Annotated in this window: 60 protein-coding genes (2 of these 60 running past the window's edge); 31 read left to right on the top strand and 29 right to left on the bottom strand. The window is 73.1% G+C overall.

The window, feature by feature from the left end; translation table 11 throughout:
* The 5 genes in view from AC4H2S_RS17005 to AC4H2S_RS17025 are tightly spaced (at most 9 nt apart) and all read left to right on the top strand, a layout consistent with a single transcriptional unit that may run on beyond the window.
* Positions 1–83: the 3' end of an acyl-CoA dehydrogenase family protein gene (locus AC4H2S_RS17005; protein WP_491498160.1), read on the top strand. Its footprint begins 1,171 nt before the window's first position; only the last 83 of its 1,254 coding nucleotides appear in the window; its start codon lies beyond the left edge, outside the window; its stop codon occupies positions 81–83.
* A complete protein-coding gene (locus tag AC4H2S_RS17010; protein ID WP_491498161.1) occupies positions 80–868 on the top strand; it encodes an SDR family NAD(P)-dependent oxidoreductase in 789 nt (262 codons plus the stop codon). Before AC4H2S_RS17005 ends, AC4H2S_RS17010 begins: the two co-directional genes overlap by 4 nt.
* Positions 865–1,947: a phosphotransferase family protein gene (locus tag AC4H2S_RS17015; protein WP_491498162.1), complete on the top strand. Its 1,083-nt coding sequence runs from the start codon at positions 865–867 to the stop codon at positions 1,945–1,947. Before AC4H2S_RS17010 ends, AC4H2S_RS17015 begins: the two co-directional genes overlap by 4 nt.
* Positions 1,944–2,612 carry a histidine phosphatase family protein gene (locus AC4H2S_RS17020; RefSeq protein ID WP_491498163.1) on the top strand — a complete coding sequence of 223 codons (669 nt, stop codon included), beginning with the start codon at positions 1,944–1,946 and terminating at the stop codon, positions 2,610–2,612. Before AC4H2S_RS17015 ends, AC4H2S_RS17020 begins: the two co-directional genes overlap by 4 nt.
* A gap of 9 nt (positions 2,613–2,621) precedes the next feature.
* Positions 2,622–3,365, top strand: a complete 744-nt coding sequence (locus AC4H2S_RS17025) for an SDR family oxidoreductase (protein WP_491498164.1) — start codon at positions 2,622–2,624, stop codon at positions 3,363–3,365.
* A 481-nt stretch (positions 3,366–3,846) separates the two neighbouring features.
* Here AC4H2S_RS17025 and AC4H2S_RS17030 read toward each other — a convergent pair whose 3' ends face one another.
* The 3 genes from AC4H2S_RS17030 to AC4H2S_RS17040 form a co-directional block, all read right to left on the bottom strand.
* Complete coding sequence (locus tag AC4H2S_RS17030; protein WP_491498165.1) at positions 3,847–4,785, bottom strand: Ltp family lipoprotein; 939 nt, start codon at positions 4,783–4,785, stop codon at positions 3,847–3,849.
* A 255-nt stretch (positions 4,786–5,040) separates the two neighbouring features.
* Positions 5,041–5,712 (bottom strand): hypothetical protein, encoded by a 672-nt coding sequence (locus AC4H2S_RS17035; protein WP_491498166.1) that lies wholly within the window; start codon positions 5,710–5,712, stop codon positions 5,041–5,043.
* 123 nt (positions 5,713–5,835) lie between these two features.
* Complete coding sequence (locus AC4H2S_RS17040) at positions 5,836–6,117, bottom strand: DUF4287 domain-containing protein (protein WP_491498167.1); 282 nt, start codon at positions 6,115–6,117, stop codon at positions 5,836–5,838.
* 301 nt (positions 6,118–6,418) lie between these two features.
* Here AC4H2S_RS17040 and AC4H2S_RS17045 point away from each other — a divergent pair, with 301 nt between their 5' ends.
* Positions 6,419–6,895 (top strand): DUF2306 domain-containing protein, encoded by a 477-nt coding sequence (locus AC4H2S_RS17045; RefSeq protein WP_491498168.1) that lies wholly within the window; start codon positions 6,419–6,421, stop codon positions 6,893–6,895.
* 168 nt (positions 6,896–7,063) lie between these two features.
* Here AC4H2S_RS17045 and AC4H2S_RS17050 read toward each other — a convergent pair whose 3' ends face one another.
* Positions 7,064–8,338 carry an HNH endonuclease signature motif containing protein gene (locus tag AC4H2S_RS17050; RefSeq protein WP_491498169.1) on the bottom strand — a complete coding sequence of 425 codons (1,275 nt, stop codon included), beginning with the start codon at positions 8,336–8,338 and terminating at the stop codon, positions 7,064–7,066.
* A gap of 416 nt (positions 8,339–8,754) precedes the next feature.
* Between AC4H2S_RS17050 and AC4H2S_RS17055 the strand changes: the two genes are divergently transcribed.
* The 3 genes from AC4H2S_RS17055 to AC4H2S_RS17065 all read left to right on the top strand — a co-directional run bounded on the left by AC4H2S_RS17055 (position 8,755) and on the right by AC4H2S_RS17065 (position 11,289).
* Positions 8,755–9,645: an ABC transporter ATP-binding protein gene (locus tag AC4H2S_RS17055; RefSeq protein ID WP_491498170.1), complete on the top strand. Its 891-nt coding sequence runs from the start codon at positions 8,755–8,757 to the stop codon at positions 9,643–9,645.
* 91 nt (positions 9,646–9,736) lie between these two features.
* Complete coding sequence (locus tag AC4H2S_RS17060) at positions 9,737–10,456, top strand: ABC transporter permease (protein ID WP_491498171.1); 720 nt, start codon at positions 9,737–9,739, stop codon at positions 10,454–10,456.
* A complete protein-coding gene (locus tag AC4H2S_RS17065) occupies positions 10,453–11,289 on the top strand; it encodes a protein kinase domain-containing protein (RefSeq protein ID WP_491498172.1) in 837 nt (278 codons plus the stop codon). The genes AC4H2S_RS17060 and AC4H2S_RS17065 overlap by 4 nt, the downstream gene beginning before the upstream one ends.
* A 40-nt stretch (positions 11,290–11,329) precedes the next feature.
* On the opposite strand, the gene AC4H2S_RS17070 is transcribed toward AC4H2S_RS17065, so the two are convergent.
* The 4 genes from AC4H2S_RS17070 to paaK all read right to left on the bottom strand — a co-directional run bounded on the left by AC4H2S_RS17070 (position 11,330) and on the right by paaK (position 16,755).
* The gene (locus tag AC4H2S_RS17070) at positions 11,330–12,502 is read right to left on the bottom strand and encodes a S8 family serine peptidase (RefSeq protein ID WP_491498173.1); all 1,173 of its coding nucleotides are present in this window, start codon (positions 12,500–12,502) and stop codon (positions 11,330–11,332) included.
* 106 nt (positions 12,503–12,608) lie between these two features.
* Positions 12,609–13,082 (bottom strand): DUF5709 domain-containing protein, encoded by a 474-nt coding sequence (locus AC4H2S_RS17075; protein ID WP_491498174.1) that lies wholly within the window; start codon positions 13,080–13,082, stop codon positions 12,609–12,611.
* A gap of 54 nt (positions 13,083–13,136) precedes the next feature.
* Positions 13,137–15,251, bottom strand: coding sequence for a DEAD/DEAH box helicase (locus AC4H2S_RS17080; RefSeq protein ID WP_491498175.1), 2,115 nt, complete (start codon positions 15,249–15,251; stop codon positions 13,137–13,139).
* 196 nt (positions 15,252–15,447) lie between these two features.
* Positions 15,448–16,755 (bottom strand): phenylacetate--CoA ligase PaaK, encoded by a 1,308-nt coding sequence (paaK, locus tag AC4H2S_RS17085; protein WP_491498176.1) that lies wholly within the window; start codon positions 16,753–16,755, stop codon positions 15,448–15,450.
* 83 nt (positions 16,756–16,838) lie between these two features.
* Between paaK and AC4H2S_RS17090 the strand changes: the two genes are divergently transcribed.
* Complete coding sequence (locus tag AC4H2S_RS17090) at positions 16,839–17,465, top strand: TetR/AcrR family transcriptional regulator (RefSeq protein ID WP_491498177.1); 627 nt, start codon at positions 16,839–16,841, stop codon at positions 17,463–17,465.
* Here the strand turns inward: AC4H2S_RS17090 and paaI are convergent.
* The 6 genes from paaI to paaA are packed head-to-tail and all read right to left on the bottom strand — an operon-like array spanning position 17,419 to position 21,714.
* Positions 17,419–17,823: a hydroxyphenylacetyl-CoA thioesterase PaaI gene (gene paaI, locus AC4H2S_RS17095; protein ID WP_491498178.1), complete on the bottom strand. Its 405-nt coding sequence runs from the start codon at positions 17,821–17,823 to the stop codon at positions 17,419–17,421. The two genes, AC4H2S_RS17090 and paaI, sit on opposite strands and share 47 nt — an antisense overlap.
* The gene (gene paaE, locus AC4H2S_RS17100; protein ID WP_491498179.1) at positions 17,816–18,871 is read right to left on the bottom strand and encodes a 1,2-phenylacetyl-CoA epoxidase subunit PaaE; all 1,056 of its coding nucleotides are present in this window, start codon (positions 18,869–18,871) and stop codon (positions 17,816–17,818) included. The genes paaI and paaE overlap by 8 nt, the downstream gene beginning before the upstream one ends.
* A 2-nt stretch (positions 18,872–18,873) precedes the next feature.
* Positions 18,874–19,386 (bottom strand): 1,2-phenylacetyl-CoA epoxidase subunit PaaD, encoded by a 513-nt coding sequence (gene paaD, locus AC4H2S_RS17105; RefSeq protein ID WP_491498180.1) that lies wholly within the window; start codon positions 19,384–19,386, stop codon positions 18,874–18,876.
* Positions 19,383–20,339, bottom strand: a complete 957-nt coding sequence (gene paaC, locus AC4H2S_RS17110) for a 1,2-phenylacetyl-CoA epoxidase subunit PaaC (RefSeq protein WP_491498181.1) — start codon at positions 20,337–20,339, stop codon at positions 19,383–19,385. Before paaC ends, paaD begins: the two co-directional genes overlap by 4 nt.
* Positions 20,340–20,377: 38 nt before the next feature.
* Positions 20,378–20,758 carry a 1,2-phenylacetyl-CoA epoxidase subunit PaaB gene (gene paaB / locus AC4H2S_RS17115; protein WP_491498182.1) on the bottom strand — a complete coding sequence of 127 codons (381 nt, stop codon included), beginning with the start codon at positions 20,756–20,758 and terminating at the stop codon, positions 20,378–20,380.
* Positions 20,755–21,714, bottom strand: coding sequence for a 1,2-phenylacetyl-CoA epoxidase subunit PaaA (gene paaA, locus AC4H2S_RS17120; RefSeq protein ID WP_491498183.1), 960 nt, complete (start codon positions 21,712–21,714; stop codon positions 20,755–20,757). The genes paaB and paaA overlap by 4 nt, the downstream gene beginning before the upstream one ends.
* A gap of 107 nt (positions 21,715–21,821) precedes the next feature.
* Between paaA and paaZ the strand changes: the two genes are divergently transcribed.
* Both paaZ and AC4H2S_RS17130 read left to right on the top strand, forming a co-directional pair.
* Positions 21,822–23,852 (top strand): phenylacetic acid degradation bifunctional protein PaaZ, encoded by a 2,031-nt coding sequence (gene paaZ / locus AC4H2S_RS17125; protein WP_491498184.1) that lies wholly within the window; start codon positions 21,822–21,824, stop codon positions 23,850–23,852.
* 49 nt (positions 23,853–23,901) lie between these two features.
* Positions 23,902–24,120, top strand: coding sequence for a PLD nuclease N-terminal domain-containing protein (locus AC4H2S_RS17130; protein WP_491498185.1), 219 nt, complete (start codon positions 23,902–23,904; stop codon positions 24,118–24,120).
* A 4-nt stretch (positions 24,121–24,124) separates the two neighbouring features.
* On the opposite strand, the gene AC4H2S_RS17135 is transcribed toward AC4H2S_RS17130, so the two are convergent.
* The gene (locus AC4H2S_RS17135; RefSeq protein ID WP_491498186.1) at positions 24,125–24,781 is read right to left on the bottom strand and encodes an SDR family oxidoreductase; all 657 of its coding nucleotides are present in this window, start codon (positions 24,779–24,781) and stop codon (positions 24,125–24,127) included.
* Positions 24,782–24,827: 46 nt separating this feature from the next.
* Positions 24,828–25,064 (bottom strand): hypothetical protein, encoded by a 237-nt coding sequence (locus AC4H2S_RS17140; protein WP_491498187.1) that lies wholly within the window; start codon positions 25,062–25,064, stop codon positions 24,828–24,830.
* 107 nt (positions 25,065–25,171) lie between these two features.
* Between AC4H2S_RS17140 and AC4H2S_RS17145 the strand changes: the two genes are divergently transcribed.
* Positions 25,172–26,158, top strand: coding sequence for an LLM class F420-dependent oxidoreductase (locus AC4H2S_RS17145; RefSeq protein WP_491498188.1), 987 nt, complete (start codon positions 25,172–25,174; stop codon positions 26,156–26,158).
* Between the two features lie 179 nt (positions 26,159–26,337).
* On the opposite strand, the gene AC4H2S_RS17150 is transcribed toward AC4H2S_RS17145, so the two are convergent.
* The 3 genes from AC4H2S_RS17150 to AC4H2S_RS17160 are packed head-to-tail and all read right to left on the bottom strand — an operon-like array spanning position 26,338 to position 28,983.
* Positions 26,338–27,360 carry an LLM class flavin-dependent oxidoreductase gene (locus tag AC4H2S_RS17150; RefSeq protein ID WP_491498189.1) on the bottom strand — a complete coding sequence of 341 codons (1,023 nt, stop codon included), beginning with the start codon at positions 27,358–27,360 and terminating at the stop codon, positions 26,338–26,340.
* A gap of 14 nt (positions 27,361–27,374) precedes the next feature.
* On the bottom strand, positions 27,375–28,313 hold the full coding sequence (locus AC4H2S_RS17155; protein WP_491498190.1) for a cation diffusion facilitator family transporter: 939 nt from the start codon (positions 28,311–28,313) through the stop codon (positions 27,375–27,377).
* Between the two features lie 4 nt (positions 28,314–28,317).
* Positions 28,318–28,983: a hypothetical protein gene (locus AC4H2S_RS17160; protein WP_491498191.1), complete on the bottom strand. Its 666-nt coding sequence runs from the start codon at positions 28,981–28,983 to the stop codon at positions 28,318–28,320.
* A 66-nt stretch (positions 28,984–29,049) separates the two neighbouring features.
* On the opposite strand from AC4H2S_RS17160, the gene AC4H2S_RS17165 reads away from it, so the two are divergent.
* Positions 29,050–30,090, top strand: a complete 1,041-nt coding sequence (locus tag AC4H2S_RS17165) for a 1-aminocyclopropane-1-carboxylate deaminase (protein WP_491498192.1) — start codon at positions 29,050–29,052, stop codon at positions 30,088–30,090.
* A gap of 39 nt (positions 30,091–30,129) precedes the next feature.
* Here AC4H2S_RS17165 and AC4H2S_RS17170 read toward each other — a convergent pair whose 3' ends face one another.
* On the bottom strand, positions 30,130–30,843 hold the full coding sequence (locus AC4H2S_RS17170; protein WP_491498193.1) for an aspartate/glutamate racemase family protein: 714 nt from the start codon (positions 30,841–30,843) through the stop codon (positions 30,130–30,132).
* Between the two features lie 62 nt (positions 30,844–30,905).
* On the opposite strand from AC4H2S_RS17170, the gene AC4H2S_RS17175 reads away from it, so the two are divergent.
* From AC4H2S_RS17175 to AC4H2S_RS17185, 3 genes are all read left to right on the top strand, one after another.
* Complete coding sequence (locus tag AC4H2S_RS17175; protein ID WP_491498194.1) at positions 30,906–31,508, top strand: GNAT family N-acetyltransferase; 603 nt, start codon at positions 30,906–30,908, stop codon at positions 31,506–31,508.
* Between the two features lie 92 nt (positions 31,509–31,600).
* On the top strand, positions 31,601–34,291 hold the full coding sequence (locus AC4H2S_RS17180; RefSeq protein ID WP_491498195.1) for an FAD/NAD(P)-binding protein: 2,691 nt from the start codon (positions 31,601–31,603) through the stop codon (positions 34,289–34,291).
* Positions 34,291–34,440 (top strand): hypothetical protein, encoded by a 150-nt coding sequence (locus tag AC4H2S_RS17185; RefSeq protein WP_491498196.1) that lies wholly within the window; start codon positions 34,291–34,293, stop codon positions 34,438–34,440. Before AC4H2S_RS17180 ends, AC4H2S_RS17185 begins: the two co-directional genes overlap by 1 nt.
* On the opposite strand, the gene AC4H2S_RS17190 is transcribed toward AC4H2S_RS17185, so the two are convergent.
* The 3 genes from AC4H2S_RS17190 to AC4H2S_RS17200 all read right to left on the bottom strand — a co-directional run bounded on the left by AC4H2S_RS17190 (position 34,437) and on the right by AC4H2S_RS17200 (position 37,257).
* The gene (locus AC4H2S_RS17190) at positions 34,437–34,787 is read right to left on the bottom strand and encodes a hypothetical protein (RefSeq protein WP_491498197.1); all 351 of its coding nucleotides are present in this window, start codon (positions 34,785–34,787) and stop codon (positions 34,437–34,439) included. The two genes, AC4H2S_RS17185 and AC4H2S_RS17190, sit on opposite strands and share 4 nt — an antisense overlap.
* Positions 34,788–34,816: 29 nt before the next feature.
* Entirely contained in the window at positions 34,817–35,950 is a 1,134-nt protein-coding gene (locus tag AC4H2S_RS17195; RefSeq protein ID WP_491498198.1) for a carboxylate-amine ligase, read from the bottom strand.
* A 191-nt stretch (positions 35,951–36,141) separates the two neighbouring features.
* On the bottom strand, positions 36,142–37,257 hold the full coding sequence (locus AC4H2S_RS17200) for a fatty acid desaturase family protein (RefSeq protein ID WP_491498199.1): 1,116 nt from the start codon (positions 37,255–37,257) through the stop codon (positions 36,142–36,144).
* Between the two features lie 94 nt (positions 37,258–37,351).
* Between AC4H2S_RS17200 and AC4H2S_RS17205 the strand changes: the two genes are divergently transcribed.
* The 7 genes from AC4H2S_RS17205 (at position 37,352) to AC4H2S_RS17235 (ending at position 42,060) form a co-directional block, all read left to right on the top strand.
* Positions 37,352–37,516, top strand: coding sequence for a hypothetical protein (locus AC4H2S_RS17205; protein ID WP_491498200.1), 165 nt, complete (start codon positions 37,352–37,354; stop codon positions 37,514–37,516).
* On the top strand, positions 37,513–38,391 hold the full coding sequence (locus AC4H2S_RS17210; RefSeq protein ID WP_491498201.1) for a hypothetical protein: 879 nt from the start codon (positions 37,513–37,515) through the stop codon (positions 38,389–38,391). Before AC4H2S_RS17205 ends, AC4H2S_RS17210 begins: the two co-directional genes overlap by 4 nt.
* The gene (locus AC4H2S_RS17215; protein ID WP_491498202.1) at positions 38,388–38,873 is read left to right on the top strand and encodes a phage holin family protein; all 486 of its coding nucleotides are present in this window, start codon (positions 38,388–38,390) and stop codon (positions 38,871–38,873) included. Before AC4H2S_RS17210 ends, AC4H2S_RS17215 begins: the two co-directional genes overlap by 4 nt.
* A complete protein-coding gene (locus AC4H2S_RS17220) occupies positions 38,849–39,445 on the top strand; it encodes a DUF3618 domain-containing protein (protein ID WP_491498203.1) in 597 nt (198 codons plus the stop codon). The genes AC4H2S_RS17215 and AC4H2S_RS17220 overlap by 25 nt, the downstream gene beginning before the upstream one ends.
* A 151-nt stretch (positions 39,446–39,596) precedes the next feature.
* Positions 39,597–40,733: a zinc-dependent alcohol dehydrogenase gene (locus AC4H2S_RS17225; protein WP_491498228.1), complete on the top strand. Its 1,137-nt coding sequence runs from the start codon at positions 39,597–39,599 to the stop codon at positions 40,731–40,733.
* 13 nt (positions 40,734–40,746) lie between these two features.
* Positions 40,747–41,301 carry a hypothetical protein gene (locus tag AC4H2S_RS17230; protein ID WP_491498204.1) on the top strand — a complete coding sequence of 185 codons (555 nt, stop codon included), beginning with the start codon at positions 40,747–40,749 and terminating at the stop codon, positions 41,299–41,301.
* 51 nt (positions 41,302–41,352) lie between these two features.
* A complete protein-coding gene (locus tag AC4H2S_RS17235) occupies positions 41,353–42,060 on the top strand; it encodes a hemerythrin domain-containing protein (protein WP_491498205.1) in 708 nt (235 codons plus the stop codon).
* A 260-nt stretch (positions 42,061–42,320) separates the two neighbouring features.
* Here the strand turns inward: AC4H2S_RS17235 and AC4H2S_RS17240 are convergent, their stop codons facing one another.
* Together AC4H2S_RS17240 and AC4H2S_RS17245 are read right to left on the bottom strand one after the other, a co-directional pair.
* Positions 42,321–43,427, bottom strand: coding sequence for a putative manganese transporter (locus tag AC4H2S_RS17240; RefSeq protein ID WP_491498206.1), 1,107 nt, complete (start codon positions 43,425–43,427; stop codon positions 42,321–42,323).
* A 21-nt stretch (positions 43,428–43,448) separates the two neighbouring features.
* The gene (locus AC4H2S_RS17245; RefSeq protein ID WP_491498207.1) at positions 43,449–44,369 is read right to left on the bottom strand and encodes a manganese catalase; all 921 of its coding nucleotides are present in this window, start codon (positions 44,367–44,369) and stop codon (positions 43,449–43,451) included.
* 239 nt (positions 44,370–44,608) lie between these two features.
* Here AC4H2S_RS17245 and AC4H2S_RS17250 point away from each other — a divergent pair, with 239 nt between their 5' ends.
* Positions 44,609–45,349 carry an AfsR/SARP family transcriptional regulator gene (locus AC4H2S_RS17250; RefSeq protein ID WP_491498208.1) on the top strand — a complete coding sequence of 247 codons (741 nt, stop codon included), beginning with the start codon at positions 44,609–44,611 and terminating at the stop codon, positions 45,347–45,349.
* A gap of 7 nt (positions 45,350–45,356) precedes the next feature.
* Here the strand turns inward: AC4H2S_RS17250 and AC4H2S_RS17255 are convergent, their stop codons facing one another.
* Complete coding sequence (locus AC4H2S_RS17255) at positions 45,357–46,163, bottom strand: MBL fold metallo-hydrolase (RefSeq protein ID WP_491498209.1); 807 nt, start codon at positions 46,161–46,163, stop codon at positions 45,357–45,359.
* A gap of 13 nt (positions 46,164–46,176) precedes the next feature.
* Complete coding sequence (locus AC4H2S_RS17260) at positions 46,177–46,644, bottom strand: DUF4383 domain-containing protein (RefSeq protein WP_491498210.1); 468 nt, start codon at positions 46,642–46,644, stop codon at positions 46,177–46,179.
* Positions 46,645–46,848: 204 nt separating this feature from the next.
* Here AC4H2S_RS17260 and AC4H2S_RS17265 point away from each other — a divergent pair, with 204 nt between their 5' ends.
* From AC4H2S_RS17265 to AC4H2S_RS17275, 3 genes are read left to right on the top strand one after another with little or no spacing between them, the layout of a single operon-like run.
* Positions 46,849–47,571: a hypothetical protein gene (locus AC4H2S_RS17265; protein ID WP_491498211.1), complete on the top strand. Its 723-nt coding sequence runs from the start codon at positions 46,849–46,851 to the stop codon at positions 47,569–47,571.
* A 40-nt stretch (positions 47,572–47,611) separates the two neighbouring features.
* A complete protein-coding gene (locus AC4H2S_RS17270; RefSeq protein WP_491498212.1) occupies positions 47,612–47,953 on the top strand; it encodes a DUF2200 domain-containing protein in 342 nt (113 codons plus the stop codon).
* A gap of 34 nt (positions 47,954–47,987) precedes the next feature.
* Complete coding sequence (locus tag AC4H2S_RS17275; protein ID WP_491498213.1) at positions 47,988–48,839, top strand: alpha/beta fold hydrolase; 852 nt, start codon at positions 47,988–47,990, stop codon at positions 48,837–48,839.
* Positions 48,840–48,880: 41 nt separating this feature from the next.
* Here AC4H2S_RS17275 and AC4H2S_RS17280 read toward each other — a convergent pair whose 3' ends face one another.
* A complete protein-coding gene (locus AC4H2S_RS17280; protein WP_491498214.1) occupies positions 48,881–49,093 on the bottom strand; it encodes a hypothetical protein in 213 nt (70 codons plus the stop codon).
* Positions 49,090–49,608 carry a hypothetical protein gene (locus AC4H2S_RS17285; protein ID WP_491498215.1) on the bottom strand — a complete coding sequence of 173 codons (519 nt, stop codon included), beginning with the start codon at positions 49,606–49,608 and terminating at the stop codon, positions 49,090–49,092. Before AC4H2S_RS17285 ends, AC4H2S_RS17280 begins: the two co-directional genes overlap by 4 nt.
* Before the next feature lie 315 nt (positions 49,609–49,923).
* Between AC4H2S_RS17285 and AC4H2S_RS17290 the strand changes: the two genes are divergently transcribed.
* The 3 genes from AC4H2S_RS17290 to AC4H2S_RS17300 form a co-directional block, all read left to right on the top strand.
* On the top strand, positions 49,924–50,616 hold the full coding sequence (locus tag AC4H2S_RS17290; RefSeq protein WP_186341538.1) for a response regulator: 693 nt from the start codon (positions 49,924–49,926) through the stop codon (positions 50,614–50,616).
* A gap of 173 nt (positions 50,617–50,789) precedes the next feature.
* Positions 50,790–52,493: a GAF domain-containing sensor histidine kinase gene (locus tag AC4H2S_RS17295; RefSeq protein WP_491498216.1), complete on the top strand. Its 1,704-nt coding sequence runs from the start codon at positions 50,790–50,792 to the stop codon at positions 52,491–52,493.
* A 95-nt stretch (positions 52,494–52,588) separates the two neighbouring features.
* A protein-coding gene (locus AC4H2S_RS17300) for a siderophore-interacting protein (protein WP_491498217.1) crosses the window boundary here: on the top strand, positions 52,589–53,357 show its 5' portion. 35 nt of this gene lie beyond the right edge of the window; 769 of the gene's 804 nt are visible here — the first part of the coding sequence; its start codon is at positions 52,589–52,591; the stop codon falls past the right edge of the window.

Here is a 53,357-nt window from a genome sequence, read left to right on the forward strand (position 1 = left end):
GCACGCTGCGGCTGGCGGACGGGCCCGACGAGGTGCACCGCAACGTGGTCGCCAAGATCGAGCTCGGGAAGCACGCCTCGTGAGCGCCGCGCCGACGAGCAGCCCGCGCCGCGTCCTGGTCACCGGTGCCGCCTCGGGCCTCGGCGCGGCGCTGGTCGCGGCCTTCCGCGAGCGGGGTGACGAGGTGCTCGCCACCGACCGGGTCGCCGCCGACGGCATCGACCTCGTCCTCGACATCACCTCCGACGCCGACTGGGACGCGGCCGTGGAGGCCGTCCGGCAGCGGTGGGGCGGCCTCGACATGCTGGTCAACAACGCCGGCGTCGCCGGTGGCGGGCGGGTCGACCGCTGCACGCTCGAGGAGTGGCAGTGGATCACCGACATCAACCTCTTCGGCGCGGTCCGCGGCACCCGGGCGTTCGTCCCGATGCTCAAGGCGCAGCGCTCGGGCCACCTCGTCAACGTGGCCTCCCTCGCCGGGCTCGTGCACCCGGGCGGGATGGGCTCCTACAACGCGGTGAAGGCTGCGGTCGTGGCCTTCACCGAGACGTGCGGCCACGAGCTGGCGTCGTACGGCATCCGCGCGAGCGTGGTCTGCCCGTCCTACTTCCGCACCAACCTGATGGACTCCCTGCAGGGCAGCGACGAGGCCGTGGGCCGCGTGGTCGCCGGGCTGGTCGAGCGCTCGACCACCACCGCCGACGACATCGCCGCCGCGGTCCTGGCCGGCATCGACGCCGGCGACGAGGTGATCGTGCCGGACGAGGCCGCCCGGCAGGCCTTCTTCCTCAAGTGGGCCGACCGGCCGGCCTACGACGCGATCATGCGCGACCAGGCGGCCAAGCTCGAGGCGGGAGCGGGGTCGTGATCGACGTGCCCGGCGCCCGCGAGGTGCGCGCGGAGGACGCGTTCGACGTCCCCCGGGTCGCGGCCTGGATCCGCGACCACGCCGACCGCGCCGACGGGCTCGACGGCGAGCCGGACGTGCGCCAGTTCACCGGCGGCGCGTCCAACCTCACCTACCTGCTGCGCTACCCCTCGGGCCGCGACCTCATCGTGCGACGCGCCCCGGCCGGCACCAAGGCGCGCGGCGCGCACGACATGCACCGCGAGCACGCCATCCAGTCGGCGCTCGCGCCGGTCTTCGGCTACGTCGCCCCGATGGTCGCCTTCTGCGACGACGCCGACGTCATCGGCGGCGACTTCTACGCGATGGAGCGGATCCCCGGCGTGATCCCCCGCAGCGAGTGGCCCCGCGACGTGCCCCTGTCCGCCGACCAGGCGCGCGAGCTGTGCCTGCACGCCGTCGACGTGCTCGCCGAGCTGCACGGCATCGACCCCGAGGAGGCGGGTCTCGCCGGGCTCGGCAAGGGACGCGGCTACGTCCGCCGCCAGGTCGAGGGCTGGTCGACGCGCTACCGCAACGCGCGCACCGACGACGTGCCCGACCTCGAGTCGGTGATGGCGTGGCTCGACACCCACCAGCCCGACGACGTGGCCACCTGCGTGATCCACAACGACTACAAGCTCGACAACCTGGTGCTCGCCGAGGACGACGTGACGCGCGTGGTCGGGGTGCTCGACTGGGAGATGGCGACCCTCGGCGACCCGCTGATGGACCTCGCCGGCTCGATGGCCTACTGGGTCCAGGCCGACGACGACGAGGAGTTCCAGCTGATGCGGCGGGTGCCCACGCACCTGCCCGGGATGCTGACCCGCGACGAGTTCGTGGCGGCCTACGCCGAGCGCACCGGCCGGTCCGTCACCCCCGAGCAGTGGCGGTTCTACGAGGTCTTCGGGCTCTTCCGGATGGCCGTGATCGCCCAGCAGATCTACTACCGCTGGTTCCACGGCCAGACGACCAACGAGATGTACGCCCTCTTCGGGCCCGCCGTGCAGGTCATCGGCCGACGGCTCGACGGGCTGATCGAGGCAGGGGCCGCGTGAGCCGCATCCTCCTCGTGCGGCACGGGCAGGCCTCGTTCGGCGCCGCCGACTACGACGAGCTCTCCCCGACCGGGCACGAGCAGTCGCGCGTGCTCGGCGCCGCCCTCGCCGCCCGGGGGGTCGTGCCCGACCTGGTCGTGACGGGCGGGATGAGGCGCCACGCCCAGACGGCGCACGGCGTGCTCGACGGCGCGGGCTGGTCGACGCCAGTGGACGTCGACCCCGGCTGGAGCGAGTTCGACCACCTGCAGGTGCTGGCCGTCCACGACCAGCCCACCACCGCGGAGGGCGAGTCGGAGAAGGCCGCGTTCCAGCGGTGGTTCGAGGAGGCGACCCGGCGCTGGACGTCCGGGGAGCACGACGAGTCCTACGACGAGTCCTTCGCGGCGTTCACCACCCGGGTGGGCGCGGCTCTCACCCGGCTGGCCGAGGCGCTGCCCCGCGGCGGCACGGCCGTCGTGCTGACGAGCGGCGGACCGGTGGCCTGGGTGGCGGCCGCCCTCCTCGCGGACGCCGAGCCGGCGCGCACCGACCTGTGGCTGCGGCTCAACCCCGTGTCGATCAACACCGGCACGTCGACCGTCGTCCGCGGCTCGCGCGGCACCACGCTCGTGACGTTCAACGCCGCCGACCACCTCTCCCCCGACCTGATCACCTACCGCTGAGGACCCCCCGTGCCGACGACCCTGATCACCGGAGCCAGCAGCGGCCTGGGCGCCGAGATGGCCCGCCAGCTGGCCGCCCGCGGCCACGACCTGGCGCTCTGCGCGCGCCGGACCGACCGGCTCGACGCGCTGCGCGACGAGATCGTGGCCGCCCACCCCGAGCGTCGCGTGGTGGTCAAGGCGCTCGACGTCGACGACCACGACGCGGTCTTCCGCGTCTTCGGTGAGTTCCGCGACGAGCTCGGCGGACTCGACCGGGTCGTCGTCAACGCCGGGATCGGCAAGGGCCAGCCGCTCGGCACCGGCCGCTTCGACGCCAACCGCCGGACCGCGATGACCAACTTCGTCGCCGCGCTGGCCCAGACCGAGGCGGCGGCCGAGATCTTCCGCGAGCAGGACGCCGGCCACCTCGTGGTGGTCTCCAGCATCTCCGCGCTGCGCGGCATGCCGCGCAACATGACGACGTACGCCGCCACCAAGGCCGGCGTCGCCCACCTCGCCGAGGGCTTCCGCGCCGACGTGGCCCACACGCCGATCAAGGTGACGGTGCTCTACCCCGGGTTCATCGTCTCGGAGATGTCGGCCACCGCCACCGCCACTCCCCTGGTCGCCTCGACCGAGAAGGGCGTGCGGGCGATGGTCGAGGCGATGGAGAAGGAGAAGACCTCGGCGCGCGTCCCGGCCTGGCCGTGGGCGCCGCTGGGATTCCTGCTCAAGCGCGTGCCGGTGTCGGTGCTGCGACGTCTGGCCTAGCGCCGGCTCAGGTGCCTCGCCTGGTCCGGGTGACACTGCGCCCGGGAGGCACTGCCCGATGTCACCTCACCTCGCCTCACTCACCTTGAGGAAGGAGAGGTGCCAGATTCTCGCGTGAGCAGCTCGGCGCACCTCAACCGCGGCGCGGTCAGCAACAGCACCGTCGGCCCTAAGCGGCGGGAGGTGGGTAGCCCAGACAGGACTCGTGGCGTGGTGAGGGCCGCGGTTCGCAGGACATGGGAATCGCACAAGCCGAAGCCTGACCGGAAAAAGCCATCTGGACCGGGGACGATGTGATCGGATCCCGCAGGACCTGCCAATTGTTCATCGACGGCAATGGCCGGGCTTACGAGCGACGCATACGCGGCCCCTTGTCAACGAGCGCGGACCTTGCCCGGCACGCGGCTCAAGGACGCACGCGCAATGTGCCTTCAGTGTGATGCGCAACCAGGGGTGACCAACCTCTAACTGCGCATCGCACCTAGTACGCCTTGTTGGCGCCGTACGCCGCCTGCTCATAGGTGAAGCCCTCGAACTGGAGTTGTCCGATCAGACCCTCGAGCGAAAAGCTTGAGTAGTCCAAGTAGGACGCCGCGGACTTGACCGCCTGCTCGTTCCAGTTGACCCTCAGATAGTCGACGGCAAAGGTCGCGTCCGCGGTCTCGTAGCCCTCGAACTCCAACTGGCCAATGAGACCTGTGCGGGAGAACGCGCTGTAGTCGAGATAGGACTGCGCTGCGCCGATCGCGTTCTCCATTGCGGCCGTTATCTTCGACCGGCTCGGGTCAGCCGGGAAGTCATCCTCGGAGTCCGCGACCTTGTCCCCGTCGGAGTCCTTGCTGTACCGCTCATCCTTTGGGAAGTCGTCGAGGGGATCGGCGATTCCGTCACCGTCAGTGTCTTTGCTGTACTTGGCGTTCTTGGGGAAGGCGTCCTTAAAGTCCGGGACGCCGTCTTTGTCACTGTCGACGTCATTCTCCGTTTGGACCTTCGGGTCCTCGGGTCGGTAGTCCTCGTCATCGTTGATGCCGTCGTTGTCGGTATCTACGGGTCCCGGTTGCACCTCGGCGTCAGCCGCATCGGACGTGGCCGGTGATGCCGCCGCGGTGGGTGACGGCTCCGTGGCCGCGGCTCCGGGGGTCTCCTCATCCGGCAACAGACTGCCCACGATCGAGAGAGCGACGATCACTGCAGCAGTGATTACCCACCAGCGGAAGTACCAAGGCTTCGTCGGTGCCGGCTTCGTCTCTGCAACTTGCGCCGCCGGGAACATCGGTTTCGGTCCAGGGTTATCGGCGTGCTGCGACGCATGGAGAAGCGGATGAGTGTCTTCCGTCCAGGCCTGGCCGTCCCACCAGCGCAGCTGCTCGCTGTTCGACTGGTCAGGGAACCATCCCGGCGGCGGCGTGTTGGTAGGCATTGAACGGTCCCCCATGATGCGTCGTTACGCGATGATCGAAGCTTGACGTGGCTACGTCAGGATCGCATTGACAAGATCCGCTTGTACGCGAAATTGAGGACGGCGTGCCTCGGGCTGTCGTGGTTGCGGCGAGAGCTCGCAGCCCCGACAGTGGTCCCCCAACCACGAGCAGCGCCATGTCCCCCGTGTCCCCTGCACGCGGTGGTGTGACGCATGGCCCGTCGACCGCGCGCCTCCGCGAGCTGCCTTGTAGACCTAGCTCTTGAAGGTCGCTAGGCGGGTCAGCGCGCTGTCGGCGCGATCGATCCGCACCGACGCTTTCGACCAGTGGCCCTGGAGTTCCCGAAGCTTCGCACCCTCCACCGAGCAGTGGTAGTCGTCGATGCATGCGTCCCACTTGTTGTGCGACTTGTTGTACTCGTTGTATGCCCCCTCCAGGGGAACACCCACTCGCTGAATGCAAGTAGGCGACAACTTCTTGAACGGGATGTCGTTATAGGCCACGGCCACATCGCCTAGCCTGCTGCCGAGATCGGCGTATGTCAGCCCGACGTCCAAGCGCCCGTCGATCTCCTTCAGGGAACTCAGCAGGTTTCCTAACTGGGCCTTGCACTCCTTCTGCGCAGCCTTTGCAGCCTCCCGTTCGGCCACTTCCTCGGCCTCCGCCTCTGCGGAGGCGCTCGCCTCGGCTTCTGCAGAAGCACTCGCTTGAGCCTCAGCCGAGGCGTCGGCCCCGGCTTCCTTGTCAGCGCTTTCGTCCCGGGCCGTGCCGCAGGCCACCAGTACAAAGCACATCGCGCCAACTAGGACGCCGTACTTCTTTCGCATCTTGTCCCCCAGTGCGTCGTTACGCTCAGAGCCTGCCACCAGATCGCCCCGATATCTCAAGAACGATGACGATCCGAACGGTCGACGCCGCTCCCTCATGGGACAAGCGCCTGCACAGGCAGGCGGCGGATTGGCGCAGCCCGACGAGGGCGGGATGTCATCGATTGAGGGTGACGTCAACGCCCACCATCGAGGTAGCTCCACGAGGGCGACGACGCCCATTCAGCGGCGGTCGATGCCGTCCAACCGCAGCTCGGTGGAGGCATCGGAGTGGGCGGTGCCGCTGTCGACGTGCTTGTCGCTGATCGTCGACCCATTCTTAAGCACTCCGAACAGCGCCATCGCATGGCCCCGGCCGACGTCGTAGTCGTCCTTGAGCCAGACCGCGAAATCACCCGCCTTGCTCTGTGGAGTGAACCCACGCGCGGCGGCCTCCCCCAGCAGTTCCTCAGGCGTCTTACTGGTCTTCTTCTCGATCGCGTCGAGGTAAGCCTGATAGCTCATTGTGATCCCCTTCCATGGTGTTCCACCGACGCTAGTGGTGCTGCTGCAGCATCGCTTCTCCGAAACCGCTGCGGACCCGTAACGCAAGTCAAGCTTGCCGATCGGCAGAGTCGAGGAACCCTCTACTCGCTTATGGACGTGGACAGCTTCCGTCAGATTCGCACGCCGCCACACTCCTCTGCGACGTCTTCGCCCCCGTGGGCGCAAGCGGCGGAAAGACGCACCTCCGACGGTCCCGATTGCGGATCCAGGTACGGCATCCACCTTGGAACGATGAATCGAGGTGGCAGGATGGGCCCCGATGATCTTCCTGCACGTTGCTACGGCCATGTTCGCGGGAATCAGCGGGGCCGTCGTCCTGATCTTGAGAAAGGGCACCGCATCACACCGTCGATGGGGATGGACGTACGTCGCTGCCGTCGCCGTGATGGCTCTCTCGTCATTTGGGATCTTCGAATTGCGGGAAGGTCCTAGCATCTTCCATGCCGTCTCGATCCTGGTGCTCCTGGTGGCCGCGACTGGAATAGCTCAACCAGTGTGGCGCCGCGGCAAGTCCGGCTGGCTGTTCTGGCATCTGTTCCTAATGCAGGTCTCCTACGTGATGCTCGTCGTCACAGGGATCGCACAGTTCTTCGATCGGCTGCCGCTGCCGAGCGACGCACTCAACGCAGTCGTGTTCCTGCAGATCCCTGGCATTGTCGGTGGAATAGCCATCGTGCGGTCTGCTCGGAGGTACCGATCAGCAACGGCCGTTGCCCGCCATCCTGCGCACCGATAGAGGAACCCTGCCGGGGATCGCGTCCCACAGGACCTGTCCGCTGTCCATCAAGGGGAACGGGTCGCCTACGGACGCACGCCAATCGATCCCCTCAAGGCGCGGACCGTGCCGGCACGCGGCGATAAGAGCGTGCGCGTGCGATACATCCTCAGTGAACGGCGACGACCCTCACGTCCGCCTCGTGAAGCGGACGTCGCCGTTGGGGAGGCGTGCCGCCACGTACGCCGGATCGTGGGCGCGGTGGTGATGGTGGCTGCAGAGCAGGACGCCGTCGTTGAGGTCGGTGCGGCCGCCGGAGAGCCAGGGGTTCCAGTGGTGGGCCTCGGCCCAGGTGCCGGGGATGTCGCAGCCCTCGCCGCGGCAGGTGCGGTCCCGGATGAGAAGGGCGCGCTGCTGGGCGGGGCTGAACAGGCGGCGGGTGCGGCCGAGGTCGAGGACCTCCGACGGGCCGCCGAGGACGGCGGGCAGGATCCTTGCGCTGCAGGCGAGGCGGCGGGCCTCGGCGGCGGTGATCATGTCCCCGGCACCCGCGGGGCCGTCGGTATCGCCCGGCACGGTCGGGGCGATGAGCCCGGCGGTCGCGAGGTCGGCACGCAGTGAGTCGAGACCGATGGTGACGACGAGCGTGGTGGCGTCGCCGCCGTGGACCGGGAGGCGGCGCGGGTCGACCGCCTCGAGGAACCGGCAGAACGCCTCGCCGAGCTTGCGCGGGTGCGGGAGCCGTCCGACTGCGTCTCCCGCGGCAGGGGCGGTCGTGCCGTCGTCGCGGCGGGGGTTGGTGTAGGCCGAGAGGTAGGTGACGAACCGGTGCGCGACGGCGTCGGGGACGAGCGAGGTGATCCGGGTGGTGCCGTCACCGAGCCGGCGCACGGTGGTGCGGGTCTTGCGGTGCGCCTCGGCCTCGAGCTCGGCCAGCCGCCGGGCCTCGGCGTCCTCGACGACCTCGGGGGCGACGGTGGCGAGGATGTGTCGGCCGACCTTCGCGAGCCGCTGCGGGTCCAGGGTCGCGGCGTGGCCGACCAGGGCGCCCTCGGCAGCGGCGAGGACGTCGCCGGGGACGGTGTCGGGCAGGTTGTCCAGCGCCCGCACGATGACGCGGGCCTGGGCGAGGTTGGCCGAGCCCTCCCGCAGCGCGGCACCCACCACCGGCCAGCGCCCGTCGACCGCCGACGCGAGGCGCAGGTCGGCGCGGGCGTCCTCGGGACGCGACAGGGTCGCACACGCGAGCCAGCCGGCCGCGTCGCGGGCGCCCGTGCCCGCGGCCACGTCACCGGCGCCGGCCAGCACCCGCAACCTCAGCTCCGCCAGCCGGGCCTCGAGCCGGACCAGCTCGCCCAACGCGGCGGCCTTGTCGGACGTCGACATGAACGTCGGGTTGGTGTCCGCGACGCTCTTGAGCGTCTCGTCGATGACGCCCGCGGCAGCGAGGATCGGGTGAGCCACTGGTGGTCTCCCTCCCTCGTCGGCGTCGTGCGAGCGTAGCTCGATCCTACCGCCCCCCGGGGCTCTATTCGAACAGTTGTTCGATCAAGGATTCGTCAATCATTCCGCTGCCCACGAGGACCGCGCGGTCCACGCGCACGTCGAGCGGGCTCCGGCGCGACCCGAGTGCGCTCCGGTGAGCAGCCGCTCGACCGTCTCGCGCTCCTCGCGCCGGCCAGACGGTTCACCACGTGTCAGTCCACCGTCGGTCGTTGGACAGGAGTCGGTAACTCTCACCGACGCGAACCGGACCCGCAACGCCTCCCGTCCTTAGGGGCCGACGATCCGGCGAGCACATCGGCGGTTTTCACCGACGCGACGGTGGCGTCATCGGCGCGAGCCTGAAGGCATTCCACACCTCGACCCGAAGGACCGCCATGACCAGCTCACCCGCCAGCTCTCCCGCCATCGACGTCGATCGTCTCACCGTCACCTACGGCACCTTCACCGCCGTCCACGACCTGTCGTTCCAGGTCAGGCGTGGTGAGCTCTACGCCCTCCTGGGCACGAACGGGGCCGGCAAGACCTCCACCCTCGAGGTCGTGGAGGGTCACCGGCCGGCCGCCTCCGGCGCCGTCCGGATCTTCGGGCAGAGCCCGACGGACCGGCGCGCGGTGCGGCCACGGATGGGCATCATGCTGCAGGAGAGCGGCTTCTCCCCCGACCTGACGGTGCGGGAGTCGGTGGGCCTGGTCGGCTCGTTGAGCGGGCGGCAGGACGACGTCGACCGGTTGCTCGACGTCTCCGGTCTCACCCGCCGGGCCGACACCCGAGTGGCGCAGCTGTCGGGGGGCGAGAAGCGCCGCCTCGACTTCGCCACGACGGTCTACGGCGGGCCCGACCTGGTCATCCTGGACGAGCCCACGACGGGCCTGGACATCCAGTCCCGCGACGCGCTCTGGGACGCCGTGGAGCGACTGCGCGAGGACGGCGCCACGATCGTGCTCACCACCCACTACCTGGAGGAGGCGCAGGAGCGCGCGGACCGCATCGGGCTCATGCACGAGGGCACCCTGCGACGCGAGGGCACCGTGGCCGAGCTCACCCAGTCCCTGCCCGCCGTCATCACCTTCGCGCTCCCCCACGGCGCGCCCGAGCCGCCCCTCGTCGGCGCGCTCAACGGCGCCTTCCACGTCGAGACCTTCCGCCTCCAGGAGGACCTCCACCGGCTGCTGGGGTGGGCGGACGAGTCCGGGGTGGAGCTGCTGGGGCTGGCCGCCGGGCCGACGCGGCTCGACGACGTCTTCCGCTCGCTCGACGCCGCCTGAGCCCGCCGGCACGCACACGCGTGCACCCCCATCAATCCATCGGTCGGCCTCCCGTCCGACGTACGCCCCCACACCCGAAGGGAATCACCCCATGCTCGAGATCGCTCGCAGTGAGCTCCTCCAGATCTTCCGGAACCGGCTCGTCCTGGTCACCGGGCTCGTCATCCCGGTCGCCATCGGCGGCTACTTCGTCCGCCAGCACGAGACCTTCTCCGACCTCGGCAGCCTTGGCTACGTCGCGGCGATCGTGATGTTCACCGTGCTCGCGTTCGGCCTCTACACGACCGCGGTGACCACCCTGGCCTCCCGCCGGCAGAACCTCTTCCTCAAGCGACTGCGCTCCACCGCCGCGAGCGACCGGAGCATCCTCGTCGGGCTGGTCCTGCCCATCACCGTCATCTCGCTCGTCCAGGTCGTCGCGATCCTGGTCGTGCTCGGCGCGGTGGTCAGCAGCCCCGCGCAGGTGCCGCTGCTGGTCGTGGCGGTGCTCGCGACGACGGCGATGATGCTCGCCCTCGCCCTGGCCACCGCCGGGCTCACGAACTCGCCCGAGCACGCCCAGGTCACCACCCTGCCGGTCAGCCTCGCCGTGATCGCGGTGGCGAGCTGGGTGGGCATCACCGGCACCGAGGAGCTCGCCTACCTCAAGCGGCTCCTCCCCGGGGGCGCGGCCACCGAGCTGGTCGTCGACGCCTGGAACGGTGGGGTGCCCCTCCGCGACTCGCTGCCCCTGCTCGCACCCACGCTCGCCTGGGTCGCCGTCGCCGTGGCTCTCGCCGAGCGATTGTTCCGGTGGGAGCCGCGCCGATGATCGCGGGGCGGGTCGTCAACGGCCGCTACGCGGTGGGTGACGTCATCGGGCGGGGGGCCACGGCCGAGGTCCACCGCGGCCACGACCTCCGCTCGGGGCGCCCCGTCGCGATCAAGGTGCTGCGCGAGGACCTCGCGCGAGACCCCGGGGCCCGGTCCCGGTTCCGGCGCGAGGCGCTGACGGTGGCTCGCCTGGACCACCCCGCCATCGTGTCGGTCTACGCCACCGGCGACGACGCCGACGAAGGGGTCGCGGGCGAGGCTGCCGGCGGCGTCCCGTTCATCGTCCTGGAGTACGTGGCGGGGCGCTCCCTGCGCGACCTCCTGGCGACCCGCGACCTCGGGCGCGACGAGGCGATCCACTACCAGGCCGGGATCCTCACCGCGCTCGACGCCAGCCACCGGGCGGGCGTCGTCCATCGCGACGTCAAGCCGGCGAACGTGATGATCACGCCCGGGGACGCTGTCAAGCTGGTGGACTTCGGCATCTCGAGCGCCGGGACCGACCCGGCCGCGACCCAGACCCACGGGCGGACGTTCCTCGGGACCCCGTCGTACACCTCCCCCGAGCAGGTGCGAGGTCACGCGGTGGATGCCCGCAGCGACCTCTACGCCGCTGGCTGCGTGCTCCACGAGCTGCTGACCGGCCGGCCGCCGTTCGTCGGGGACGACGCCGTCTCCGTGGCCTACCAGCACGTCCACGAGACGCCCGCCGCCGTCAGCACCGCCCTCGCCCCGCTCGACGCGGTGCTGGTGAGGGCCCTGGCCAAGGAGCCGGACGACCGGTTCCAGGACGCGTCCACGTTCCGCGACGCGATCCTGTCTGCGGCGTAGCAGCGACGCGGAGGGCGCTCGTTCCCCGCCCGACGGGCCGTCAGCCGGCGCCGTGGCCCGTCTCCCCCGGCATGCCGACCTCGACGAACAGGTCCTCGTGCTCGGCGGCGTAGAGCTGCTCACACATCTCGAGGTCCGCGAGCGACCACAGTTCGCCGAGCTCGTGGTCGAGCACGTCGGCGACGGCAGCTCGGCGCTCGTCCCACCGGCCGTCGTCGGCGAACAGGCGCAGGAACCGCGACGGGGTCATGTCGGCCAGGAGCGCCCGCACGGACTCGCGCGACACGACGCCCGCGCCGGCACCGACGGGGTCGGGCGAGGGGCTCGGGCGGGCGGCGGCGAGGAGGATGCGCGCCACCCAGTCGGCGCCGGCGTCGAACGCCACGTGCATCTGCTGCGCACCGGCGTGGTCCATGACGCGGCCCAGCCACCAGATCCGGCGCACCGTCGCGCCCGCGTACAACACCGGGCCAGCCGGGGAGATCCTCCGACCCTGGCGCAGCGCGGCCAGCGCGCCGACGTCGTCCTGCGAGAAGTCGCTGTCGACGTGGGCGAGCCGGGAGGGCGCGGGCATCTCGGCCAGCGCCTCCCCCGCCCGGGCGGCGCTCGCCTCGGCAATCAGGCACTGGAGCATGGAGCGGATCCAGACGCAGAGGACGGCGACACGCGCGGCCGCCAGGCTGGTGCCCGGCGTCGCGGGACCGGTGGGGTCGGTGCCGTCCGCGGTCACGGTGGGCCGGGCCCCGTCGACGGTGCCGCGACTGGAGCACTCGAGCAGCAGGCCGTCGGGCGTGCACCCCGCGACCGCGATGACGCCCGGAGCGCGGGCGAGGTCGCTGAGCGTCCCCGGGCGCGGACCCCAGTCGCCCGCCGCCGCCACCACGAGCCGGTTCCTCTCCCGCAGGAACCGGGTGGCGTGGCCCAGCGCGTCGGTCGCGGGATCGCGCGAGCGGCTCACCCCTAGGCTGAGACGGCAGACGTGCGCGTTGCGGGCCTTGGCCTCGTCGAGCGCGTGGAGGATCCGCAGCCGGCTGCGGGGGTAGCGAGGCCAGGTGCGCAGCACCGCGAACCTCGGGTCGGGTGCGACGCCGGCGGGCCAGGCCAGGAAGGGGAGCCCGCGGAACACGATCCCGCCGTCGGCGACGTCGTACGGCTCGTCGTCGCGCAGGTCCGGAGGGTCGGGGAGCAGGTGCACGTCGAAGTGTCGCGCCATGCCTGCCTCCTCCCCGGGCCTGCGGCCGTGCAGCGGGCCAGGACCCGATCGTGGAGGATCCGGGTCACCAGGTGACGCCGACCTTCCACGATGACGACGGCGCGGGTCAGTAGTCGTCGGGCTCCGCGGGCTCGGGCTCGCGGGTGACGTGCATCGCGGCCTCCTCGGCCGAGGCGCCGGCGCCGTCGATGCCGACGTCGAGGGCGATCTCCTGCTTGTCGCGGTCCTCCCCCAGCCCCTCGTCGGGCGCGACGAGGCGGCCGGTGCGCTCGTCGGCCTCGTCGAGGCCGAGCTGCTCGTCGAGGGCGTTCTCGTCCTCGCGGTCGTCGTCGGCGGCGTCGTCCGGGGCGTAGGGGTCGACGTCCGGCTCCTCCTCGGCCAGCCGCTCGTCGAGGGACTCGCCCTGGCGACGCTCGGCCTCGGTCGGGTAGTCGTCGTAGCCCTTCGGCGCGCGGTCGGGCGGCGAGTAGCCGCGGTCGAGCACGTCGTCGAGGTCGGTGTCGTCGAGCGTGTCCTCGGGCTGGAGCTGGTCCTCGTCGTCGATCGGCATGTCGAGGTAGGTCTCGCGGTCCTCCGTCATGTCTACAGGCCTACCCGACCCGCGCGGGGCGGGCAAGGGCCGGACGGGGTCCGCTCAGCCGAGCTCGCGCTCCAGCGCCTCGGTCAGCAGCGTCACCAGCGCCTCGGTCTGGATGTTGGCCGAGGACGACACCTCCTCGTCGGAGCCGTCGAGCGCCCGGGCGGCGAGGCCGGCCTTGGAGTCGATCAGCTCGGCGATCCGGGTGTCGATGGTCTGCGCGGCGATGATGCGCCACGCGGTGACCGGGTCGCTCTGGCCGATGCGGTGCACGCGGTCGATCGCCTGGGTCTGCTCGGCGTCGGTCCACGACAGCTCGGAGAGCACGACGTTGGAGGCGACCTGCAGGTTGACGCCGACGCCGGCCGCGGCCAGCGAGCAGACGATGACCTGGACGTCGGGGTCGTTGACGAAGGCGTCGATCGCCTTCTCCCGCGCCCGGGGCGTCTGGTCTCCTCGGATCGAGGTGTGCTTGAGGCCGCGGCGGGTGAACGTGTCCTCGGCGATGTCCATGACGTCGACGTGGCGGGCGAAGAAGACGACCTTGCCGACGTTGCGGGCCAGCTGTGCGGCGTAGTCGGCGGCCAGGCCGGCCTTGGCGCGCCCGATCCTGCGGAACATCGAGAAGACGTTCTCGCCACCGGTGCCGGAGTCCATCTCCTCGCGCTCCCACGTCGCGACGCGGCGCACGAGCTCGTGGTCGATGCCGTCGACGACCGAGCCCGTACGACGGGTCTCGAGCGCAGCCTTGTAGCGCTGCACGAGGCGACGGGCGAGGTCGTCCTCGGCCGCGCGGATGGAGCGGGTGTCCTCGTCGTCGAGCTCGACGGGGATGTCGGCGATGCGGCGGGCCGGGATGTCCTCGGCCACGTCGACCTTGCGGCGGCGCACGATGCCCATGTCGATCACGGCCTTGCGCGCCGCGGGGTAGAACGGCGGGTCGGCCGGGGTCAGGTCGGTCTCCTCGAGCGCCTCCATCAGCCGGGCGAGCGGCTTGGTGTCGTCGATCCAGCCCAGGAACTGCCAGATCGCGCGGAAGTCCTCGATGTCGTTGATCAGCGGCGTGCCGGTCAGCGCCATGAGCAGCGGGCGGGCGGTGCGGGCGCGGAGCTGCTCGGAGAGCTCGAGCACGTGGCGCGAGCGCTGCGAGGTCTTGTTCTTGATGAAGTGGGCCTCGTCGACGACCATCCCGCGGAAGCCGAAGGAGCCGAGCCAGCCGACGTGCCGGTCGAGGATCTCGTAGTTGACGATGATGACGTCGGCGAACGCGTCGACCTGGTCACCGTCGCCGTGGATCACGGTGGCGCGCCGGCGCGGCGTCCAGCGCTCGGTCTCGCGGGCCCAGTTGGTCTTGACGACGTTGGGGCAGACCACGAGCAGGGGGAAGGCGTCGGCGGCCTGCGCGGCGAGCAGCGCCTGCGCGGTCTTGCCGAGACCGGGCTCGTCGGCCAGGAGGAAGGTGCGGTGGCCCTCGGCGGCGGACGCGATGAGCCGCGCCTGGTGCGGCATCAGCTCGAGCTTGCCGGGGGCGCTGAGCGAGGTGGCCTCCGGCAGGTCCATGCACGAGGAGGCGCCGCCGAGCTCGAAGGAGCGGAACAGCGGGCCGAGCAGCTCCCAGGACGACAGTCGGCCGTGGACGCTGCGGCGTTCGCGGCCGATGCCGAAGTCGGGCACGAGGAACGGGTTGGCCAGCTGGTGCTGGACCACCGAGCGCGGCACCACGCGGCGCTCGCCGAGGCCGGGGCCGGCCTCGTCGTCGGGCTTGGGCTCCTCGGGGGCCACCTCGACGCCGGCGCGGCGCAGCATCTCCAGGCGCAGGTCGCGGGCACTGTCGGTGACCACGGCGTCCTCGGAGAGCAGGCCGAAGAGGGAGGGGTCGCGGGTGGCGGTCTTGGCCAGGATCGTGGCGATCCCGTCGAGGCGCTTGAGCTCGTCGGCCTTCTGGGCGTCGGTGAGCTCGGTGGAGGCCCGCACGTCGGTGCGGTGCTCGCGGACCAGCAGCGCGACGACCTGGAACCGCACCCGTTGACCGGGGGCGAGCGGGCCGCGCTGCACCGCCGACTCGAGCTCGCGCACGGCGCGCGCCAGGACGGGGACGATGCCCTCGTTGTCCTTGTGGCGGGCGTGCGCAGGGGTGCGGCGAGTGCCGCGCTGGCGCTGGCGCTGGGCCAAGGTGGTCCTCCCGGACTGGGTACGCGTCGTGGAGCAGGCGACCCGTACGGCTCTGCCTGGCACGCCACGGCGTGGAGGTGTGGAGCGGGCGTCAGGTGCGCGGTGGCGACGGATCAGGGGCGATCACTGCGGCACGGCGTCTGGACGCTCGGACCACTGTACCGCCCGCGCGGCGGTTGCCGGTAAATGCATTGCCTCAGCGCGCCGCGCGGTGGTCGACGATGCGGCGCATCTTGCCCACCGAGCGTTCGATCGAGGCCACGTCGACGACCTCCACGCCGACGCTCACGCCGATGGAGGCCTTGATCCGCTGCCCCAGCTCGGACTGCGCGTGGGCGGCCTCGGCGTCCGTCGTGGCGTCGCGTCGCTCCACCCGCACGGTGAGACTGTCGAGGTTGCCCCGGCGGTCGAGGTGGCACTGGAAGTGCGGCGAGAGGGTCGGGATGCCGAGCACGATCTCCTCGATCTGTGTGGGGAACAGGTTGACCCCGCGCAGGATGATCATGTCGTCGGTGCGTCCGGTGACCTTCTCCATCCTCCGCATGCTGCGGGCGGTGCCCGGCAGCAGCCGGGTCAGGTCGCGGGTGCGGTAGCGCAGGACCGGCATCGCCTGCTTGGTGAGCGTGGTGAGCACCAGCTCGCCCACCTCGCCGTCGGGCAGCACCTCGCCGGTGACGGGGTCGATCACCTCGGGGTAGAAGTGGTCCTCCCAGACGTGCAGGCCGTCCTTGGTCTCCACGCACTCGCTGGCGACTCCGGGGCCGATCACCTCGGACAGGCCGTAGATGTCGACCGCGTGCATGTCGGTGCGCTCCTCCATCTCGCGCCGCATGTCGTTGGTCCACGGCTCGGCGCCGAAGATGCCGACCTTGAGCGAGGTCGAGCGCGGGTCGACGCCCTGCGCCTCGAGCTCGTCGAGGACCGAGAGCATGTAGGACGGGGTGACCATGATGACGTCGGGCTCGAAGTCGAGGATCAGCTGCACCTGGCGCTGCGTCATGCCGCCCGAGACCGGCACGACCGTGCACCCCAGCCGCTCCGCGCCCGCGTGCGCGCCGAGGCCACCGGTGAAGAGCCCGTAGCCGTAGGCGTTGTGCAGCACCATCCCCCGCCTGCCGCCCGCGGCCCGGATCGAGCGGGCCACGACGTCGGCCCACATGTCGAGGTCGTCGCGGGTGTAGCCGACGACGGTCGGCTTGCCGGTCGTCCCGCTGGAGGCGTGCACGCGAACGACGTCCTCGCGCGGCACCGCGAACATCCCGAACGGGTAGTTGTCGCGCAGCGTCGCCTTGGTGGTGAACGGCAGCCGGCCGAGGTCCTCCAGCGACCGCACGTCGTCGGGGCCGACGCCGGCCTCGTCGAGGGCGCTGCGGTAGTGCGCGACGTTGTCGTAGGCGTGGCGCACCGACCACTGGAGCCGCTCGAGCTGGAGGGCGCGCAGCTGCTCGACGGGCGCGGTCTCGATCGGGTCGAGGTCGCCGGGCTGGGGGCTCAGGTCGTGCACGGGGTGGTCCTCGGGGTCGCGGGTCGGTTCGCGGGTCGGGTCGTGGAGCGGGCCGCGGGTCGGGTCGTGGGAGGCTGGGACGCATGACGGAGGGAGCGACGCGGCGCGGACGCCCGGGCCACGACCAGCACTCCGTGCTGCGGGTGGCGGTCGAGCTCTTCAACCGGCAGGGCTACGACGCCACGAGCGTCGGCGACGTGGCCCGCGAGCTGGGGCTGACGAAGTCGGCGATCTACCACCACGTGCCGAGCAAGGAGCACCTGCTGCAGAGCGCGGTCGACGAGGCGCTCGACGCGCTCACCGCCGCCCTCGACGAGGTGGCGGCCGCAGAGGGCCTCGACGCCGGCCGGCGGCTGCGGGTGGCCGTGCGGACCAGCGTCACGGTGCTGGTGCACCACCTGCCGGCGGTCACGCTGCTGCTGCGCGTGCACGGCAACACGCCCGTGGAGAAGGCCGCCCTCGCCCGCCGCCGCGCGATCGACGAGCGGCTGGCCGACATGGTCCGCGACGCGGTCGACGAGGGCGTGCTGCGCGACGACCTCGACCCGCTCGTCATCAGCCGGCTGCTGTTCGGCATGGTCAACTCGCTCGTCGAGTGGGTGCGTCCCGGCATCGACGCCGACGCGCTCGCCGACGCGCTGGTGGCGCTGGCCTTCGACGGTCTCATGCACGGGACAGCACCCGGCTCCGGCCGCGGAACTGAGCGATGACCTCGCCGGCGTCCGGGTCGTCGGCACGCACGCTCACGTCGTAGAGCCCCGACCGACCGCGCAGCCACACCTCGCCGGCCGTGGCGTGGAGCGTCTGGCCCAGGTGCGCGGGCGCCAGCAGGTCGACGGAGAACCCCGCCGCCACCGTCACGGGCCCGCGGGAGTTGCAGGCGAGCGCGAACGCCGAGTCGGCGAGTGCCGCGACGAGGCCGCCGTGGCACAGGTCGTGGCCGTTGACCATGTCGGGACGCACCACCATCGAGACCCGGGCGACGCCGTCGCCGACGTCCTCGAGCCGCATCCCGAGCATGGCGCTGGCCGCGTCGGCCGCCCACATCGCGCGCGCCGGGTCAGGCATCGAAGTCGATGGTCACGGCGTCGCCGACCGGGTAGGTCTGGCAGGTCAGCACGAACTGCCGGGCGACCTCGTCGGGCTCGAGGGCGTAGTTGCGCACCATCTCCACGTCTCCGGCGACGACCTTGGCGCGGCACGTGCCGCAGACGCCGCCCTTGCAGGCGAACGGCAGGTCGCTGCGCACGGCCTGGGCGGAGTCGAGCACCGTCGCGCCGCGCGGCATCGGCGTGGTCGTCGTACGCCCGTCGAGCACGACGGTGACGTCGCTGGTGACGCCCTCCACCACCCGCTGCGCGTGGTGCAGCTCCGGCGGCGGCTCGTCGACGAAGAACAGCTCGAAGTGCACCTTCTCCTGCGGCACGCCCAGCTCCGCGAGCACGGCGCGGGAGTCCTCGATGAGGCCGAGCGGGCCGCACAGCCACACGTGGTCGAGCGCCGCGAGCGGCACCTTGAGCGGCAGCAGCCGGCGCAGCCGGTCGGCGTCGAGGCGTCCGCTGAAGAGCTCGACGTCGCGGGGCTCGCGCGAGAGCACGTGGACGAGGTCGAAGCGCGGGCCGTGGAGGTTCTTGAGGTCGCTGAGCTCCTCGGCGAACATCACCGACGTCGTCTCGCGGTTGCCGTAGAGCAGGGTGACCGAGCTGGCCGGGTGGGCCAGCACGGACGCCGCGATCGACAGCATCGGGGTGATGCCGGATCCGGCGGCGATGCAGAGGTGGCGACCGGCCATCGACGGGTCGGCGCGGAAGCTCCCCGACGGCGCAGCGACCTCGACCCGCTCCCCCGGCCCCACCTCGTGGATGAGCCAGGAGGAGAACATGCCGCCGGGGATCTCGCGCACGCCGATGCGCGGCGCGGCGCCGGCCGGGGCGCAGATGGAGTAGCTGCGGCGGTGCTCGACGCCGTCGACGACCCGGCGCAGCGTCAGCGACTCCCCCGGCTCGAAGGCGAAGACGTCGCGCAGGTCGTCGGGCACCTCGAAGGTGACGGCGGCCGAGTCGTCGGTGAGCGGCTCGACGCGGCTGACGGTGAGCTCGTGGAAGGCGGTGGCCACGCTCAGATCTCCTTGACGTGGTCGAAGGGCTCGAGGCAGGCGGCGCAGCGGTAGTGCGCCTTGCAGGCGGTCGACCCGAACTCCGAGACCAGCTCGGTCGCGGCCGAGCCGCACTGCGGGCAGCGGACCTGGCGGGCCGTCGGCAGCAGGGTCAGCGGGATCGGCCCGGTCGACGACGGCGCGGGGCCGGGCGGCGAGATGCCGGCGGCGGCGAGGGCCGAGCGGCCGGCAGGCGTGATCCAGTCGGTCGTCCAGGCCGGGTCCAGGCTGACGCGCACCTCGACCCGGGCGAACCCCGCGGCCTGCAGCTCGCGCACCAGGTCGTCGCGCATCGTCGCCATCGCCGGGCAGCCCGAGTAGGTCGGGGTGATCTCGACGACGACGTGGGAGTCGCCGACGACGTCGACGTCGCGCAGCACGCCGAGGTCGGCCAGCGAGAGCATCGGCAGCTCGGGGTCGGTGACCCGCTCCGCGACCCGGCGGGCCCGCTCGGTCGTCCGGCTCGTCAGCCTCACCACAGCCCCCTCGGGTGGGCCCGGGCGACGGACTGCATCTCGGCGAGCATCCGGCTCAGCGGCTCGCCGTGCATGCCGTCGCGCCCGGTGCGGCCGAGCACCCCGGCACGCCGGGCGGCGTCGGGACGCGGCACGTCGGCAGCGACCAGCACCTGGTCGAGGACGGCCTCGGCGTCGTCCCGGACGGTCGCCGGGTCGACGCCCACCCCGCCGGCGGCCGCGGCAGCCTCGACCGGGTGGGTGTCGAAGAGCTCGGGCCACAGCGGCCACAGGGCGTCGAGCGCGGCGACGAGCCGGCGCCGCGACTCCTCGGTGCCCCGGGCGAGGGTGACGAACCACCGGGCGGCGTAGTCGCGGTGGTAGGCCAGCTCCTTGACGCCCTTGGCGGCGACGGCGGCCAGCACGTGGTCGCGGCTCTCCCGCAGCCGCTCGAGGCTCGCCAGCCGCCAGACCGAGAACAGCAGCACCCGCACCGTGGCCTCGGCGAAGTCGCCGTTGACCAGCTCGACGAGCCGCACGTTGCGGAACTGGTGGGCGTCGCGGAAGAACGCCAGCGCGTCCTCGGGCGGGGCGGGCGAGCCCTCGGGGAGCGTCGGCACCAGCGAGGCGTCGGCCTTCGCGGCGCGGGCGAGCAGCAGCCGCGCCTGGCCGAGGAGGTCGAGCGCGATGTTGGACAGCGCGATGTCGTCCTCGAGGTCGGGCGCGTTGCTCGTCCACTCCGAGACGCGGTGCGACATCACCAGCGCGTCGTCGCCCAGCATCAGGGCGTACGCCGCCAGCGCCGCGGCGTCGACGCCGTCGGGGACGGTCGTGTCGACGCCCGCGAGCGGGTCCTCGCCGTGCCCGTCAGGAACAGGGGCAGTGCCGAAGGCCCAGTGGGCGTCGTTGACGAGCAGCCCGGAGTAGGCGCTGTCGTGCTCGTCCTCGGCGGGTGTCGCGATGTGGGAGTCCATGGCCTCGGTCCGTCGACTGTCGAAAGGATGGGGCGACGTCACATGTGCGGGACGTCGGCGGGGATGTCGTAGAAGGTCGGGTGGCGGTAGACCTTGTCGCCGCTCGGGGCGAACATCGGGTCCTTCTCGTCGGGGCTCGAGGCGGTGATCGCGTCGGCGCGCACCACCCAGATGCTCACGCCCTCGTTGCGCCGGGTGTAGACGTCGCGGGCGTGCAGCAGCGCCATCCGGTCGTCGGCGGCGTGCAGCGATCCGACGTGGACGTGGTTGAGCCCGCGCTTGCCGCGCACGAACACCTCGTAGAGCGGCCACTCCGGCTCGGGGGCGGGCACCCCCTGCCCCGTCGGGACGCCCTGGAGCGGGACGGCGCCGTGGCCGCCCTCGGCGGAGAGGTCGGCCCCGGTCGGCTGGTCGCTCATCGGGCACCGCCCTGCGTGCGGGCGTACGCCGTCGCGGCCTCGCGCACCCAGGCGCCGTCCTCGTGGGCGCGGCGACGGTGGGCCATGCGCTGGGCGTTGCACGGGCCGTTGCCCTTGACGCCCTCCATGAACTCCTCCCAGTCGGGCTGGCCGAAGTCGTGGTGGCCGCGCTCGGCGTTCCACCGCAGCTCGGGGTCGGGCAGCGTGACACCGAGCGCCTCGGCCTGCGGCACGGACATGTCGACGAACTTCTGGCGCAGCTCGTCGTTGGTGTGGCGCTTGATCCCCCACGCCATCGACTGCGCGGTGTTGGGCGAGGCGTCGTCGGGCGGGCCGAACATCATCAGCGCCGGCCACCAGAAGCGGTCGACCGACTCCTGCACCATCGCGCGCTGCTCGTCGGTGCCGCGCATCATCGTGGCGAGCAGCTCGTAGCCCTGGCGCTGGTGGAAGGACTCCTCCTTGCACACGCGGATCATCGCGCGGCCGTAGGGCCCGTACGACGTGCGGCACAGCGGCACCTGGTTGCAGATCGCGGCGCCGTCGACCAGCCAGCCGATCGTGCCGACGTCGGCGTAGGTCAGGGTCGGGTAGTTGAAGATCGAGGAGTACTTCTGCTTCCCGGCGACCAGGAGCTCGGTGAGCTCGAGCCGGGACACGCCGAGGGTCTCGGCGGCGGAGTAGAGGTAGAGCCCGTGGCCGGCCTCGTCCTGCACCTTGGCGAGCAGGATCGCCTTGCGGCGCAGGCTCGGGGCGCGGGTGATCCAGCTGCCCTCGGGCTGCATCCCGATGATCTCGCTGTGCGCGTGCTGGGCGATCTGGCGCACGAGAGTGCGGCGGTAGCCCTCGGGCATCCAGTCGCGCGGCTCGATGCGCTCGTTGCGCGCGACGGTCGCCTCGAAGTGGCGCTCGAGCTCCTCCTCGGACGCCCCGGGCGCGGTCTGGGTCAGCGTCATCCGTCCTCCAGCCTGGGCAGTGCGGCCACATTTACTGACCGATCGGTCTGTATTAGTGTGGCATCCGTCACCCGCGCACGCAAACACCGATCGGCGAGGAGCCCACCGTGACCCGACTGCTCGAGAGCTATGCCGCCGGCCGTTGGTACGCCGCCCCTGCCGAGGGCGACCCGCTGCTCGACGCCGCCACCGGCGAGGAGGTCGCCCGGATCTCGAGCACCGGCCTCGACCTCGGCGCGATGACGCACCACGCGCGCACCGTCGGCGGCCCGGCGATCCGCGAGCTGACCTTCCACGAGCGCGCGCTGCTGCTCAAGGAGCTCGCGACGCACCTGAGCGGGCTCAAGGACGAGCTCTACGAGGTCTCCCTGGCCACGGGAGCGACCCGGCGCGACTCGATGATCGACATCGACGGGGGCTTCGGCACGGTCTTCAGCTACTCGTCCAAGGCCCGTCGCGAGCTGCCCAACGACGTCGTGGTGTGCGACGGCGACCTCGAGCAGCTCGGCCGCACCGGCGTCTTCCTGGGCCAGCACGTCTACACCTCGCGCCCCGGGGTCGCGGTGCAGATCAACGCCTTCAACTTCCCCGTCTGGGGCATGCTCGAGAAGCTCGCGCCGGCCTTCGTCGCCGGGCTGCCGACGATCGTCAAGCCCGCCAGCCAGACGGCGTACCTCACCGAGCTGGTGGTCCGCCGCATCATCGAGTCCGGCATCCTCCCCGAGGGCTCGCTGCAGCTGCTGGCCGGCTCCGCCGGCGACCTGCTCGACCACCTCGGCGTGCAGGACTCCGTCGCGTTCACCGGCTCGGCGCACACCGCAGGCATCCTGCGCCAGCACCCGTCCGTGCTGCACGGCGGCGTCGCGCTGCAGGTCGAGGCCGACTCGCTCAACTGCTCGATCCTCGGTCCGGACGTCACGCCCGACGACCCCGAGTGGGACCTCTTCGTCAAGGGCGTGGTGACCGAGATGACCGCAAAGGCCGGCCAGAAGTGCACGGCGATCCGCCGCGCGATCGTGCCGTCTGCGGTGGCCGACGAGATGACCGACGCGATCGCGGCCAGACTGGCCACCATCACCGTCGGCGACCCCGGCGACGAGTCGGTGCGGATGGGTCCGCTCGCCTCCCTCGGGCAGCGCGAGGAGGTGCGCAAGGCGGTCGAGGCGCTGCGTTCCTCCGCCGACGTCGTCCAGGGCGACCCCAGCGCCACCTCGGGCTTCCTCGGCGACGCCGAGCGCGGCGCGTTCATGCAGCCGGTGCTGCTGCGGGCCCGCGCCGGGGCGGTCGAGCCGCACGACGTCGAGCCGTTCGGCCCCGTCTCGACGGTGCTGTCCTACGACTCGCTCGACGAGGCGGTCACCCTCGCGGCGCGCGGCAAGGGCTCGCTGGTCGGCTCGGTCGTGACGCACGACCCGGCGGTGGCCCGCACGCTCGTGCTCGGCCTCGCGCCGTGGCACGGGCGCATCCTCGTTCTCGACCGCGACGACGCCCCGGAGAGCACCGGGCACGGCTCGCCCCTGCCGATGCTCGTGCACGGAGGTCCGGGCCGCGCCGGCGGCGGCGAGGAGCTCGGCGGCGTACGCGGCGTGCTGCACCACATGCAGCGCTCCGCGATCCAGGCCTCCCCCGACATGCTCACCGCGATCACCGGGCGGTGGACGCGCGGGTCGCGGCGCACCGAGACCCCCGAGCACCCGTTCCGCCACTCGCTCGCCACGCTGCGCATCGGCGACACGATCACCTCCGAGCCGCGCACGATCTCGCGCGAGGACATCGACCACTTCTCGGAGTTCACCGGTGACACGTTCTACGCCCACACCGACCCGGAGGCCGCGGCGCGCAACCCGCTCTTCGGGGGCATCGTCGCCCACGGCTACCTCATCGTGTCGATGGCCGCCGGGCTCTTCGTCGACCCCGCGCCCGGGCCGGTGCTCGCCAACTTCGGCGTCGACGACCTGCGGTTCCTGACCCCGGTGAAGGCCGGCGACACCATCCGCGTGACGCTCACGGTCAAGCAGATGACACCGCGGTCGTCGGCCGACTACGGCGAGGTGCGCTGGGACGCCCTGGTGACCAACCAGGACGGTGACCCCGTGGCGACCTACGACGTGCTGACGCTGGTGGCCAAGGAGGCCTGAGCACCGGCGCCCGAGCGCCCCACGTCTCCGGCCCCGGTAGCCTGCGGCCATGGCACAGAAGAAGTCGTGGAGCGACCTGACGCCCACCCAGAGGAAGCTCGTCGCCGCGGCCGGGATCGCCGAGGTCGCGCTGACCGCGTGGTGCGCCCGGGACCTCAAGCGGCGCCCCTCCGACAAGGTGCGCGGGCCCAAGCTGCTGTGGCTCCCGGCGCTGTCGGTGCAGCCGGTCGGCCCGATCGCCTACGTGGTCCTCGGCCGCAAGGGCTGACGCCTCACCCGTCGTAGGCGACCTCGGAGCGCCAGTCGCCCTCGTCCGTCGTGACGGCCGACCACAGCGCCTCGGCCACCCGGTCCGGGGCGAACGCGCCCTCGCGCGCCAGGGCGCCGCGCACCGTCACCGAGACCGCGCGGATCCCGTGGGGCGCGAGGGTCTTGTCGATGCTCTGCACCAGGTTGCGCACGCCGGCCTTCTGCACGCCCAGCGACGCCGCGCCCTCCCACGGGTCGTCGGCGGCCACGCTGCCGGTCACGCTGATCCGCGCGCCGGGCGACATGAAGGGTCGCGCCGCCTGCACGACCGTCAGCAGCGCGCCCACGCCCAGCGCGACGTCGTCGAGGAGCTCGGCGACGGTCAGCTCGAGCGGGTCCTTCTGCCGGAAGACGCTGGGGTTGAAGTGCAGCACGTCGATCCGGCCGGTGTGCTCGCCGAAGCGGCGTACGGCCGCGCGGGTGGCCTGCTCGTCGGTGACGTCCACGCGGGCGTGCCCCACGGTCGCGCCGCGCCGCTCGAGGTCGGCGGCCAGCTCGTCGAGGACGGCCTGGTCCTGGCCCAGCAGGGCCACGTCGTACCCCTCGTCGGCGAAGCGGCGCGCGAGCGACCCGCTCACGCCCGGACCGGCCCCCACGACGACGACAACTGGTCTGCTCATGGGACGTTCCTACAGGACCGCCGCGGGGGCGCGGCCGCCAGGGGTCTCAGGGCTTGTGGGGGTGCTCGCCGGTGGGGTCGTCGGGGATGGCGTCGGGCCCCTGGGCACCCTCGTCGACCTCGCCGGGGTGGGGGTCGGGCTGCCCGGCGACGGAGTCACCGGAGCTGATCGGCTCGGGCTCACCGCCGGCCGCGGCCATCTCGGAGACCTGGCCGTCCTGCTGGGAGTCCTGCTGGTCGTCGTGCTCGTCGTGCTCGTCGTGGTTGCCGTCGGTGCCGCTCACGTGCGCCTCCTGCTCGTCGGGGACCCTCCACACAACCAGCGAGCCCCTGCCCACGCCTCACCTCGCTGGGTGGTGGGTGCCCCGCGTCGGCTGGCTACCGTCGAGGCATGACGCGTTTCGGCTACACCCTGATGACCGAGCAGAGCGGCCCGCGGGAGCTGGTGTCCTACGCCGTCGCCGCGGAGCGGGCCGGCTTCGACTTCGAGGTGATGAGCGACCACTACTCGCCGTGGCTGACCGAGCAGGGGCACGCCCCGTACGCCTGGACGACCCTCGGCGCGGTGGCCCAGGCGACCGAACGCGTGGGCCTGATGACCTACGTGACGTGCCCGACGCTGCGCTACCACCCGGCCGTGGTGGCGCAGAAGTCGGCGACGCTGCAGATCCTGGCCGAGGGCAGGTTCGTCCTCGGCCTCGGCAGCGGGGAGAACCTCAACGAGCACGTGGTGGGGCAGGGCTGGCCGGCGCTCGCCGAGCGGCAGGACATGCTGGCCGAGGCCATCGAGGTGATCCGCGCGCTGCACACCGGCGACCTGGTCGACCACCGCGGCGAGTTCTTCCAGGTCGACTCCGCGCGCGTCTGGGACCTCCCCGAGGAGGGCGTGGACATCGGCGTCGCGGTGGCCGGCGACCGCGCGATCGAGCGGTTCGCGCCCCTGGCCGACCACCTGGTCGCTGTCGAGCCGAAGGCGGACATCGTCGAGTCGTGGAACTCCGTCGACGGCGCCCCGCGCATCGGCGGCGAAGCCCGGGCGGTCGGCCAGATCCCGATCTGCTGGGACCCCGACGAGGACGCCGCCCTCGCCCGGGCGCACGAGCAGTTCCGCTGGTTCGGCGGCGGCTGGTCGGTCAACGCCGACCTGCCGACCCCCGCCGGGTTCTCCGGCGCGACGGCGTACGTGCGCCCCGAGGACGTCGGGGAGTCGATCCCCTGCGGTCCCGACCTCGACAAGATCGTCGAGGCGGTCTCGGCCTACTGGGAGGCGGGCTTCACCGACGTGGCGCTCGTGCAGGTCGGCGACGAGGGTCAGGACCGGTTCCTCTCCGAGGCCGCCGGGCCGCTCCTCGACAAGCTCCGCGCCGCCGCCCCCTGACCCCGGGGTTTTCTGCTGTCCGCCTCGCTGTCGCTGTCGGAGTCCCCGCTCGAGCGGGGACTCCGACACCTGGAGGGGGTTGCAACGGCCTCCAGGTGTCAGACCAGGCCTCCAAGTCGGGGCCTGAGGGCGTACGCCGCCGGGCGTCAGGGCGTACGCCGCCGGGCGGGGCCGAGCGCTCAGCGCCAGCCGAGGCCGGGGGCGACGTCGGTGAGCACCGACTCCAGCAGGTGGGCGTTGTAGTCCACGCCGAGCTGGTTGGGCACGGTGAGCAGCAGCGTGTCGGCAGCGGCGACCGCCTCGTCGGCGGCGAGCTCCTCGACCAGCACGTCGGGCTCGGCGGCGTAGGTCTTGCCGAAGACCGCGCGCAGGTTGGCCTCGATCTGGCCGAACTGGTCGGAGCTGGTGCCCTCGTGGCCGAAGTACATCCGGTCGAGGTCGGTGGTGATCGGCATGATCGACCGGCTGACCGACACCCGGGGCTCGCCCTCGTGGCCGGCCTCGCGCCAGGCGTCGCGGAACACCTCGATCTGCTTGCGCTGCTGGACGTGGAAGGGCTCGCCCGTCTCGTCCGCCTTGAGCGTGGAGCTCATCAGGTGCATGCCCTTCTCCGCGGCCCAACGGGCGGTGGCGTCGGAGGCCGCGCCCCACCAGATGCGCTCGCGCAGGCCCTCGGAGTGCGGCTCGATGCGCAGCAGCCCCGGCGGGTTGGGGAACATCGGCCGCGGGCTGGGCTGGGCGAACCCCTCGCCCTGCAGCACCTGGAGCAGCACGTCGGTGTGGCGCCGGGCCATGTCGGCCTGGTCCTCGCCCTCAGCGGGGGCGTAGCCGAAGTAGCGCCACCCGTCGATCACCTGCTCCGGTGATCCCCGGCTGATGCCGAGCTGGAGCCTGCCGCCGGCGATGAGGTCGGCGGACCCGGCGTCCTCGGCCATGTAGAGCGGGTTCTCGTAGCGCATGTCGATCACGCCGGTGCCGATCTCGATGCGGCTGGTGCGCGCGCCGACGGCGGCCAGGAGCGGGAACGGCGAGGCGAGCTGGCGGGCGAAGTGGTGCACCCGGAAGTACGCCCCGTCCGCGCCGAGCTCCTCGGCGGCCACGGCGAGGTCGATGGACTGCAGGAGCGTGTCGGAGGCCGAGCGCACCGCGGACTGCGGCGAGTCGGTCCAGTGGCCGAAGTTCAGGAACCCGATCTTCTTCATAACTGGTTCAACACTCAACCATCGTGGATGTTCCCGCGCCCGTGCCCCACGCTCGGCGGGCGTCCCGGCGCGGCCAGCGACAGCACCGCCCGCGCGATCTGCGGGTCCTGCTCCAGCCCGTCCTCGAGGCGTTGCAGCTCTTCGGCGACCTCGCTCTCGGCGTGGTCGCCGACCAGGTCGACCGACCCGACGAGGAAGAGCCGCTCCGGGCCGACGTACTCCAGGTGCAGGGTGTTGACCGACTGCACCCCGGGTTGCTCCTCCAGCCGGCGCAGCACCGAGGCGTAGATGCGCGGATCGGCGACCTGGCCGACGAGGAACGCCATGTTGCGGCGCAGGAGGTAGATCGCGATGAAGCCGAGGAGCAGGCCGACGAGGATCGACCCGATCGCGTCCCACACGGCGTCGCCGGTGACCTCGTGGAGCACCAGGCCGGCGAGCGCGATGACGATGCCGACCAGCGCCGCCGCGTCCTCGAAGAAGACCGCGCGCAGGGTGGGGTCGGACGTCTGGTCCAGGAACTGCACCCGGCTGACCTTGGCCGAGGCCGCCCCGCGCCTGACCTCGCGGCGCGCCTGGAGGAAGGAGGTGCCCTCGAGCACGAAGGCGACGCCCAGCACCAGGTAGGCCCACAGGTAGTCGGCATCGCGCTCGTCGGAGCCGAGCGACTGGAGGCCGTGGATGACCGACACCGCCGCGCCTACCGCGAACAGGCCGAACGCGGCGATCATCGACCAGACGTAGGCGGCGCGGCCGTAGCCGAGGGGGTGCTCGTCGTCGGGCGGCGTGTCCGACCTGCGCTCGGCCACCACCAGGAAGATCTCGTTGCCGGTGTCGGCCCAGGAGTGGGAGGCCTCGGCGACCATCGACGCGGAGCCGGTGACGACCGCGGCGACGCTCTTGAGCACAGCCAGGATCGCGTTGGCGGTCAGCGCCACGATGACGGTCAGCATGACCTCAGTGTGCGCTCTGCTCGCCCTCCCGCGGCTGACCCGCGCGACTGCCGACGTACGCACGCTCGCGCAGCGCGGCCAGCCAGCGCGGGCCGAGCCGCCACGGCAGCGGCCGGTGGAGCACCGGGTCGAGGTCGGGACGCGGCTCCTCGGAGCGGCGCGCCACGCGGACCCTGACCGACTGGACGTCACCGCCCGGGCCCACGACGCGCAGCGTGAGATCGACGGGCATCCGGCCGACGAGCACGTCGGGCTCCGGCGAGTCCAGGCGCGGGTCCGGCACGTCCACGACGACCTGGAGCCGCTCCCCCGACGGCGAGCGCCACCACATCAAGGACGTCAGCGTCGCACCGGCCCACCGCGCCCTCGGCGCCAGGAGGTAGCGCTGCCACCGCGCGCCGCCCGGCGCCGTCGTGCACAGCACGTCGACCGGCGGGTCGTGGAGCAGCCGCACGGCGAGGCCGAGGAGGTCCGGCGCCCCGCGCGGGGTGCCGATGCCCTTCGACAGCCGGACCAGGCAGTCCACCCGGCCCGCCGGCAGCGGCCCGGCACCCCGCACCTCGGCGCGACCCTCGTAGACCACGCCGCGGGGGTGGAACGCCGGCGCGGAGCGCGCCGCGGCGAGCAGGGCGAAGGAGCGCACGACGACGCGGGTGGCGAGCGAGGGCATGGTCGGTGGTACCCCCTTGACCGGTCCGCCATATTGAGGGATCCGTCCCGACGCCAGGAGACCCCCGTGATCCTCGACCGGTTCGAGCGCCACCCGCTCACCTTCGGACCCTCGCCCGTGCACCACCTCCGGCGCCTGAGCGAGCACCTCGCCGCGCGCGGCGGCGGCGCGCAGGTGTGGGCCAAGCGCGAGGACGTCAACAGCGGCCTCGCCTACGGCGGCAACAAGGTCCGCAAGCTGGAGTACATCGTCCCCGACGTGCTGGCAAGCGGCGCCGACACCCTGGTCTCCATCGGCGGCTACCAGTCCAACCACACGCGCCAGGTGGCCGCCGTCGCCGCCCACCTCGGCCTGAGGTGCCGCCTGGTGCAGGAGCGGTGGGTGCCGTGGGACGACCCGGCCGCCACGCAGGTCGGCAACATCCTGCTCAGCCGCATGATGGGCGCCGACTCGCGGCTCGACCCGAGCGGCTTCGACATCGGCATCCGCGACTCGTGGAAGGACGCGATCCGCGAGGTCGAGGAGGCCGGCGGCACGCCGTACGCCATCCCGGCCGGCGCGAGCGAGCACCGGCTCGGCGGCCTCGGGTTCGCCAACTGGGCCTTCGAGGTGGCCGAGCAGGAGAAGGCGCTGGGCGTCACCTTCGACACCATCGTCGTCTGCACCGTCACCGGCTCGACCCACGCGGGCATGGTCGCCGGCTTCGCGGCCCTCGAGGACCTCACCGGCGTGCGCCGCCGCGTCCTGGGCATCGACGCCAGCGCGACCATCGACACGACCCGCGACCAGGTCGAGCGCATCGCCCGGCACACCGCCGAGCTCATCGAGCTCGGCCGCGACCTGCGCGACGACGAGATCACCGTGCTCGAGGGATGGGCCGGCGACCTCTACGGCATCCCGGTCGACTCGACGATGGAGGCGATGGCGCTGGGCGCGCAGCTCGAGGCGATGATCACCGACCCGGTCTACGAGGGGAAGTCGCTGGCCGGGCTCATCGACCTCGTCAGCGCGGGCGACATCCCGCGCGACTCGCACGTGCTCTACGCCCACCTGGGCGGGCAGCCGGCCGTCAACGCCTACCACTCCCTCTGGCCGGCGCAGGACTGACGCCGCCGGCGACCGCTCCCCCGCCGCCGGGGCGACCGGTCAGCCGAGCGAGAAGTCGACGGCGGCCAGGGCGTGCAGGCGGGTGGTGGCGAAGACCGGGACGTCGACGTCGTCGGGACCGAGCAGCAGCTCGATCTCGGTGCAGCCCAGCACGACGCCCTCGGCGCCGCGCGCGACCAGCCGCGCCACGACGTCGACGTAGGCCCCTCGCGACTGCGGGCGTACGACGCCGCGGACCAGCTCGTCGTAGATCACCCGGTGCACGAGCTCGAGGTCGTCGCCCGCGGGCACGATCGCCTCCACGCCGTGGCCGGCCAGGCGCTCGCGGACGAACGACTGCTCCATGGTGAACCTCGTGCCGAGCAGGGCGACCCGGCGCAGCCCGGCCCCGCGGACGGCCGCGGCGGTCACGTCGACGATGTGGATCAACGGGATCCCGATCGCCTCCTCGATCGCCCCGGCGACCTTGTGCATCGTGTTGGTGCACAGCACCAGGCACTCCGCGCCCGCCGACTCGAGCGCTGCGGCCTCGGCCGCGAGCAGCTCGCCCGCCGCGTCCCAGTCGCCGCTCGCCTGGAGGGCCTCGACGTCGGCGAAGTCGACCGAGGCCATCACCACCCGTGCCGAGTGGAGGCCGCCGAGCCGGTCGCGGACGGCCTCGTTCACGATGGCGTAGTAGAGCGCCGAGCTCTCCCAGCTCATCCCGCCGAGGAGCCCGATCCGGCGCAGGACCGGTGCCACTGGTGCGTCCATGTCGCCATTCAACCCGGTCGCGGGTCGGGGCGGATGTCGGTGCGCGGGTCTAGCGTGCCTGCATGGCCACGACTCCCCTCGTCGCCTCCGGCGACCTCACCGTCCACCCCGCCACCCACGCCCGATTCGACGACGTGCGCACGATGGTCGGCCCGAAGAATCCCGGCTCCAACGTGTGCTGGTGCCTCAGCCACCGCATCCCGGCCAAGGAGAACCGCGAGCTGGCGGGCCCGGCGCGCGCGGCCCGGGTCGAGGCGCTCACCCGCCGGCCGACCAAGCCGGGGGTGCTCGCCTACGACGGGAGCGAGGTCGTCGGGTGGGCGGCCGTCGCCCCGCGCGCCGAGCTGCCCTTCGCCCGCTCCACCAAGATCCCGGTCATCGACGACGAGCCCGCCTGGTCGGTGTGGTGCATCCGAGTCCGCCCGGGCCACCGCGGCCGCGGCATCTCGCACGTCCTGCTCGAGGGGGCCGTGGCCTACGCCGCCCGCCGCGGCGCCCCGGTCGTCGAGGGCTACCCCGTCGACAACCGTGGGGAGAAGGTCGACCTGACGATGGCCTACGTCGGCACCCGCAAGCTCTTCGCGGACGCCGGCTTCGAGCTCGCCGCCCCCACCACCGCGACGTCGGCGGGATTTCCCCGGGTGGTGATGCGCCGCACCCTGTGAGCCGCCACGCCGGCACCCGGATGCCCGGGAGCCCAGCCGCCCCTGATATCGTAAGTCGAGTAATCCACTCGACTAAAGGAGACTGCGCCGTGGTGACGAACGAGGGAGAGTGCCGGGTCGTCGTCGTCGGAGCAGGCGCCGGCGGCACGCTGGTCGCCACCCACCTGGTGACGGCCCTGTCCTCCCGCTTCCGGGTCGAGCTGGTCGACCCGGCCCCCAGCACCGGCCGCGGCCAGGCCTACTCCACCACCGACGAGCGGCACCTCCTCAACGTCCCGGCGTCGGGCATGAGCGCGTTCCCCCGCGACCCCGAGCACTTCCTGCGGTGGCTGCGCACCCACCACGACCCCGACTTCCAGCCCCACGACTTCGCCCCGCGCGCCGTCTTCGGCCGCTACGTCGAGAGCCTGCTGACGACCGCGACCGAGTTCCCGGGCAACGCCCAGCTCGTACGCCGTCGCGCGGAGGTCGCCGACATCGCCCGCTCGGGCGAGAGGTTCGTCGTGGAGCTCTCCGACGGCGACCGGCTCGAGGCGCGCGCGGTCGTGCTCGCGACCGGCAGCCGGCCCGGCATCGGCTGGGCCCCGCCCGAGCTGGCCGAGGACCCGCGGCTGGTGGCCGACCCGTGGACGCAGCCGATCCCGGCGGTCGGCGACGTGCTGATGCTCGGCTCGGGCCTGACCATGGTCGACCTCGCAATCAGTGCCGACCGTCCCGACCGCACCATCCACGTCGTCTCGCGCAGCGACGCGATGCCCCACGCCCACGTGCTGCCGACCACGCCGCCCGTGCCGCCGCCGCCCGGCATCACCCGCACCCAGGACCTCGACACGCTGCGCTCCACGCTCGCCGCGCACGTCGAGGAGACCGTCGAGGCCACCGGCGACTGGCGCGCCGCCATCGACGGGCTGCGCCCGGTCACCGCCCAGCTCTGGCGGGGACTCTCGGACGCCGACAAGCGCCGCTTCATCGCCGAGGACGCCCGCTCGTGGGACGTCCGCCGCCACCGGATGGCACCCGCCACGGCGCGGCGCCTCGACGCCGTCGCGACCGAGGGCCGGCTCGTGCGCCACAAGGGCACCCTCGCCTCCGTGCGCGCCGACGACACGGCCCTCCACATCACCCTCGACGACGGCACGACGCTGCGGGTCGCGGCGGTCGTCAACTGCACCGGCCCCGTCGGCTCCATCACGGCCGACCCGATGCTGACCCGGCTCGCCCAGTCCGGGCTCGTCCGCCCCGGCCCCGCTGGCCTGGGCATCGACACCGCCGACGACGGCCGGATCCTCGGCACCCTGCCCGACACGCTCCCGTTCCTCGCCGTCGGCTCGCTGCGCCGCGGCAACCTGTGGGAGTCCACGGCCATGCCCGAGATCCGCGAGCAGGCCTACGACGTCGCCCGGATCGTCAGCCGCTCGCTGCACGGCGAGTCCCGCCGCCGCCCGGCCGACCCCTCCGGGCTCACCCTCTCCACCAGCCAGGACGCCGCCGACCGCTACAACGCGGCCCTCGGGCGCCTGCTGCGCCTGCAGGACGGCGTCGAGGAGGGTCTCGCCGACGCCGTCGCCGCCGACGAGGGCTTCGTGCTCGCCCACGCCGCCCTGGCGCTGCTCGGGCACGAGTGGGGCACGACCGCGCAGTGGCGGCAGTCCCTGCGCGCCGCGCACCGGGCCGCGGCCGAGCGCCACCTCGACGACCGCGAGTCGTCGTTCCTCGACGCCGTCACCACGCGCCTGCGCACCGACGAGGCCACCGGCGCCGCCGCGCTGCTGCGGCACGTGCGCCTGTTCCCCCGCGACGCGCTCGCCGTCAGCGTCGCCGTGCCGACCGTCGCCTTCGGCGGCCTCACCAGCGGCCCCCAGACCGCTGACCTCGTCGAGTCGCTGGGCCGCGCCTACGGCGACGACTGGTGGTACGCCGGCCAGCTGGCGTTCGTCCGGCAGGACCAGGAGCGCTGGGCCGAGGCCGAGGAGCTGGCCTCCTACGCCCTCTCGGTCGAGCCCGCCTCGGGCCACGCGGTCCACGCCCGCGCCCACGTCCACTACGAGACCGGCGACCACGTCGCGGGGCTGGCCTGGCTCGACGAGTGGATCCGCACCCGCGGCCCGGAGGCCAACCACCGCTCGCACTTCTCCTGGCACGCCGCCCTCCACGAGCTGATGCAGGACGACGTGGAGGCGGTCCGCCGCCGCTACGCCCGCGAGCTCGCCCCCTCGGTCGTGAGCGGCAGCCGGGTCGTGGTCGACAGCGGGTCGCTGCTGTGGCGCGGGCGGATGACCGGCGCCTGGACCGACGACCTGCCCGTCGCCGAGGTGCGCGCCCAGGCGCCCGCCGAGTGGCTGACGTCGCCGCCCACGCCGTTCGCGGCGATGCACAGCGCCGTGCTGCTCGCGGCCGATGGCGACGCGGCCGCGCTGGCCGCGCTGGGCGCCGGGGCACGGCAGAGCGACGACCGGGTCCTGCGCGACGTCGTCGCCCCGCTCTGCGACGGGCTCCTCGAGGTCGTCGAGGAGCGCTGGGACGCCGCCGCGACGACCCTCACCGGCATCGTCGGCAGGTTGACGCCGCTGGGCGGCAGCCGGGCCCAGCGCGAGGTCGTCGAGGACACCCTCGTGCACACCCTCGCGATGGCGGGGCGCACCGCGGAGGCCGCGGAGCTGCTCGACCAGCGGCTCGCCCGCCGGTCCTCGGCCCTCGACGCGCGTCGCCGCGCAGCGGTGACGGCCGCCCGGGCCGCGGCCCCCGACACGGCCCCGCAGCACAGTCGGTCGCTCGGGCGCTGATGGCACTCGACGGGTTCGGCTCGGTCGCGGCGACCACGATGGTCGCCGTGGTCATGGCCGACCTGCACGTCGAGGTCGTCGCCGGCGCCGCCGCGTGGCTGGCGGGGTGGTGGCTGCTGCGCGAGGCCCCACCCCGCGCCGACCGTTAGGTGTACTGATCGGGCACCGGTGCCGCCGGAGTGCGGGCCACCACGGCTGCCGCGGCCACGAGGTCCCACCCCGGCGTGAAGTCGTTGCGCCGCAGCAGCCGGTCGCGGTGCTCCTCGTAGAGGTCGAGCAGCCGCAGCACCGACGCCAGCACCGAGGCGTCCGGGTCATCGCCGGGGACGTCGCAGGCATGCCGGGCCACGACCAGCGGCACCTCGGGATCGAGGCCGCGTTGCATCGCCTCCAACGCGGCCAGCAGGTTGGTCGAGGCGATCTCCGGGAAGGGCCACACCTCGCGGGCCTCCTCCGCCGGCGGCGGACCCAGGTCGAGCGGCTCGTCGCCGACCACGGCTGCACGAGGTGGTCGGCGTGCATCGCTCAGCCCCCCAGGTCGCTCGTGCGGGCGACGAGGTCGGCGAGCAGGGCCGGGAGGCCGCCGGCGGCCACCACCCGGCGCTGGCGGTTGGGCTCGGTCTCCCCCGCGAACGCCGCCTCCAGCGCGTCGAGCGGTGCCTCCATCCGGTCGGGAGCCAGCACGGCGCGCGCCTCCGCGACCACGCGGGCGGCGACCTCGCGCATCGGCCGGAGCACCTGGTCGACGTCGACGACGCGGGTGTCGAGGCCGTAGCGCGCGGCCCGGTGGTCGTTGACGGCCAGCACGTCGTCGCTGAGGTCGTGCTCGTCGGGCACCTCCACGGCGCGCCGCGCGATGCCCTGCACGAGGGCGGTCAGCGCGGCGACGCCCGCCAGAGACGGCACCGCGTCCATGACCCGGACCTCGAGGGTCCCGAGCAACGGTCGCGGGCGCATCTCCCACCAGACGTAGGTGTGGTCGGACGCCTCGGCGGCCGTCATCAGCGACTCGGTGCGCGCGACGTAGTCGTCCCACGACCGCAGCAGGGGCGGCATGGTGGTGCGCGGGTAGGAGCGGATGATCGCCGCGCGGGCCGTGGCCTGGCCCGAGTCGAGCCCGTGCCAGTAGGGCGACCCGGCGGCGAGGGCGCGCAGCAGCGGCAGCCGGTTGCGCAGCCCCCGGTAGGCCAGCATCGCGGTGCGCTCGTCGGGCAGCCCGACGTGCACCTGGAGGGCCGCGGTCGGGGTGCGCAGCAGGCCGGCGTACTCGTCGATGATCCGGTCGTAGCGGGGCGACGCCGCGATGTCGGCGACACCGACCGACGCCGTCGGGTGCACCCCCGCGGCGAGCACCCGCCCGCCGTTCTTGCCGACGAGGGCGCGCAGGTCGCGCAGCGAGCGCCACGCGTCCTCGGCCGTGGCGCAGACCGGGGTGTTCAGCTCGACCTGGTCGACGTAGATCTCCCCGGTGACCACGCCCTCGCCGGGGCGGGACTGCGACATCGCCTCGACCAGCGGGGCCGCTGCCGCGCCCATCAGCTCGTCCTGGTCGTCGACGAGCATGAGCTCCTCCTCGACACCGACGGAGAACTCCCCGCCCGACACGTGTGAGGGCACGCGTGCGCCGCCCGGGAGCTCCCCCGACATCCCGCTGGTCATGTGCCCTCGTGCCCTGTGGACGGCCCGGGCATGCGTCCGCGTCTGCCGCCGGCTGCGGATTCCCCGGTCAGGCGGGGAATCTCGGACTTCTCGCGTGTTGTACGCCCCCAGAAGTCCGCAACTCGCGCGAGAAGTCGCGGTGAGTCTCCGGGAGACTCACCGCCGAGGGGACCGGCGCGGCACCCGCGGGGTCAGCGGCGCGGAGGCGCCGACAGCCGGAGCACCCGGTGCCACGCGCTGGCGACCTGTCGCAGCAGCGGTGCGCTCCGGTAGGCCAGGCCGTGCCGCTCGAAGAGGTCGCGGACCGGGCCGGCGATCTCGCGGTAGCGGTTGCTCGGCAGGTCGGGGAACAGGTGGTGCTCGATCTGGTGCGAGAGGTTGCCGCAGAGCACGTGCAGCAGCGGCGGGCCGGAGATGTCGGCCGAGCCGAGCATCTGGCGCAGGTACCACCGCCCGCGCGTCTCGTGCTCGTCGACCTCCTCGACCTCGAACGTCTCCACGCCCTCGGGGAAGTGGCCGCACATGATCACCGAGTGGCTCCACACGTTGCGGACCAGGTTGGCCACCAGGTTGGCGGTCAGCGTGGTGCGCGCCGAGCCGGTGGGCAGCGACAGCACCGGGTGGAGCACGTAGTCGCGGAACGCGCTGCGCGCCACCCGGCGTCCCGTCGTGCGCATCTCCTCGCGCTGCTCCGGCGAGAAGCCGGTGCCCGAGCGGAGCGACTCGCCCAGGTCGAGGTCGTACATCGCGATGCCGTACTCGAAGATGCAGGCGTTGACGAGGTTCAGCAGCGGCTGGGCGAGGTGGCGGGGCTCCCACTCCTGTGCCTCGTCGACGCGCAGGATGCCGTAGCCGAGATCGTTGTCCTTGCCGAGCACGTTGGTGTTGGCGTGGTGGCGGTCGTTGTGGGCGCGCCGCCACTGCTCCGGCGCCGAGGCGTGGTCCCAGTCCCAGGTGGAGGAGTGGATCCTCGGGTCGCGCATCCAGTCCCACTGCCCGTGCAGGACGTTGTGGCCGATCTCCATGTTGTCGAGCACCTTCGACAGCGCGAGCGAGGTGGTGCCCAGCCACCAGGCGACGCGGCTGCGGCTGCCGAGGAGGACCACCCGGCCGCCCACCTCCAGGCAGCGCTGCACGGCGATGACACGACGGATGTAGGCCGCGTCGCGGGCCCCGCGGTCGGCGAGCACCTCCTCGCGCAGGGCGTCGAGGGTGCGGCCGATCTCCTCGACCTCGGCGTCCGTCAGGTCGTCGTACGACCGCGTGGCTGGCGGGGGCGCGGGGGCGTGCTGGAGGAGGGGGGCCATCGTTCCCGGTGCCCCTCTTCGGCCTCCCTCATGCATCTCGCAAAGTCCGCCCGCACGGGTGGAGTGTGACGCAGATCGCTGGGTACGGAGCGCCATGACAGACAGCCCCCAGCACGACCAGGACGCCGACCCGCCCACCCCTGACGGCCGCGAGCCCGACCAGGAGCAGCTGGAGCCGGACTCCGAACCGGCCAGCGACCCCGATCCCGATCCGGACGCAGGCCCGGGCACATCCACCCATCCCGAGGAGGACGCATGACGACCTACGGAAACGAACCAGGCAGCACCCCCGGCACACCGACCACCACAGGCGACACGGGTGGCTACGACTCGAGCGGCTTCAGCCCGGGGACGACCGGCGCGAGCGACTCGAGCGACTCGGCCGGCTCGGGCGACTCGAGCACGACCGGCAAGGCCAAGGAGACGGCCGCCACGGCCGCCGACCAGGGCAAGCAGGTGGCCGGGACCGCCAAGGACGAGGCGCTCAACGTCGCGGGCACCGCGGCCGAGCAGGCCCGCACCGTGGTGGGCGAGGCCCGTCAGCAGGTCACCAGCCAGCTCAGCGAGCAGGCCACCACGGGGCGGGACAAGCTCGCCCAGACGCTGGTGACGCTCGGGGACGACCTGCAGCAGATGGTCCAGGGCGAGGGTGCGTCGCAGGGCCTCGCCAAGGACCTGGCCCAGGAGGTCTCCGACCGGGTGCGAGCCCTCGGCAGCCACCTCGAGGACCGCGACCCCGCCCAGCTGCTCGACGAGGCCCGCGACTTCGCGCGGCGCCGACCGGGCACGTTCCTGCTGGGCGCCCTCGCCGCCGGCGTGGTGGCCGGACGGATGTTCCGGGCCACCGCCGACGGTGCGGCCGCGGCGTCCCTCGCCGACTCCGGCACGACCGGCACGTTCGCGGCCGACACGACCACCACCACGACCGGGACGACCTACGGCAGCACCGGCGTGGGCACGGGACCGATGGCCACCGCCAGCGGCGACGCGGCGCTGGCCGGCCAGTCCAGCACCGACAGCCCCGGCACGACGGGCTACGACACCCCGGCGCCGGACCCGACGCGGGCGACGCCCTCGAGCCTCGACCCGACGACGTCCGGCCTCCCGGGCCAGCGCACCCAGGACACGCCGTGACGGGGGCCCCGGGCGTGGATCCGGTGCCGGGCGTGGACCCGGTGCCGACCGGGGTGCCGCCGACGGGCTCCCCGTTGGCAGGCTCCCCGGCGAGCGGCGCTGCGGACGAGCGCAGCCTCGGCGAGATCGTCGGCGACCTGGGCCAGGACCTGACGACGCTGGTCAAGCAGGAGCTCGAGCTGGCCCGCACCGAGCTCAAGGAGGAGGCGTCCAAGGCCGGCAAGGGCGCGGGGATGCTCGGCGGCGCCGGCGTCTCCGGGTTGCTGGCGCTGATCCTGGCGAGCTTCGCCCTCGCCTACCTGCTCGACAACTGGATGCCCGTCGAGCTCGCGTTCCTGATCGTCACGATCCTGTGGGCGATCGTCGGCGCCGTCCTGGCGGCGAGCGGACGCAAGGAGCTCAAGAACGCACACCCGGAGCTGCCCGAGACGCAGCAGACACTCAAGGAGGACGCAGCATGGGCCAGAGCACAGAAGAACTGAGGGCCGAGATCGAGCAGACGCGGCAGTCCATGACGGCCGACGTCGACGCCCTGCAGGACCGGGTGAGCCCGTCGGCCATCGTCGAGCGGCGCAAGCAGGCCACGCGCAACCGGTTGCTCGGCGTCCGCGACAGGGTCATGGGCACCGCCCACGGCGTCGGCTCCTCGGCGTCGGGCACGACCGGGTCGGCCAAGGACTCGGCGGCCGGTGCCGTCGACTCGGTCAAGGGCACGGCCCAGGGCGCCGTCAGCGGCGCCCAGGACCGGGTGCAGGGCACGCCCCTCGCGGCGGGCCTGGTCGCCTTCGGCGCCGGAATGATCGTCGCGGCGCTGATCCCCGCCTCCGAGAAGGAGGCGGTGGCCGCCGGGCACGTCGTCGACGCCGCCAAGGAGCACGGCCAGCCGGTCGTGGACCAGGCGAGGTCGGTGGCCCAGGACGTCGCCGACGGCGTCAAGGAGACGGCCGCCGAGGCCGCCCAGCAGGTCAAGGACAGCGCCGCCGACAGCGCCGGGAAGGTGAAGTCGGAGGGGCAGTCCGGAGTGGACGAGGTCCGCTCGCAGACGCAGTCCTGATCCGCACCAGCCACGCCCCACCGGCTCGCCGGGCCGCCCCGTCATCGGGGCGGCCCGGCGCACCGGTCCCCCACCTCTTCACGAGCCCCCTTCACGAGCCCCCCTTCACGAGCCCCCCTTCACCAGCCCCAGGAGGCACTCCGTGCGCGCCATGGTCTACCGCGGTCCCTACCGCATCCGCGTCGAGGACAAGCCCCGTCCGCGGATCGAGCACCCCGCCGACGCCATCGTGCGGGTGCGACGTGCCGCCATCTGCGGCTCCGACCTGCACCTGTTCCACGGGATGATGCCCGACACCCGGGTCGGCCACACGTTCGGCCACGAGTTCGTCGGCGTGGTCGACGAGGTCGGTCCCGCGGTGCGCGAGCTGCAGGTCGGGGACCGCGTGATGGTGCCGTTCAACATCTTCTGCGGCAGCTGCTTCTTCTGCGCCCGCGGGCTCTACTCCAGCTGCCACAACGTCAACCCCAACGCGACCGCCGTGGGCGCCATCTACGGCTACTCCCACACGTGCGGCGGCTACGACGGCGGCCAGGCCGAGTACGTCCGGGTGCCGTTCGCCGACGTGGGCCCGATGGTGATCCCCGACTGGCTCGAGGAGGAGGACGCCCTGCTCATGACCGACGCCCTCGCCACGGGCTACTTCGGCGCCCAGCTCGCCGACATCCGCGAGGGCGACACCGTGGCGGTGCTCGGCGCCGGCCCGGTCGGGCTCTACGCCGCCCGCAGCGCGTGGCTGATGGGCGCAGGCCGGGTCGTGGTCATCGACCACCTCGCCGAGCGCCTGGCCAAGGCGCGGACGTTCGCGCACGCCGAGGTCATCGACTACGACGACGTCGACGACGTCGTCATGGCGATGAAGGAGACGACCGACCACCTCGGCTTCGACCGGGTCATCGAGGCCGTCGGCGCCGAGGCCGACGGCAACCTCACCCAGCACCTCACGGCGGCCAGGTTCAAGCTGCAGGGCGGCGCCCCGACCGCGCTCAACTGGGCGATCGACGGGGTGCGCAAGGGTGGCAACGTGTCCGTGATGGGCGCCTACGGGCCGATCTTCAGCGCCGTCAAGATGGGCGACGCGGTCAACAAGGGGCTGACCCTGCGGATGAACCAGTGCCCGGTCAGGCGCCAGTGGCCGCGGCTGCTGGAGCACGTCCGCAACGGCCACCTCAAGCCCAACGACATCGTCACCCACCGCTTCGACCTCGAGGACATCGCGCAGGCCTACCACGTCTTCTCGGCGAAGCTCGACGGGTGCATCAAGCCGGTCATCGTGGTCGGCGACTGAGGAAGGACGTCTGATGCCCTACAGCCCGGACAAGCCCGCACTCCCCGAGGACGCCGAGCAGCTCCGCGCGCGCATCCCCGGCTGGGGAGCCGACCTCGACCCCGCGGACCGGCCGTCCTACCCCCGCGAGGTCCTCGACCCGGGGGTCGCCGGCCGGCCGCTCCCGGAGCAGCAGCCCGGCGGCGAGGGTCGCGAGCGCTCGATCGAGCACGCCCGGCTCACCCCCGCCTTCGGCACCGCGCAGCCCCTGACCGGGCTCTCCGGGACCATCCGGCGCTACGCCTACGCGCGGCACAGCGAGGGCAAGGCCGCGCACTGGCTGATCCTCATGGCAGCCGACCGCGTCGACGTCACCGAGCACGTGGTGCGCTCGCTCGCGAGCCCACGGCCCGACAACCCCCTCACGCAGAGCGGGATCCGCGCCGAGGTGACCTACGGCGGCATCCGCTCGCGCCGCGGACGCAGCGACGTACGCCACCAGGTGCTCGACCCGGTCGTCAACGGCCTGCCGTGGGCGCTCGCGACCTACGTCGCCTGGCGGGCGGCACGCTCCCTGCGCCGTTCCTGACCGCGCCCGCTCGCGGGGCGTGAGGGCGCCCGCGCGTGGGTACGACGAGGCATGACCTCACTCGCAGAGCAGGACCTCGACCAGCTCGGCGGCCGGCTGAGCATCCTCACCCGCCAGAAGCGCGACCACGAGCGGCTCGACCGGCTGCTCCAGCGCCTCGACCGGAGCGCGCCGGGCGACGAGGAGGACGCGACGCTGCACGCGATCGCCCGCCTCGTCTTCCCGCACGCGTTCGCCGAGGAGTCGGTGCTGTGGCCCGAGGCACGCCGGGTGCTGCCCGACGGCGAGGCGCTCACCCTCCAGGTCGAGCAGGAGCACCAGGAGGTCAACGAGCTGTGGACCTCGCTGGAGCGGCTGCCCTCGGGCAGCCCCGAGCGCCGCAGGCTGCTCACCCGGCTCGCCGCGGTGCTGCGCGAGGACGTCCGCGACGAGGAGGACGAGCTCCTGCCCCGCCTGCAGGACGCCGTCGACACCCGCCGGCTCCAGGTGCTGGGCGTCGCGTGGGAGGCCGTGCGGCGTACGGCGCCCACCCGGCCCCACCCGGTCGTGTCGCGCCGGCCTCCCGGCAACGCGCTGGCGGCCGTGCCGCTGACGGTGCTCGACCGCGGCCGCGACCTGCTCGACGCCGGCGCCCGGCGCTTCCCGCAGGCCCACGGTCCCGCGTCACGGGCGAGCGGCGGCCTGGCCCGGGCGGCCGGACGGGTGGAGCGGGCCGGGGTGCTGCGCCGCGGCGAGCACCCCTCCACCCACCGCGACTGAACGCTCGGCCGGGCTCACCACCACCCGGCGGGCCGCGTGCTGCGCCGCCAGGACGCCCAGCACCACCACGGCCATCGTCACCCCCCACCAGGTGCCGGTGAGCGCGCAGCACAGGGCGAGCACCCGCTGCAGCCCGTCGTGGTGGCTCGGGCGGGCGACTGGGCGGGCGACTGGGCGGGCGACGTGGCGGGCATGGCGGGCGGGGTGCATGACGGGCACGGACATGGGACTGCCTCCGGTGGTCGGGTGTGAGTCGGGTGTCAGGTGAGGACGAGGAACGCCAGCCCCACGACGAGCGCGGGGAGGGTGGTGAGCACCGTGGCCAGCAGGGCCGAGCGGTGCTCCAGGGCCAGGAGGGGCAGCAGCGCGTCGCCGTCCTGGCTGATGGTGTTGGCCACGAACGTCGCCAGCGGCATGCCGCCGGCGGCGAAGATGCCGACGAAGACGATCTGCACGGCGCATCCCGGCACGAGGCCGATCAGTGCGCCCACCAGCACCCCCGCGAGGCCCAGGAGGGGCAGCTGCGAGCCGTCGAAGCCGGTGAGGTGGCTGAGCAGCGACCACGCGAGGTAGGCCACGGCCACCCACACGGTCACGAACGCGACCTCGTGTCCTCCGTGGCGCAGCACCGCCGCCATCGACGTCTCGGCCGCGCTGCGCTCGTCGTCGTCGGCGAGCCGGCACCCGCCGCGCACGAACACGACCAGCGCGACGACCGCCCCCACCACGCCCAGCGCGAGGTAGACCGCCTCGGGGTCGAGCAGCTGGAAGGTCACCGGGACGCTGACCGTGGCTCCCCCGCCGATCACGAGCCAGAGCAGGACCGGCAGGACGCCGACGTCGTGGAGCGCGAGCGTCGGGCGCGACCGCACCGGTCGCGCCACCGTCGCCACCGTCGCCACCGGGGACGGCACCACCACCGTCCGCGCGGGGACGTCGACCGTGACCGCGGGCTGCGGCGACGGCGTACGGCGACGGGGGTCGATGCCGATCGCGTCGACCAGCCAGCCGGTGGTGGCCCCCACGACCAGCAGCAGGGCCTTGAGCTGCACCGTGAGCCACGGGTCGTGGGCCAGCAGCACCCACGACGCGTCGCCCATCGTGGCGACCAGCGCCGCGACGGCCGCGCCGTAGGACACCGCGCCCCGCCCGTAGGCGGCCATCACCAGGATGGCCCCGCCGCACCCGGGCGGCATGGTGAGGGCGGCCGCCACCAGCGGGCCCGCCGCTCGGCGCCGCTCGAGGGCGGCGTCGAGGCGGTGGCCCCACCGGCAGCGGGCCCAGCCGAAGGGGGCGACCATGAGGGCGACGAACACGCCGACCTGCATGAACGCGTCGGCCAGCGGGCGGAGCAGCAGCTCGGTCATCGCAGGTGCTCGGTCGGCGGCTCACTCGCCGGGAGTGAGCTTCTCCTTGGCCTTGTTCATCAGGTTCTGCATGCCCTGCGCGTAGGCGCCGCCCGCGGTCCCGGGCTTGCCCGGCCCCTTCGACCCGTCGTAGGTCGCGAAGAGCAGCGGGTCGGGAGCCGGCAGCTCCTGCACGTCGTCGGTGAGTGCGCGGCCCTCCTCGAACCTGATCTCGCCCTCCCCGGCGAGGGAGGCGCCCTGGGCCCAGCGGCCCTCACCGGCGGTGCTGCCCTCGTGGAAGCTGTAGAACACGCTCGCCTGCTCGGACGCCTCCTCGTCCTTGCGGGAGCTCTCGAAGCCGTCGGTGTGCCCGTCCTCGATCAGCTGCTCGATGCCGAGCAGCCACTGCTGCTGGTGGAAGGTGTCGCGGGCCAGGGCGAACGACAGCGTCTCCTTCACGCCCGGGTCGTCGGTCATGCCGATGAGGCGCGACACCTGCAGCCGGCCCTGGGCCTCGGCGGCGACGTTGTGGCGGAAGTCGGCGAGCAGGTTGCCGCTGGCGACGATGTAGCCGGCGTTCCAGGGCACGCCCTGGCTGTTGGTCGGCATCGCGAAGCCGCCGCTGACGATGGCCTGCTGCGGGTTCTGCCCCCCGAGGATCGCCGCGAGCGCCGGGTTGGCGGCGGCCGCCTCGGCCTGCGTCTCCGACGGGGCGCCCTCGAGCAGCCGGGCGAGGAGCGTGGTGAGCATCTCGACGTGGCCGATCTCCTCGGTGCCGATGTCGAGGATCATGTCCTTGTACTTGCCGGGTGTGCGGCAGGCCCAGCCCTGCCACATGTACTGCATCATCACGGTCATCTCGCCGAACTGGCCGCCGATCACCTCCTGCAGCTTGGCGGCGTAGAGGGCGTCGGGGCGCTCGGGCCTGGCGCTCCACTGGAGCTCCTTGGTGTGCCGGTACATGTCGTTCCTCGCAATCGTCTCGAGTGAGACGGAGCACCGTCGGCTCCGCTGCGCACCACGATTCCGGGGGGCCGTCGCTCGGTCGTGACGCCGGCGACCGCACCGGCGTACGCGCGCCGTGCGCCCGCCCGTCCGCCTGGGCGTGCGGTCACCGGCTCCGTGGCGTCACCGATGCGTCACGCATGCATGCACGCCGGGGTGCGGGGCACTGTCTTCGCACGCGATCCGGGGAGGCGTACGTGGCACTGGCGGCACGGCTCAACCTGCTGGGCGGGTTCCGGCTGGACCTCGACGGTCAGCCGCACCCCGTCCCCGTGAGTGCGCGCCGGCTGCTCGCCCTGCTCGCGGTGTGCCACCGCGGGCGTCGGGCCCCGCGCGGGGCGCTCGCCGAGATCATGCGTCCCGACTCCGATCCCGCCCGGGCCACCTCGACGCTGCGCTCGGTGCTGTGGCGCCTGCCCCGTGACCGCGGGAGGGCGCTGGTGCAGGGAGACGCGCTCGAGGTCTGGCTGCACCCCGAGCTCACCGTCGACCTCTGGGAGGCCGAGGCCGAGGCCCAGCGGCTGTGCGGCAGCGAGGCGCCGGCGGTCGACGAGATCCCCGACCTGTCGCTGCTGACCCAGGACCTGCTGCCCACCTGGCACGACGACTGGCTGACGGTGGAGCAGGAGGCGTTCCGCCAGCGGCGGCTGCACGCCCTCGAGCGGGGCGCCGACCTGCTGTGCGGCGCCGGCCACTTCCACGACGCCCTCAGCGCGGGACTCGGAGCGGTGCGGGCGGAGCCGCTGCGTGAGAGCGCGCACCGGCGGGTGATCGCGGTGCACCTCGCCGAGGACAACCAGGCCGAGGCGCTCCGGCAGTACGACAGCTACCGGCGCCTGCTCGCCGACGAGCTGGGGCTCGCGCCGAGCGCGTCGATCCGGGGCCTCGTCGCGCCGCTGCTCGGGCGGCCGGTCGACCTGCCGACCGGCACCGACTGACCGCCGCTCAGGACGGCGGGGCCGACGGGTCGAGGCTGACGACCTCGCCCCGGGCGGGGCAGCGCAGGTCCGCGGCGAGCCCGGCGGCGCGGGCCCGGTCCACGAAGTCCGACAACGGCGAACGGAACACGGTGTAGTCGTCGTGGTGCACCGGCACCACGACCCGGGGCCGCGAGCGCTCGACGAAGTCGACGCCCATCGGGCCGTCCATCGTGACGGTCCGCAGCAGCACCCGGGTGCCGCCGAGGTGCACGACGGCGGCGTCGATGTCGGGGAACCGCTCGCGCACCTCGTCGACGTGCGCGCCGGTCAGCGTGTCGCCGCTGATGTAGACCCGGCGCCGCACCTGTCCGTCCACGAGGTGCTCGAGGACGCTGCCCATCACGGGCGGCAGCATGCGCCCGAGGAGGCCGCGCGCGTGCACCGCCGGCACGGCGGTGACCCGCAGCTCCTCGGTGCCCTTGGTCAGGGTGTGCTGGTCCCAGGTCTCGAGGGCCTGCGCGTCGAAGCCCCACGAGCCGAGGCGGCGTACGGCCTGCGGCGTGGACAGGACCGGCGCCGACCTGTCGAGCCGCCTGCGGCTGACCCGGTCGAAGTGGTCGCCGTGCAGGTGCGAGAGCACGACGGCGTCGAGCGCCGGCAGATGCTCGGGCTCGATCGCCGGATCGGTCAGCCGGCGGGTGGACAGGCCCCACCCCAGGTAGGCGCGCTGGCCGCGGTGCAGGAAGTTGGGATCCGTCAGCAGCGTGAAGGACCCCAACGACAGCACGGTCGTCGCGGTGCCGATGAAGTGGAGCCTGTCCCCGGTGGTCATCGCGTGCGCCGGGTCAGCGACCGACGCCGGTCGTGCCCGGCCGGTTGGCGAGCACGACGCCGAGGGCGACCATGCCGAGGCCCAGGACGAAGTGCAGCCAGTCGTCGGCGGTGTTGAGCGGCACGAAGTTGGCCTGCGAGTCCTTGTCCACGACCAGTCCGTAGAGCCACAGGGCGAGGTAGACCACGCCTCCGCCGACCAGGTAGCCGCGCGCAGCGGCCGCGGTGCGGGCCAGCGCGATCCCGGCGGCGCCGAAGAGCAGGTGGACGACGTTGTGCAGGACCGAGACCTGGAAGATGCCGAGGAGCTCTGCGTGGGACTCGTGCCCGGCCGCCTCGAGGCTGTCGGAGCCGGTCGTGATGCCCGGGATGAAGCCCAGCACACCGACCAGCAGGAAGGTCGCCCCGACGAGGACGGCGGCCGCCTGGATGGGCGAGCCCTTCGCGGTCGACGTGGAGCGGAGACGGACGTCGTCGGTCATGGAGGTGCTCCTCTCGGTGCCGGGCGCGGTCGGGCTCGGCGTGGTGGGGCACGCTCCGTACCCTGACCGGCACGCCCCACACGTCTGGGCCACCCGAAGAGACGTGGTCGTGACCGTGGTGCAGGTCACGGACTAGCGCAGCCACCATCGGGGTACGGGGACCATCCGTCCACCCGACGCAGCACCCCGACGAGAGGACCGCTGGTGAACCCGATCCGTCTGGTCTCCGGAGCCATCGCCCTGCCCGCCCATGCCGCCGCTGCCGTCATCGGCGCGTCCGTCGGCGTGGCCACCACGGGTGCGCGCGCGCTGGGCCGGTTCATCGAGCGCGCCTCGGGCTCCGACCCCGTCGTCCCCGGTCCGTGGCTCGACGAGCAGCCCGCGTCCAGCGACGTCGACTCGATCCTGGGCACCCGCACGCCGCAGGCGACTCCCGAGCCGGCCGTCGAGCCGACCACCGACCCGACCACCGAGCCGGCCGCAGGCGCGGCTCCGGCGAGGAAGGCCCCGGGCACGAAGGCGGCTGCGAAGAAGGCGGTTGCGAAGAAGGCGCCGGCGAGGACGGCCGCTGCTCAGAAGGCGCCGGCGAAGAAGGCTGCCCCGCAGAGTGCGAAGAAGGCTGCCAAGAAGGGTGCCAAGAAGGCTGCGAGGAAGGCCCCGTCCAAGCAGGCCGCTGTGATCGCACCGGCGCTTGGCTTGAGCGAGGCAGAGGTCGAGGCACGGGTCGACGCCCAGGTCGACGCGGCCGCCGACGAGGTGACCACTCCGTCCGGCATCCCCGCCGCCGGGACCGGGGTCAACCCCGACACCACCGACACAGACCTGCACCAGCCCGGCACCGAGCCGCTGGTGGACCCGGCCACGGTGAAGTCGGTGGCGAGCGAGGCCGCCGTGCTGCGGCGGGCCGCCGACACCGACAAGGGCTGAGGGACGCCGCTCGCGCGTCGACGGGCCTATCCTCGGTCCCGTGCACCGGATCTTCACCACGAGCGTGGCCTCCGTCTACCCCCTCTACGTCGCCAAGGCTGAGCGCAAGGGGCGGACCCGCGACGAGGTCGACCAGGTCATCGAATGGCTGACCGGCTTCGACCGGGAGCAGCTCCGGTCCCACCTCGACGGCGGCTCGACGTTCGAGGAGTTCTTCGCGGCGGCGCACCTCAACCCGCGCGTCGACCAGATCACCGGCTCGGTCTGCGGGGTCCAGGTGCAGGAGGTGGAGGATCCGCTCATGCGGCGGATCCGCTACCTCGACAAGCTCGTCGACGAGCTCGCCAAGGGCCGGCCGATGGAGAAGGTGCTGCCCGGCTGAGCGGTGCCCGGCCGCGCGGTGGGTACCGGGCGGCATGGATCCTCGACCAGGCCCCGGCCCGTGGCGACGACGCACTGTCCGTGGTGACGGCGTCGACCTCGCCGTGCTCGAGTCGGGCGACGAGGACGCGACCGCCCTCGTCCTCGTGCACGGCTGGCCCGACACGCACCGGGTCTGGCTGCCCGTGGCACAACGGCTCGCCGCCGACCTCCGGGTCGTGCTCTACGACACGCGCGGCCAGGGCCTGTCCCCCACGGACGCCCCGGACAGCGCGTTCGCCCTCCCGCACCTCGCGGCCGACCTGATGGCCGTGCTCGACGACGTCGACCCGGCCCACCCGGTCCACGTCGCCGGGCACGACTGGGGCTCGGTGCAGGCGTGGGAGGCGGTGTGCGAGTCCGGTGCCACCGACCGGATCGCCTCGTTCACCTCGATCAGCGGTCCCAACCTCGACCACGTCGCGGCCTGGGCCCGCAGCACGCTGCGGCACCCGACCCCGGCCGGCGTGGCAGGTCTCCTCGGGCAGGCCGTGTCGTCGTCCTACGTGCCGTTCCTCGTCTCCCCCCTGGCGCCTCCGCTGCTGCGCGTCCTCGGGCACCGCGACATGGTCTCCGGACTGCGCTACTACCGCGGCAACGTGCGCCGGCCGGCCCGCGGCCCGCGCCCGCGACGTACGAGCGTGCCGGTCCTCCAGCTCGCCCTGGACCGCGACCCCGCGATCCGGGAGGCGGCGCTCGTCGCCAGCGAGCCGTGGTGCGACGACCTGCGTCGCCACCACCTCCCCCTCGGCCACTGGGCGCTGCGCACCGACCCCGATGCGGTGGCCGAGGCGTTGCTCGGCCACGTCACCGCCGTCGAGGCACGTCGGCCGGCCGCCGACGCGTGAGCCGGCCGCGCCGTCACGGGCGGGGAGCCTGCCCCCGGGTGTCACGTGCCGATCGTGACGTGGGCGACCAGCACCCCGACCAGCCGCACCAGCACCATCCCCACCGCGCCTCCGACGAGGAGGCCCACGGTGACGAGGACCAGCACGGCCATCGCGGTCGCGATCCACGGCCGGCGCTCGAGGAAGTGGCGCTCCGGGAGCGTGCGCCTGTGGAGCAGCGGTGTACCTGCGAGCCGGACGGCCGGGAGTCTCATCGCCGCACCGGCGCGACGCGACCCGCGCCCGCCTGCCTCTCGGGTCGCACCGCGGCACGGGCGGCACCCCGCCCGTCCTGCGGACCGTGCCGGCCATCGGCCGCGTGGTCGCGGATCTGCCGGCGGGCGAGCGCCTCGCACAGCGCGAGGGCGTCGGGGCCGCTGGCGGCGATGGGAGCCACGAGACGGTCGGCGCGGTGGACCATGCGCAGCACCCGGCCCGCCGGGACCGCCGGGCCGAACTCCGCGACGAGCCGCGCCCCGAGGTCCGCGACGCCCCTGCGGTGGTCGAGCGGCGTGGTGACCAGGTCGGCGGCGTGGTCGTCGAGCAGCCCGCGGGCGACCGCCTCGCAGAGGGCGAGGGCGTCCGCCGCGTCGCTCGCGGCTGGGGCCACGAGCCGGTCGGCGCGATGCACGATCCGCAGCACCCGGCCGGCCGGGATGAGTGCCCCGAACTCGGCGGCGAGCCGCTCGCAGAGCTGGTCGAGCTGCCTCCTGTGCGCCGCTGGGTCCATGGGATGCTCCTTCGTCGCGCATGAGGTGACTCACCTGAAGCATCGAAGGAGCGGGGGCACGGCGCGCAGAGGCCAAGTGCTCGCTGCCGCGATGACCTCCGCAATGGGACCCCGGCCCGCGCGCACCGCAGCCGCTTGATCGGCCGGGCGAGGGCGGCGCATCATCGGGGAAAGGCCGCGACCGCTGGTCGCAGGAGCCAGGTCGCTGACGGCATGCTAGACGTGGTTCGGGCGCCGCGGTAGTGCCGAACAACCGCCAACTCGCGTGACTTCCTACCACGTCACGGAGTCGGCGCACAGAGGTACTTTGGTCGCATGGCACAGCCTTCTCGGGCGGCGGCCGGCACGTCGCGACGCCCCGTCTCCGTCTATCTGCTCGACGACCACGAAGTGGTGCGTCGCGGGCTCCGCAGCGTCCTCGAGCACGACGGCGACATCGTCGTCGTCGGCGAGTCCGGACTGGCCCAGCAGGCGGCGCGGCAGATCCCTGCCCTGCGCCCGCAGGTGGCCATCCTCGACGTCCGGCTGCCCGACGGCTCGGGCGTCGAGGTGTGTCGCCAGATCCGCTCGGTCGATCCCGGCATCGCGGCGCTGATGCTCACGTCCTACGACGAGGACGAGGCGCTGTTCGCGGCCATCATGGCCGGAGCGGCCGGCTACCTGCTCAAGCGGGTCAAGCCCGCGGACCTCGCCGAGACGGTGCGCCGGGTCGCCGACGGGCAGTCGATGCTCGACCCCGCGGTCACCTCGCACGTCCTCGCCCGCCTGCGCGACACGCGCCCCGAGGACCCGCTCACTCGTCACCTCACCCCCAAGGAGCAGCAGGTCCTCGAGCTGCTCGGCGAGGGCATGACCAACCGCGAGATCGCGTTCGCGCTGCACCTGTCCGAGAAGACCACGAAGAACTACGTGTCGTCGGTGCTCGGCAAGCTCGGGGTGAGGTCGCGCACGCAGGCCGCCATCCTCGCCAAGAGCCCGCAGGCCCACCTCGGCGATCGTCACGGCTGAGCCATGCAGCCGGGGGAGACGGGTCGGACCAGGTTCCGCCGCCGCGGCGGCCGGTGCTGTCGCTCGCGCGGTCCCCGTCATGCCCGACCCCCTAGGGGTGAGTGTCGGACGAAGGAGACGCCGTCAGGGCGCATGATCATGTGACACAGCGACACATCTTGGGGGGAACAGGAATGCAGGAGATCTCGGACAACGTCGGGGGCGGCCCCCAGGCGTGGGGGCAGGAGAGGTCGACCTTCGACGACCTCATGCACATGGCCAGCCGTGGCGGCAGAGCCGACGACGAGACCGACCGGTGGGAGCGGCTGCTGGCTGCCGCGTCGACCCTGTCGTCGGGCTCGGCGCTCGACGACGTGCTCAACCAGGTGCTCCGGGTGGGGGCCGAGATCACCGGCGCGCGCTTCGGGGCCCTCGCCATCGCCGACTGGGGCGCGCCCCGCCCGATGCGCCTGCTCTTCACCCACGGCGACCTCGGCAGCCACGACACGCGGCTCGACGACCTGCTCACCCAGGGGCTCGTGGTCCCGCCCGACGAGGCCGCGTCACCCTCGGCGGCCGACGAGACCGCCGCCCGACGCCCCCCTCGCCGCGCCGAAGGGGACGCGCGCGACATCCTCAGCGTGCCGGTGCGCGTCGCCGACCGCGCCGTCGGGACGCTCTACTTCTCCGAGAAGACGAGCGGGCCGGCCTTCCTCGACCGCGACGAGCAGGTCGCACGGGCCCTGGTCGGCGTCGCTGCGATGGCCATCGAGAACTCCCGGCTCCACGACCAGGCCTCGCACCGCGAGCGCTGGGTCTCGGCTGCCAGCGAGCTCGTCACGTCCAACCCGGACGACATGTCCCTGCAGATCGTCGCCGACTGGGCCCGCGACCTGTCCGGTGCCGACGCCGCCTGGATCGCCTCGGGCGAGGACCCGGCCCACCTGCGGCTGCGCGTGGTGTCCGGCTTCGACGCCGACCCCGACGGCATGGCCGAGGTCGACTTCACCACCTCGCTCACCCGGTGCGTGACCTTCAGCGGCCGCCCGCTGAAGGTGCAGAACATCTTCGAGCACGGTCGCGGGGTCGACGTCTCGGCGGCGCTCGGCCACGGCCCCATGGCCTCCGCCCTCGTCGTCCCGCTCTACAGCTCCACCGACGGCGACGCCGCGGTCACGCTCGCGTGGGTGGACGAGGTCGACCCGGCACGCCTGCACCACGACGCCGCCCTCCCCACCCTGCTGGCGCAGCAGGCGCCGCTGGTGCTCCACGTCGCCCGCATCCGTCAGGACGAGAGACGCCTCGCCGTCCTCGAGGAGCGCGACCGGATCGCCCGCGACCTGCACGACCTGGTCATCCAGCAGCTGTTCGCGCTGGGCCTCGAGCTGCACAGCGCGTCGTGGGTCGAGGACCCCTGCGACATGGCCGCGCGCATCGACCGCGCGACCGAGGAGATCGACGACGTCATCCGCGAGATCCGTACGACGATCTTCCGCCTCGGCCCGGTCGCCGCCGCGTCCGACCCGCGGGCGGCCGTCGTGGAGGTGGTCGAGCGCGCCGCCCGGACGATGAAGGTGCGTCCGGTCGTGCGCTTCGACGGCCCCGTCGGGTCCGTGCTCGACACCGACCTGCTGCCCGAGGTCCTCGCGGTCATCACCGAGGCGCTGTCCAACGTGGTGCGCCACGCCCACGCCTCGACGTGCGCGGTCGACGTGGCCGTCGACTCCGAGGTCGTCGTGCGGGTGCGCGACGACGGGGTCGGGATGCCCGACGGCGTGCACGAGACCGGCGGGCTGGCCAACCTCCGGCTGCGGGCCGAGCAGCGCCACGGGCAGCTCCAGGTCGCGACGGCCGACGGCCGCGGGACCACGGTGACCTGGTCGGCGCCCCTCACCTGACCGCGGCACCGGGTGGCCGACGAGGCACGGCTAACCTGAGCCCGACGACGCGCCGCGGCAGCACCGGCGGGTCCCGGACCCTCAGGAGGGGCGACATGTACGGCGAGGTGGTCTCCACCCGACAGCTGAGCCCCCACCTGGTCCGCGTGGTGCTGGGCGGGCCCGGGCTCGACGGCTTCACGACGACCGGGAACGCCGACGAGTACGTCAACTGCTACTTCCTCCCCCCGCACGCCCCCTACGCGCCTCCCTTCGAGGACGAGGCGGTCCGCGACCTGCCCCGCCCCCAGCGCCCACGACCGCGCCGCATCACGGTGCGGAGCTGGGACCACGCGCGCCGCGAGCTCACCCTCGACATCGCCGCCCACGGCGACGTCGGACACGCCGGCCGCTGGGCGACCCGTGCCCGGCCCGGTGACCGGCTGCAGCTGCGCGGACCGGCGGGTGGCTACCACCCCCATCCCGACGCCGCGTCCTACCTGCTGGTGGGCGACGAGAGCGCCCTGCCCGCCATCGCGGCCTGCGCCGAGGCCGTCCCGGCCGGTCGGCCGGTGACCGCGGTGGTCGAGGTCGAGGACGCCGACGGCGAGGTCGCCCTGGACTCCCCCGGCGTGCTCGACGTCCGATGGGTGCACCGGGCGGGTCGCGTCGACCCGGAGGAGCTGCTGGCCGACGCCGTACGCGGGCTGACCACGCCGACCGGCCCGGTCAGTGCTTTCGTGCACGGCGAGGCGGGGGCGACGCGGGCCGTGCGGCGGGTGCTGCTCGGCCGAGGCATCGTCGAGGAGGCGATGCTCTCCTGCTCGCCCTACTGGCGTCGCGGGCTCGACGACGAGCAGTGGCGCGCGGTCAAGGCCGACTGGG

This window comes from Nocardioides sp. Z13_37 (assembly GCF_058355585.1).

What these genes read in the sequence shown, in the direction of transcription:
- AC4H2S_RS17030 (WP_491498165.1), bottom strand. Translation starts at nt 4,785, where the DNA reads ATGCCTACCAACACGCCGCCGCCGGGATGGTTCCCTGACCAGTCGAAC.
- AC4H2S_RS17035 (WP_491498166.1), bottom strand. Translation starts at nt 5,712, where the DNA reads ATGAGGGAGCGGCGTCGACCGTTCGGATCGTCATCGTTCTTGAGATAT.
- AC4H2S_RS17040 (WP_491498167.1), bottom strand. Translation starts at nt 6,117, where the DNA reads ATGAGCTATCAGGCTTACCTCGACGCGATCGAGAAGAAGACCAGTAAG.
- AC4H2S_RS17045 (WP_491498168.1), top strand. Translation starts at nt 6,419, where the DNA reads ATGATCTTCCTGCACGTTGCTACGGCCATGTTCGCGGGAATCAGCGGG.
- AC4H2S_RS17055 (WP_491498170.1), top strand. Translation starts at nt 8,755, where the DNA reads ATGACCAGCTCACCCGCCAGCTCTCCCGCCATCGACGTCGATCGTCTC.
- AC4H2S_RS17060 (WP_491498171.1), top strand. Translation starts at nt 9,737, where the DNA reads ATGCTCGAGATCGCTCGCAGTGAGCTCCTCCAGATCTTCCGGAACCGG.
- AC4H2S_RS17065 (WP_491498172.1), top strand. Translation starts at nt 10,453, where the DNA reads ATGATCGCGGGGCGGGTCGTCAACGGCCGCTACGCGGTGGGTGACGTC.
- AC4H2S_RS17070 (WP_491498173.1), bottom strand. Translation starts at nt 12,502, where the DNA reads ATGGCGCGACACTTCGACGTGCACCTGCTCCCCGACCCTCCGGACCTG.
- AC4H2S_RS17075 (WP_491498174.1), bottom strand. Translation starts at nt 13,082, where the DNA reads ATGACGGAGGACCGCGAGACCTACCTCGACATGCCGATCGACGACGAG.
- AC4H2S_RS17090 (WP_491498177.1), top strand. Translation starts at nt 16,839, where the DNA reads ATGACGGAGGGAGCGACGCGGCGCGGACGCCCGGGCCACGACCAGCAC.
- paaI (WP_491498178.1), bottom strand. Translation starts at nt 17,823, where the DNA reads ATGCCTGACCCGGCGCGCGCGATGTGGGCGGCCGACGCGGCCAGCGCC.
- paaC (WP_491498181.1), bottom strand. Translation starts at nt 20,339, where the DNA reads ATGGACTCCCACATCGCGACACCCGCCGAGGACGAGCACGACAGCGCC.
- paaB (WP_491498182.1), bottom strand. Translation starts at nt 20,758, where the DNA reads ATGAGCGACCAGCCGACCGGGGCCGACCTCTCCGCCGAGGGCGGCCAC.
- paaA (WP_491498183.1), bottom strand. Translation starts at nt 21,714, where the DNA reads ATGACGCTGACCCAGACCGCGCCCGGGGCGTCCGAGGAGGAGCTCGAG.
- AC4H2S_RS17130 (WP_491498185.1), top strand. Translation starts at nt 23,902, where the DNA reads ATGGCACAGAAGAAGTCGTGGAGCGACCTGACGCCCACCCAGAGGAAG.
- AC4H2S_RS17135 (WP_491498186.1), bottom strand. Translation starts at nt 24,781, where the DNA reads ATGAGCAGACCAGTTGTCGTCGTCGTGGGGGCCGGTCCGGGCGTGAGC.
- AC4H2S_RS17145 (WP_491498188.1), top strand. Translation starts at nt 25,172, where the DNA reads ATGACGCGTTTCGGCTACACCCTGATGACCGAGCAGAGCGGCCCGCGG.
- AC4H2S_RS17150 (WP_491498189.1), bottom strand. Translation starts at nt 27,360, where the DNA reads ATGAAGAAGATCGGGTTCCTGAACTTCGGCCACTGGACCGACTCGCCG.
- AC4H2S_RS17155 (WP_491498190.1), bottom strand. Translation starts at nt 28,313, where the DNA reads ATGCTGACCGTCATCGTGGCGCTGACCGCCAACGCGATCCTGGCTGTG.
- AC4H2S_RS17160 (WP_491498191.1), bottom strand. Translation starts at nt 28,983, where the DNA reads ATGCCCTCGCTCGCCACCCGCGTCGTCGTGCGCTCCTTCGCCCTGCTC.
- AC4H2S_RS17170 (WP_491498193.1), bottom strand. Translation starts at nt 30,843, where the DNA reads ATGGACGCACCAGTGGCACCGGTCCTGCGCCGGATCGGGCTCCTCGGC.
- AC4H2S_RS17175 (WP_491498194.1), top strand. Translation starts at nt 30,906, where the DNA reads ATGGCCACGACTCCCCTCGTCGCCTCCGGCGACCTCACCGTCCACCCC.
- AC4H2S_RS17185 (WP_491498196.1), top strand. Translation starts at nt 34,291, where the DNA reads ATGGCACTCGACGGGTTCGGCTCGGTCGCGGCGACCACGATGGTCGCC.
- AC4H2S_RS17195 (WP_491498198.1), bottom strand. Translation starts at nt 35,950, where the DNA reads ATGACCAGCGGGATGTCGGGGGAGCTCCCGGGCGGCGCACGCGTGCCC.
- AC4H2S_RS17200 (WP_491498199.1), bottom strand. Translation starts at nt 37,257, where the DNA reads ATGGCCCCCCTCCTCCAGCACGCCCCCGCGCCCCCGCCAGCCACGCGG.
- AC4H2S_RS17205 (WP_491498200.1), top strand. Translation starts at nt 37,352, where the DNA reads ATGACAGACAGCCCCCAGCACGACCAGGACGCCGACCCGCCCACCCCT.
- AC4H2S_RS17210 (WP_491498201.1), top strand. Translation starts at nt 37,513, where the DNA reads ATGACGACCTACGGAAACGAACCAGGCAGCACCCCCGGCACACCGACC.
- AC4H2S_RS17220 (WP_491498203.1), top strand. Translation starts at nt 38,849, where the DNA reads ATGGGCCAGAGCACAGAAGAACTGAGGGCCGAGATCGAGCAGACGCGG.
- AC4H2S_RS17225 (WP_491498228.1), top strand. Translation starts at nt 39,597, where the DNA reads ATGGTCTACCGCGGTCCCTACCGCATCCGCGTCGAGGACAAGCCCCGT.
- AC4H2S_RS17230 (WP_491498204.1), top strand. Translation starts at nt 40,747, where the DNA reads ATGCCCTACAGCCCGGACAAGCCCGCACTCCCCGAGGACGCCGAGCAG.
- AC4H2S_RS17235 (WP_491498205.1), top strand. Translation starts at nt 41,353, where the DNA reads ATGACCTCACTCGCAGAGCAGGACCTCGACCAGCTCGGCGGCCGGCTG.
- AC4H2S_RS17240 (WP_491498206.1), bottom strand. Translation starts at nt 43,427, where the DNA reads ATGACCGAGCTGCTGCTCCGCCCGCTGGCCGACGCGTTCATGCAGGTC.
- AC4H2S_RS17245 (WP_491498207.1), bottom strand. Translation starts at nt 44,369, where the DNA reads ATGTACCGGCACACCAAGGAGCTCCAGTGGAGCGCCAGGCCCGAGCGC.
- AC4H2S_RS17255 (WP_491498209.1), bottom strand. Translation starts at nt 46,163, where the DNA reads ATGACCACCGGGGACAGGCTCCACTTCATCGGCACCGCGACGACCGTG.
- AC4H2S_RS17260 (WP_491498210.1), bottom strand. Translation starts at nt 46,644, where the DNA reads ATGACCGACGACGTCCGTCTCCGCTCCACGTCGACCGCGAAGGGCTCG.
- AC4H2S_RS17275 (WP_491498213.1), top strand. Translation starts at nt 47,988, where the DNA reads ATGGATCCTCGACCAGGCCCCGGCCCGTGGCGACGACGCACTGTCCGT.
- AC4H2S_RS17280 (WP_491498214.1), bottom strand. Translation starts at nt 49,093, where the DNA reads ATGAGACTCCCGGCCGTCCGGCTCGCAGGTACACCGCTGCTCCACAGG.
- AC4H2S_RS17285 (WP_491498215.1), bottom strand. Translation starts at nt 49,608, where the DNA reads ATGGACCCAGCGGCGCACAGGAGGCAGCTCGACCAGCTCTGCGAGCGG.
- AC4H2S_RS17290 (WP_186341538.1), top strand. Translation starts at nt 49,924, where the DNA reads ATGGCACAGCCTTCTCGGGCGGCGGCCGGCACGTCGCGACGCCCCGTC.
- AC4H2S_RS17295 (WP_491498216.1), top strand. Translation starts at nt 50,790, where the DNA reads ATGCAGGAGATCTCGGACAACGTCGGGGGCGGCCCCCAGGCGTGGGGG.